The organism is Corynebacterium glyciniphilum AJ 3170, assembly GCF_000626675.1.
Classification (GTDB): Bacteria; Actinomycetota; Actinomycetes; order Mycobacteriales; family Mycobacteriaceae; genus Corynebacterium; species Corynebacterium glyciniphilum.
Map to the genome: position 1 here is coordinate 227,413 of NZ_CP006842.1, position 57,671 is coordinate 285,083.

50 protein-coding genes (2 of these 50 only partly in view) are annotated in these 57,671 nt (G+C 65.3%); 27 read left to right on the plus strand and 23 right to left on the minus strand.

The window, feature by feature from the left end:
• The 3 genes from phoA to CGLY_RS01105 all read right to left on the minus strand — a co-directional run.
• Positions 1-1,470: the 5' portion of an alkaline phosphatase gene (phoA, locus tag CGLY_RS01095; RefSeq protein ID WP_038545360.1), read on the minus strand. 75 nt of this gene lie to the left of the window's left edge; only the first 1,470 of its 1,545 coding nucleotides appear in the window; its start codon is at positions 1,468-1,470; the stop codon falls past the left edge of the window.
• A 294-nt stretch (positions 1,471-1,764) separates the two neighbouring features.
• Positions 1,765-3,657 carry a hypothetical protein gene (locus CGLY_RS01100; RefSeq protein ID WP_038545363.1) on the minus strand — a complete coding sequence of 631 codons (1,893 nt, stop codon included), beginning with the start codon at positions 3,655-3,657 and terminating at the stop codon, positions 1,765-1,767.
• Positions 3,658-3,809: 152 nt separating this feature from the next.
• Positions 3,810-4,418: a sugar O-acetyltransferase gene (locus CGLY_RS01105; protein WP_227590327.1), complete on the minus strand. Its 609-nt coding sequence runs from the start codon at positions 4,416-4,418 to the stop codon at positions 3,810-3,812.
• Positions 4,419-4,551: 133 nt separating this feature from the next.
• On the opposite strand from CGLY_RS01105, the gene CGLY_RS01110 reads away from it, so the two are divergent.
• The 3 genes from CGLY_RS01110 to CGLY_RS01120 all read left to right on the plus strand — a co-directional run bounded on the left by CGLY_RS01110 (position 4,552) and on the right by CGLY_RS01120 (position 7,025).
• Positions 4,552-5,817, plus strand: a complete 1,266-nt coding sequence (locus CGLY_RS01110; RefSeq protein ID WP_038545367.1) for a cystathionine gamma-synthase — start codon at positions 4,552-4,554, stop codon at positions 5,815-5,817.
• Complete coding sequence (locus tag CGLY_RS01115) at positions 5,814-6,563, plus strand: hypothetical protein (protein ID WP_038545370.1); 750 nt, start codon at positions 5,814-5,816, stop codon at positions 6,561-6,563. Before CGLY_RS01110 ends, CGLY_RS01115 begins: the two co-directional genes overlap by 4 nt.
• 141 nt (positions 6,564-6,704) lie before the next feature.
• Positions 6,705-7,025 carry a YdeI/OmpD-associated family protein gene (locus tag CGLY_RS01120; protein WP_052539420.1) on the plus strand — a complete coding sequence of 107 codons (321 nt, stop codon included), beginning with the start codon at positions 6,705-6,707 and terminating at the stop codon, positions 7,023-7,025.
• A 26-nt stretch (positions 7,026-7,051) separates the two neighbouring features.
• Here CGLY_RS01120 and CGLY_RS01125 read toward each other — a convergent pair whose 3' ends face one another.
• The 3 genes from CGLY_RS01125 to CGLY_RS01135 all read right to left on the minus strand — a co-directional run bounded on the left by CGLY_RS01125 (position 7,052) and on the right by CGLY_RS01135 (position 10,393).
• Positions 7,052-7,465: a cupin domain-containing protein gene (locus CGLY_RS01125; protein ID WP_052539422.1), complete on the minus strand. Its 414-nt coding sequence runs from the start codon at positions 7,463-7,465 to the stop codon at positions 7,052-7,054.
• Positions 7,466-7,697: 232 nt separating this feature from the next.
• On the minus strand, positions 7,698-8,312 hold the full coding sequence (locus tag CGLY_RS01130) for a DNA-3-methyladenine glycosylase (protein ID WP_174411407.1): 615 nt from the start codon (positions 8,310-8,312) through the stop codon (positions 7,698-7,700).
• Positions 8,313-8,347: 35 nt separating this feature from the next.
• Complete coding sequence (locus CGLY_RS01135) at positions 8,348-10,393, minus strand: FAD/NAD(P)-binding protein (protein ID WP_038550790.1); 2,046 nt, start codon at positions 10,391-10,393, stop codon at positions 8,348-8,350.
• A gap of 99 nt (positions 10,394-10,492) precedes the next feature.
• Here CGLY_RS01135 and CGLY_RS01140 point away from each other — a divergent pair, with 99 nt between their 5' ends.
• The 11 genes from CGLY_RS01140 to CGLY_RS01190 all read left to right on the plus strand — a co-directional run bounded on the left by CGLY_RS01140 (position 10,493) and on the right by CGLY_RS01190 (position 28,889).
• Positions 10,493-12,187, plus strand: a complete 1,695-nt coding sequence (locus tag CGLY_RS01140; RefSeq protein ID WP_052540522.1) for a TIGR04028 family ABC transporter substrate-binding protein — start codon at positions 10,493-10,495, stop codon at positions 12,185-12,187.
• Positions 12,188-12,203: 16 nt separating this feature from the next.
• The gene (locus CGLY_RS01145) at positions 12,204-13,145 is read left to right on the plus strand and encodes an ABC transporter permease (protein ID WP_038550792.1); all 942 of its coding nucleotides are present in this window, start codon (positions 12,204-12,206) and stop codon (positions 13,143-13,145) included.
• A complete protein-coding gene (locus CGLY_RS01150) occupies positions 13,142-13,951 on the plus strand; it encodes an ABC transporter permease (RefSeq protein WP_038545382.1) in 810 nt (269 codons plus the stop codon). Before CGLY_RS01145 ends, CGLY_RS01150 begins: the two co-directional genes overlap by 4 nt.
• Position 13,952: 1 nt before the next feature.
• Positions 13,953-15,674, plus strand: coding sequence for a dipeptide ABC transporter ATP-binding protein (locus CGLY_RS01155; RefSeq protein WP_227590328.1), 1,722 nt, complete (start codon positions 13,953-13,955; stop codon positions 15,672-15,674).
• Positions 15,671-16,996: an alkylhydroperoxidase domain protein gene (locus CGLY_RS01160; protein ID WP_038545385.1), complete on the plus strand. Its 1,326-nt coding sequence runs from the start codon at positions 15,671-15,673 to the stop codon at positions 16,994-16,996. The genes CGLY_RS01155 and CGLY_RS01160 overlap by 4 nt, the downstream gene beginning before the upstream one ends.
• A 17-nt stretch (positions 16,997-17,013) precedes the next feature.
• Positions 17,014-17,997 carry an aldo/keto reductase gene (locus tag CGLY_RS01165; RefSeq protein ID WP_038550796.1) on the plus strand — a complete coding sequence of 328 codons (984 nt, stop codon included), beginning with the start codon at positions 17,014-17,016 and terminating at the stop codon, positions 17,995-17,997.
• Positions 17,998-18,011: 14 nt separating this feature from the next.
• Positions 18,012-18,590: a GNAT family N-acetyltransferase gene (locus tag CGLY_RS01170; RefSeq protein WP_052539425.1), complete on the plus strand. Its 579-nt coding sequence runs from the start codon at positions 18,012-18,014 to the stop codon at positions 18,588-18,590.
• A 212-nt stretch (positions 18,591-18,802) separates the two neighbouring features.
• Positions 18,803-21,055 (plus strand): acyltransferase family protein, encoded by a 2,253-nt coding sequence (locus tag CGLY_RS01175; RefSeq protein WP_052539427.1) that lies wholly within the window; start codon positions 18,803-18,805, stop codon positions 21,053-21,055.
• Positions 21,056-21,095: 40 nt separating this feature from the next.
• Positions 21,096-23,639 carry an acyltransferase family protein gene (locus CGLY_RS01180; protein WP_081803717.1) on the plus strand — a complete coding sequence of 848 codons (2,544 nt, stop codon included), beginning with the start codon at positions 21,096-21,098 and terminating at the stop codon, positions 23,637-23,639.
• Between the two features lie 68 nt (positions 23,640-23,707).
• Positions 23,708-26,224 carry an acyltransferase family protein gene (locus CGLY_RS01185; protein WP_081803718.1) on the plus strand — a complete coding sequence of 839 codons (2,517 nt, stop codon included), beginning with the start codon at positions 23,708-23,710 and terminating at the stop codon, positions 26,222-26,224.
• Between the two features lie 121 nt (positions 26,225-26,345).
• Positions 26,346-28,889 (plus strand): acyltransferase family protein, encoded by a 2,544-nt coding sequence (locus CGLY_RS01190; protein WP_081804000.1) that lies wholly within the window; start codon positions 26,346-26,348, stop codon positions 28,887-28,889.
• A gap of 15 nt (positions 28,890-28,904) precedes the next feature.
• Here the strand turns inward: CGLY_RS01190 and CGLY_RS01195 are convergent, their stop codons facing one another.
• From CGLY_RS01195 to CGLY_RS01205, 3 genes are all read right to left on the minus strand, one after another.
• Complete coding sequence (locus CGLY_RS01195) at positions 28,905-29,609, minus strand: hypothetical protein (protein WP_038545387.1); 705 nt, start codon at positions 29,607-29,609, stop codon at positions 28,905-28,907.
• A complete protein-coding gene (locus CGLY_RS01200) occupies positions 29,602-30,267 on the minus strand; it encodes a class I SAM-dependent methyltransferase (protein WP_052539428.1) in 666 nt (221 codons plus the stop codon). Before CGLY_RS01200 ends, CGLY_RS01195 begins: the two co-directional genes overlap by 8 nt.
• A gap of 66 nt (positions 30,268-30,333) precedes the next feature.
• Positions 30,334-31,953: a glycerol-3-phosphate dehydrogenase/oxidase gene (locus CGLY_RS01205; RefSeq protein ID WP_038550809.1), complete on the minus strand. Its 1,620-nt coding sequence runs from the start codon at positions 31,951-31,953 to the stop codon at positions 30,334-30,336.
• A gap of 67 nt (positions 31,954-32,020) precedes the next feature.
• Here CGLY_RS01205 and CGLY_RS01210 point away from each other — a divergent pair, with 67 nt between their 5' ends.
• Positions 32,021-33,673, plus strand: a complete 1,653-nt coding sequence (locus CGLY_RS01210) for an FAD-binding oxidoreductase (protein WP_227590329.1) — start codon at positions 32,021-32,023, stop codon at positions 33,671-33,673.
• The gene (locus tag CGLY_RS01215; RefSeq protein WP_038545396.1) at positions 33,673-34,626 is read left to right on the plus strand and encodes a diacylglycerol kinase; all 954 of its coding nucleotides are present in this window, start codon (positions 33,673-33,675) and stop codon (positions 34,624-34,626) included. Before CGLY_RS01210 ends, CGLY_RS01215 begins: the two co-directional genes overlap by 1 nt.
• Positions 34,627-34,706: 80 nt before the next feature.
• Here the strand turns inward: CGLY_RS01215 and CGLY_RS01220 are convergent, their stop codons facing one another.
• Entirely contained in the window at positions 34,707-34,931 is a 225-nt protein-coding gene (locus CGLY_RS01220) for a hypothetical protein (RefSeq protein WP_038545399.1), read from the minus strand.
• A gap of 42 nt (positions 34,932-34,973) precedes the next feature.
• On the opposite strand from CGLY_RS01220, the gene CGLY_RS01225 reads away from it, so the two are divergent.
• On the plus strand, positions 34,974-35,732 hold the full coding sequence (locus CGLY_RS01225; RefSeq protein ID WP_038545402.1) for an SDR family oxidoreductase: 759 nt from the start codon (positions 34,974-34,976) through the stop codon (positions 35,730-35,732).
• Positions 35,733-35,753: 21 nt separating this feature from the next.
• On the opposite strand, the gene CGLY_RS01230 is transcribed toward CGLY_RS01225, so the two are convergent.
• Together CGLY_RS01230 and CGLY_RS01235 are read right to left on the minus strand one after the other, a co-directional pair.
• Entirely contained in the window at positions 35,754-36,827 is a 1,074-nt protein-coding gene (locus CGLY_RS01230; RefSeq protein WP_038545404.1) for an isopenicillin N synthase family dioxygenase, read from the minus strand.
• Positions 36,824-37,987, minus strand: a complete 1,164-nt coding sequence (locus tag CGLY_RS01235; protein ID WP_038545407.1) for a hypothetical protein — start codon at positions 37,985-37,987, stop codon at positions 36,824-36,826. Before CGLY_RS01235 ends, CGLY_RS01230 begins: the two co-directional genes overlap by 4 nt.
• A 253-nt stretch (positions 37,988-38,240) precedes the next feature.
• Between CGLY_RS01235 and CGLY_RS01240 the strand changes: the two genes are divergently transcribed.
• The 3 genes from CGLY_RS01240 (at position 38,241) to ctaD (ending at position 41,735) form a co-directional block, all read left to right on the plus strand.
• The gene (locus tag CGLY_RS01240; protein WP_038545410.1) at positions 38,241-38,891 is read left to right on the plus strand and encodes a GntR family transcriptional regulator; all 651 of its coding nucleotides are present in this window, start codon (positions 38,241-38,243) and stop codon (positions 38,889-38,891) included.
• Between the two features lie 93 nt (positions 38,892-38,984).
• Complete coding sequence (locus CGLY_RS01245; RefSeq protein ID WP_038545413.1) at positions 38,985-39,899, plus strand: LysR family transcriptional regulator; 915 nt, start codon at positions 38,985-38,987, stop codon at positions 39,897-39,899.
• Positions 39,900-40,031: 132 nt separating this feature from the next.
• Entirely contained in the window at positions 40,032-41,735 is a 1,704-nt protein-coding gene (gene ctaD, locus CGLY_RS01250; RefSeq protein WP_038545416.1) for an aa3-type cytochrome oxidase subunit I, read from the plus strand.
• Positions 41,736-41,815: 80 nt separating this feature from the next.
• Here the strand turns inward: ctaD and CGLY_RS01255 are convergent, their stop codons facing one another.
• From CGLY_RS01255 to CGLY_RS01275, 5 genes are all read right to left on the minus strand, one after another.
• On the minus strand, positions 41,816-42,256 hold the full coding sequence (locus tag CGLY_RS01255; RefSeq protein WP_038545419.1) for a hypothetical protein: 441 nt from the start codon (positions 42,254-42,256) through the stop codon (positions 41,816-41,818).
• Positions 42,257-42,387: 131 nt separating this feature from the next.
• On the minus strand, positions 42,388-43,596 hold the full coding sequence (locus CGLY_RS01260; protein ID WP_227590330.1) for an MFS transporter: 1,209 nt from the start codon (positions 43,594-43,596) through the stop codon (positions 42,388-42,390).
• Positions 43,593-44,270 carry a GntR family transcriptional regulator gene (locus CGLY_RS01265; protein ID WP_052539430.1) on the minus strand — a complete coding sequence of 226 codons (678 nt, stop codon included), beginning with the start codon at positions 44,268-44,270 and terminating at the stop codon, positions 43,593-43,595. The genes CGLY_RS01260 and CGLY_RS01265 overlap by 4 nt, the downstream gene beginning before the upstream one ends.
• A 228-nt stretch (positions 44,271-44,498) precedes the next feature.
• Complete coding sequence (locus tag CGLY_RS01270; RefSeq protein WP_038545424.1) at positions 44,499-44,960, minus strand: hypothetical protein; 462 nt, start codon at positions 44,958-44,960, stop codon at positions 44,499-44,501.
• Between the two features lie 91 nt (positions 44,961-45,051).
• Positions 45,052-45,705 carry a VOC family protein gene (locus CGLY_RS01275; RefSeq protein ID WP_052539432.1) on the minus strand — a complete coding sequence of 218 codons (654 nt, stop codon included), beginning with the start codon at positions 45,703-45,705 and terminating at the stop codon, positions 45,052-45,054.
• A 164-nt stretch (positions 45,706-45,869) separates the two neighbouring features.
• On the opposite strand from CGLY_RS01275, the gene CGLY_RS01280 reads away from it, so the two are divergent.
• Complete coding sequence (locus tag CGLY_RS01280; protein WP_038545426.1) at positions 45,870-46,835, plus strand: alpha/beta hydrolase; 966 nt, start codon at positions 45,870-45,872, stop codon at positions 46,833-46,835.
• Positions 46,836-47,116: 281 nt separating this feature from the next.
• Here CGLY_RS01280 and CGLY_RS18060 read toward each other — a convergent pair whose 3' ends face one another.
• The 6 genes from CGLY_RS18060 to CGLY_RS01305 form a co-directional block, all read right to left on the minus strand.
• The gene (locus CGLY_RS18060) at positions 47,117-47,437 is read right to left on the minus strand and encodes a HipA domain-containing protein (protein ID WP_052539433.1); all 321 of its coding nucleotides are present in this window, start codon (positions 47,435-47,437) and stop codon (positions 47,117-47,119) included.
• Between the two features lie 238 nt (positions 47,438-47,675).
• On the minus strand, positions 47,676-47,846 hold the full coding sequence (locus tag CGLY_RS18065; protein ID WP_081803719.1) for a HipA N-terminal domain-containing protein: 171 nt from the start codon (positions 47,844-47,846) through the stop codon (positions 47,676-47,678).
• Between the two features lie 215 nt (positions 47,847-48,061).
• Positions 48,062-48,493: a helix-turn-helix domain-containing protein gene (locus tag CGLY_RS01290; RefSeq protein WP_038545429.1), complete on the minus strand. Its 432-nt coding sequence runs from the start codon at positions 48,491-48,493 to the stop codon at positions 48,062-48,064.
• 135 nt (positions 48,494-48,628) lie between these two features.
• The gene (locus CGLY_RS01295; RefSeq protein WP_038545431.1) at positions 48,629-49,558 is read right to left on the minus strand and encodes a LysR family transcriptional regulator; all 930 of its coding nucleotides are present in this window, start codon (positions 49,556-49,558) and stop codon (positions 48,629-48,631) included.
• A gap of 9 nt (positions 49,559-49,567) precedes the next feature.
• Positions 49,568-50,974 carry an MFS transporter gene (locus tag CGLY_RS01300; protein WP_081803720.1) on the minus strand — a complete coding sequence of 469 codons (1,407 nt, stop codon included), beginning with the start codon at positions 50,972-50,974 and terminating at the stop codon, positions 49,568-49,570.
• 148 nt (positions 50,975-51,122) lie between these two features.
• Positions 51,123-52,031 (minus strand): LysR family transcriptional regulator, encoded by a 909-nt coding sequence (locus CGLY_RS01305; protein ID WP_038545434.1) that lies wholly within the window; start codon positions 52,029-52,031, stop codon positions 51,123-51,125.
• Between the two features lie 123 nt (positions 52,032-52,154).
• Here CGLY_RS01305 and CGLY_RS01310 point away from each other — a divergent pair, with 123 nt between their 5' ends.
• The 6 genes in view from CGLY_RS01310 to CGLY_RS01335 are tightly spaced (at most 60 nt apart) and all read left to right on the plus strand, a layout consistent with a single transcriptional unit that may run on beyond the window.
• The gene (locus CGLY_RS01310; protein WP_038545437.1) at positions 52,155-53,468 is read left to right on the plus strand and encodes a flavin-containing monooxygenase; all 1,314 of its coding nucleotides are present in this window, start codon (positions 52,155-52,157) and stop codon (positions 53,466-53,468) included.
• Positions 53,465-53,869: a RidA family protein gene (locus CGLY_RS01315; RefSeq protein WP_038545440.1), complete on the plus strand. Its 405-nt coding sequence runs from the start codon at positions 53,465-53,467 to the stop codon at positions 53,867-53,869. Before CGLY_RS01310 ends, CGLY_RS01315 begins: the two co-directional genes overlap by 4 nt.
• Before the next feature lie 2 nt (positions 53,870-53,871).
• Positions 53,872-54,540 carry a DUF1028 domain-containing protein gene (locus CGLY_RS01320; protein WP_038545442.1) on the plus strand — a complete coding sequence of 223 codons (669 nt, stop codon included), beginning with the start codon at positions 53,872-53,874 and terminating at the stop codon, positions 54,538-54,540.
• Positions 54,533-55,699, plus strand: a complete 1,167-nt coding sequence (locus CGLY_RS01325; protein ID WP_081803721.1) for a M20 family metallopeptidase — start codon at positions 54,533-54,535, stop codon at positions 55,697-55,699. Before CGLY_RS01320 ends, CGLY_RS01325 begins: the two co-directional genes overlap by 8 nt.
• A 60-nt stretch (positions 55,700-55,759) precedes the next feature.
• Positions 55,760-57,214, plus strand: coding sequence for a lamin tail domain-containing protein (locus tag CGLY_RS01330; protein ID WP_081803722.1), 1,455 nt, complete (start codon positions 55,760-55,762; stop codon positions 57,212-57,214).
• A gap of 32 nt (positions 57,215-57,246) precedes the next feature.
• A protein-coding gene (locus tag CGLY_RS01335) for a TetR/AcrR family transcriptional regulator (RefSeq protein WP_038545445.1) crosses the window boundary here: on the plus strand, positions 57,247-57,671 show its 5' portion. It continues 178 nt past the right edge of the window; 425 of the gene's 603 nt are visible here — the first part of the coding sequence; its start codon is at positions 57,247-57,249; its stop codon lies beyond the right edge, outside the window.

Sequence of the window (57,671 nt, forward strand, 5' to 3'; positions counted from 1 at the left end):
CGCAGCGGACGGACCGTAGGCGGCGATGCGCAGCTGGGTTCCGGTGTGCCCCTGGTCCTGGGTGTCGACGTTGTCGGAGGTCGCGTAGGCGATGGTCATCTCGGAGCCGTCGCGGGTGATCAGGTTGCGGGACAGCCCCGGGTACACCGTGGCACGGGCCTCCTCGATGCTGATGCCCTTGTCCCCCGCAATGTCCTTGATGTCGTCCTCACTGACGCCGCCGACGATCTGGCTGGTGTGGGCGTGGTCGGCGGTGACGAGGACGAGCGTCTCGCCGTCCTCCTCGGCGAACTTCACGGCCTCTTGGACGGCTTCGTCCAGGTCGACGGTCTCGCCGATCTGTCCGCAGGGGTTGGCGGCGTGGTCCTCCTTGTCGATGGACGCGCCCTCGACCTGGAGGAAGAAGCCGTTCTCCTTGCCGTCGTCGTTGTTGCTGAGCAGGTCGATCGCCTTGCTGGTCATCGATGCAAGCTTCGGGATGTCGTCGGTGCGCTCAGGGTTGTCGGTGCATTCCTGCGCGGGCTTGAGGTACCCCTCTTTCTCCGCGGTGTCGCCTTCCCAGCGCACGGGCATGTTGCCGTCCGAGAACAGGCCCAGGACGGGGGAGTCCTGGTTGGCTTCGGTGAGTGCATCGAGTTCCGAGGCGGTGGTGGGGAGCTGGTAACCGCGCTCCTCGGCCTGCTCGAGTAGCGTCTTGTCCTTCCACTCACCGGTCTTCGCCGTCTGGGCGAAGCTTTCGGCACCGCCCCCGAGGGTGACATCCGCGCGTGATTCGAGGTACTGCTCGGAGATCGAGCCCTTGCCGCCCTTGTCGAGCAGGTCGTCACCGCATTTCTCCCCGTCCTCGGGGCCGTAGCACTTACGCTGTGCGACGTGGGCAGCCTGGACGGCCGGGGTGGCGTCCTGGATCTCGGCCGTGGAGACGTTGCCGGTGGCCAGGCCGGCGGCCTTCGCCTTCTCGATCAGGTTCTGCTGCGCTTCGCCGTGGATGTCGACGCCGATGGCGCCGTTGTAGGACTTCGTCCCGGTTGCCCATGCGGTGCCGGACGCGGCGCTGTCGGTCACGTAGTTCGGTGTGCCGTCCTCGTTCAGGGAGTAGTGGGTGTACTGACCGGTGACAGGCAGAGCGTCGATTCCTTTGAAGCTGCCGGCGGCACCTTCGGCGTAGTTGCGGGCGGCGGTGATCTCGGAGTCACCCATGCCGTCTCCGATGAGCAGGATGACGTTCTTGGCGCCGGTGGCCGCGACGGCGTCGCGGACGTAGTCACCCTGATCGCCGTCGAGGCGTCGTGCGCCACCGTTGGTGGACAGGTCACCGTCGGCCTCGCGGTGCTGGAGCGTGGGGTTGCCGGATGCCGAGTTGTCGCTGGGGTTGCTGGCGTTGCTGTCGCTGCAGGCAGTGGCGGTGGCGAGCAAGGACACGGTACCGACTAGTCCGAGGACGGCGGCGGCGGTGCGGTTGTGATTCACGGTCAACTCTCTGTAAAGAAAACGTCAGGAACGGATTGTGACGCTACGGAGTCGACGTGAACCGGCGGTGAGATCGAAGGACCCCTGAGATGAACAACCTGTGAACCGTGCGGAGCGGGGGACCTGATGACGATCATCGCGATGCACCAGCCCGGTGTCGGCGGGCAGAGCGCCCGTTTGTGAGAGGTGCGGTTTCCGAGCATGGATGCGCCGAGTTCGGCAACTCAGCGCATCCATGCTCGGAAACCGCCCCTTGTGTCGTCCATGGTCGACGGATGGCAAAGCTTATTGAGCTTACGGGGTGGGCACGGCTTCCTCGCTGCCGCTGCTTCCTTCCCCGCCGCCGACGAGCTCGCTGAGCCAGATGATGTCATCGACCAGGGTGACGCTGTCGAGCCAGTTGGCGAAGATGACGTCCGATCGAGAGAGGTCGTCCAGGGTGATGGTGCCGAGACCGAAGGCATTGTCCCAGGTGACCAGGCTGACCTTGGGGAGCAGGCCCGCATCGGCGTCGGCGGCGGCGGACTCGATCTCCGGCAGCTTGAGGTAGTTGGGGCGCTCATCGCCGTTGACCTCGGCCGCGGGGAAGAAGACCACGCGCTGTCCCAGCCACTCGACGGTGATGGGATCGCGGAAGCCGTAATCGCTGGTCAGCAGGGCGGCGGTAGTGGTGCGGGTGGTTGTCTCCATCACCGGGTCGCCGTTCTCGTCGAGAACCGGGTTACCGTCATCGTCGAGCTGAGGAGTTTCGACCTCATCGGTGTAGGTGTCGGAGGTGAGGCGCACGAAGTCCTTGGCGAACTTCAGGCGGTCATCCTCGGAGGTGACGTTGTGCATCAGGTCGTCGAGGAACGGGGTGCTCTCGGCGTCCCCGGTGAACTGCTTGAGCAGTGCATCGTTACCGAGGACGAGGGACGTGACGTCGGTGATGCCGACCTGGTTCTGGCGGTGCTCACCGGGCTCCGGGTCGCGCAGGTCCTGGTAGGTGTCGATGGTGCCGAGGATGTTGGAGCACTTGCCGAGGCCTTCGGCGGTGGCGTACGAGTTCAGGCCGAAGCAGCTGACTTCCTTGAGCGCGGGAACGTCGAGGTCGTCGACGGTGTTGATCATGTCCTCCACCTCCTCGCCGGCGAAGCCCACGATGCCGTCCGCACGGAGACGGTCGAAGTCGAGTGCTCCGCCGAACCAGGTCAGGCCGATCTCGTTGGTATCCATGTTCATCGCAGAGGCGAAGCCGAGACGGGTGTAGGAGATGGAGCTACGGTCTTCGTCGGCGGCGGCCAGGGCGATGCCGGGCAAGCCGAAGAGTTCGTGGGCCTCGGCGGTGGCGTCACCGCCGCGCATCGAGGCGGCGACCTGAGTACCGTCACCGATGATGGTGGACGTGCCGCGAGGTGCAGGGCGTTCCGGAAGTTCGGTGGGCTTGGCGTAGTCGTACTTCTGGCCGGTGAGGTATTCGGCGATCTTCAGGGCCTCGGTGCGTTTGGTGAGGTTGGCGTCATATTCGACCTGGATCTTCTCGTATTCGATGCAGACGCCGAGGAACTTCCTGAGGCATTTGCCGTTTTCGGTACGGTACGCGGCCTTGTAAGGCAGCGCAGCATCCTGCTGAACTTGCGCGTACGTACTGTAGGCGCCCAGACGCCGGGGCTCGATGCTGGGGTAGCCGAGGGCCTTGGCTGCTGCTCGCACGGCAGGGCTCAGGCTGTCCTTGTCCAGGACGACGGCGCTGAGAATTTCGATGAGATTGCGCTCCCCGAGGCGGAACGTGCCGATCAGGGGGATGGTGATGTCGTCGCCGAGATCGATGGTCATGTCTTCGGCCGCGGCCCCGACCTCGATGTTCTCGGGAAGAACCACGGCGATGCCGTCGCCGGTGGACTGGCTGCAGTCTGCGACGGCGGTGACCTCCGGTGCGGCTTCTGCGTCGTCGGTGTCAGCGACGTTCAGGGGAAGATTGCTGAGGTCGCCGGACTGGCAGAGCTCGACGTAGTCGAGAATCATCTCATTCTCGAGGAGGTCACCGATCTGACCGAGGTCGATGTCGGCGGGGTTGGATGCGGGGCGTTCCTCCGGCCCGGCCAGTGGCTCCTCCTGTGCAGTGGCGGTGGGGAGCATGGTCACGCTGAGGGCGACGGCGGTGGCGGCAGCGGCGATGCTGCGGCAGGTGCGGCGGAAGATAGTCACGGGTTGAGGCTTTCGGTGCTACGGCAAACGGGACGAATGTGACAGGAGAGGAAGTTTCACATAAGTAACATACGCCACTTCAGTCACATTAGTAACACCCGTAACATTCTTACCCCCGCGGGTACCCCGGACCCACGACGTTCAGGCCGCTCTCAGAGCTCCCGCACGACCCGTGCCGGTGTTCCCACAGTCAGGACATTCGACGGCAGGTCCCGGGTCACCACTGACCCGGCTCCGACCACTACGTTGTCTCCGATAGTGACCCCGGCGCACACGGTGACCCCGCCTCCGAACCACACGTTGCGGCCCAGGGTGATTGGCGCACCGTATTCCCAGCCGCTGGCCCGCAGCTCGTGGTCTTCCAGAGGGTGTAACGGGGTGAGGAACTTCGCGCCTGGTCCGATCTGGCAGCGGTCACCCAGGGTGACGGGGCAGACGTCGAGGATCGTCGCATTGACGTTGATGAACACGTCGTTGCCCAGGTGGATGTTGGTCCCGTAGTCGACACGGAGCCCCTGCCAGACCTCTGTTCCCGCGCCGACGCTACCCAGCAGCTCTCGTATCTGCTCGTCCCACGAGTGCTCGTCGGCAGGGTCTGTCTGGGACAGACGGAAGCAGGCAGACCGGGCTGCGAGCGATGCTGCGGAAACTGTGGGATCGGAGGCGAGGTAGTACTCGCCGGTGACCATGCGCTCCCACATGGTGCGGGCGTCGGTGCTAGCTGCGGCGCGGAGATCATCTGCGGTGCGGGTGTCAGTCATGTCGTCCAGCCTGCCAGAGTGCTGGTTCAGGGGAGGGGCGCGTCCCGGTGTAGACCGCTTGGTTCGGTAGGATGGCCCCGATTAGCCCTGACCAGCCCACCGACCCGCCCCCGATCAGCCCAGGAGAGCAGACATGAGCAGCGACGATCAGTCCGGCCAGCCCAATGAGCACGAAACGCGCGCTGACGCCGGTACCGCCGCCCGCCGTGCCGCAGCACTGCAGGCACGTCAGCGACTGACTGACGCCGCGGGTCGTCCGTTCGGATTCGATACGAACGCCATCCATTCTGGTTATGAACCCGACGGACAGACCGGTGCCATCAACACCCCGATCTACGCGTCCACCACCTATGCACAGGACGGTGTCGCCCAGCTCCGCGGTGGGTTCGAGTACTCGCGGTGCGGCAATCCCACGGTCACCGCGCTGGAGGAGACCGTCGCGGCGCTGGAGGGGGCGAAGTTCGGGCGCGCATTCGCCTCCGGGATGGCGGCCACAGACACTGTCCTGCGTGCGCTGCTGCACCCGGGCGCTCACGTCATCCTCGGTAACGACGCCTACGGCGGGACGTTCCGACTGCTCGACACCACCTACCGTGACTGGGGCGTGGAGGTATCGGTCGTCGACACCGCCGACACCAGGCAGGTCGCCGATGCGTTGCGTCCTGACACGAAACTGGTGTGGCTCGAGACGCCCACCAACCCGCTGCTCGGCATCACCGACATTGCCGCCACCGCCGACGCCCTGAAGGACCACCCGGCCAAGCTCATCGTGGATAACACGTTCGCCAGTCCGTATCTGCAGCGCCCGTTGGCGCTCGGGGCGGACGTCGTGATGCACTCCACCACGAAGTACCTCGGCGGGCACTCGGACGTGGTGGGCGGTGTCATCGTCACCGACGATGAGGATCTGGACGGTGAGCTCCTCTTCCTTCAGGGTGGTGTCGGTGCGGTGCCCAGTCCTTTCGACGCCTACCTGACCTACCGCGGTATCAAGACCCTCGGACTGCGTATGGACCGTCACTGCGCCAACGCGCAGGCCGTCGCCGAGTTCCTGGACGGGCGCCCTGAGATCGCTCAGGTGCTGTACCCGGGGCTCCCCGGCCACACCGGGCACGATATCGCCGCCCGGCAGATGGACGGCTTCGGGGCCATGGTCTCCGTCCGGTTCGCCGGTGGTGAGGTACCTGCCCTGCAGTTCTGTGAGAATACCCGCCTGATCTGCCTGGCAGAGTCCCTCGGCGGTGTGGAGTCATTGCTGGAACACCCGGCGAAGATGACCCACCAGTCTGCCGCGGGGTCCGCTCTGGAAGTGCCGGACGACCTTGTGCGTATCTCCATCGGCATCGAGAACGTCGATGATCTTCTCGCCGATCTCGCGCAGGCGCTGGACGCGCTGTGATTCCTGACGCCGCTGCATGCCGTATCGGGATTACCGCCGGTCACACCGTAGTGAACCTGGAGGTGTGGCACCCGGACTGGGGTTCGGCGGCGACGGAGGCACTGCGCCGCAGCCTGTTCGGTGCGCAGGGACCGTCCGGCGACAGTGCGCCCGACGAGCAGGCGGCCATCGCCATGCTCGACGCCGCGCTCGGTGCGGAGCGGTCGGACGCCTGGCTGGGCGAGGTGACCGTCACCGACCGCAGTCCCGGTAACGCTGTGAGCATGGCCGAGTTGCAGGACCGGGTGGACCGCATGGCCAGCGAGGCAGTTGACCCGGACGGCCGTCCGGCACGCACGGACCTGCACGTTGATCACGACGGGATCCCCGCCACCGCGCAGGTGATCCTGCCGTTGTCCCCGACGGTGGCCCCGGGCTGTGACCTGCATGTCTCGGTCACGTTGGAGACTGATGCGGTGGCGTCCTCGGATCTGACGATGGCGCAGATCGAGGACCGCTCCGGTGTTGTCCGGGAGGCACTCGCCGACACTGTCGATGAGAACAACGCGGGGATCCTCGCCGTCACCGAGTTCCGGCCAGGGGCGGACACGCTGCACTTCTACCTGGATTCGACATCCCCGGCCGTCGTCGACAGGTCGGTGCTGAATACGCTGCGCACCGTCGCTTCGGCCTGGCAGTACGGGGACACGGTGGTCGACGAGGAGAAAGACCCCAGGTGGGACGCTGTTCGCACCTATCGGGTGTGAATCATTCAATCCTGGGGAACCGCCGTGCGCGAATGTGTGAATCGGTGTGAATGTTTGCGAATGCGGTGTGAATGAGAGGCTCGGCATCGGTACGTCCGGGGTCTCTGGTGGCGCCGGAATCTACGGTGTAGTTTCAGAACCATGACCACACCAACATCTTCAGGTGCTTCTTCCGCTACTGCTGCGGTGCCGGGCGGTGTCGTCCACGAACTGCCCGACGACCTGCGTGCCGCAGTGCTCGGCGGCCCGCGTGGAGACGGTGATGACGGCAGTCCGTCGGTGAGCAGAAGCGTCCTGGAGCTGTGGGAGGACATCACCCCCCTGGCTCGCAATGAATTCATTTGCTGGGTGGAGGACGCCAAACAGTCCGCGACACGCGCTCGCCGCGTGCGACGCACCTGCGAGGAGCTCGAGGAAGGCAAGCGCCGCCCCTGCTGCTGGCCCGGATGTAAACACCGCTGAATGTGGGGCGGTGGGGGCCGCCGGATTCAGCCGAGCACGATCAGCGTCGCGGTAGCGTCTTCCTCTGCGCGCACGCTGTGGACACGCCCTGCGTCGATGTGCACCGCCGAGCCGGGGGACAGTGCCACCAGATCCGTGCCGCCGTCGCTGTCGCGGTGGATGGACACTTCAATGGTGCCGACCTGACCGAGAATCAGGATCGGAGCTGCGGCACTGTGGTCCGCCATCATGTCGCCATCGCGAAACGCCAGCCGGGTCACGATGGTTCCGTCGACCCGAGTGAGCCGTTCGACGGCGGGTTTTGCCTGCGCATAGTCGGTGCGGGGGATGTCGTAGTCGTCTTTCACGGTCCCGGGGTGGGCGTCGGCGAGGCCGTCGATGTAGGTCCAGCCGTCGCGGGACTCTGTGTTGGCGGATGCGGAGTGCGGTGTAGGTGTCATGGTGCGATCCAGCCTACGTGCGGAACTCCGGCAGGACGTCGGCGAAGTCGGCATCCCAGACGGTCCTTGCTCGGTGCGTGGCCTTCAGGTCGAATGATCACCCTTCCAGGCAGGGATTCGGGCCCAGATGATGCACAGAAGGGTGATCATTCGACAAGAGCGGAACTGCGGTGCTGACAGCGACCTCAGATCGTGGAGCGAGGAGCGGAGATAGGGAGGTGCGTGTCCGCCGTTACACCCGTGGACGACCCCGCGGCGTGGTGACCGTCCGGTCGCCGGAGATCCAGAACCGCAGCGGCGCTTCCTTGTTCTTCGAGATGCCGATCCTGGGGCCCGCCACCCAGTCGACGGGCGTGCTGGCGGCGCTCAGATGAAAACCCGTGGTACCCGTGGCGTCTGCAGCCTCGGCAGTTCCGTCCTGCGTGATCGCCGATCCGTTGAGATCCAGGTCGAGCCCCAGTGTCGCGCCGAGGTTGCCCGGTCCCCGTGCCAGCCCGTCATCCGTCGGTTTCGGGCCGCGGCGCTGCCGTACCAGGTCTATGCCTTCGATCACGCGCCCGGCACGCATCAGCACCCCGGCACCTGCGCCCTCGGCCTTGCAGACCAGATTTCCGGCACGGTGGATGCCGTAGCTGGCGTAGACGTAGAGACGGCCGGGAGGCCCGAACATCGTGAGACACCGTGGTGTGGGGCCGTTGTAGGTGTGCGAGGCGGGGTCACCCTCGCCTGGATAAGCCTCGACCTCGGTCAACATCACGGTGACCACGCCTTCGGGTGTGTGCCGCCGCAGGGTGGCGCCGAGGAGTTGCGGGGCTACGGTCTCGGGGGACGCGGTGAAGTCGATCATCCGTTCCATGGTGCCATGGACACGGATTACACGGACTACACCGAGGACACCGACGACACCGAGGACAGTGCTGATACCGCTGCGGCATCTGTCTCCTGCAGCATGAGCGGATCAGTGCGCGGCATCGGGGAAATTGTCATGTCGGCGCGGACCTCCTGCAGCGGGATGCCCAGCATGTGGACCCGCGGGTCCACGCTCCCGTCGACATGCACCAACCGTGAGGTGGTGAGGTCCACCTCCGGGGCTTTCGAGGTGATCTCGGAGGAGGTTTCCGCGCTGGAGAAGACGAACGGGCGCAGTCGTGCGTCACGCACCAGCGCAGCGGTGACGGGATCGGCGCTGTCGCGTGCGGACGGCTTGTGTAGCCAGGCGTCTACCAGGGCAGTCGCCGCGACAGCGTCGTCGCCCGTGGATTCCGAGGACATGAGGAATGCCGGCGCCTCCGGGTCGACGACCACCGTGGGGTGACCGCCGAGGAAGCGGACGTAACCGGCGTCGACGAGACAGAGCAGCTCGGCGGTGCGGAACGCGGGTGGGCCGGAGCCGACCATCTGGCCGACACGTCGCAGTTCAGCGTAAGCGCCGCGCCGGGATTCCAGGGTGAAGCGTCCGGGCTGGTCGGCGACCTGGGCAGGTTTGCGGGCGGAACCGATGACCTGCAGCCCCGCCTTGACGGCAGAGTCGGTGCCGAGTGAGGCCTCGTGCAGGTCACGGGCGAGCCGGTCGCCGATGTGTGTGGTCAGCTCGTCGATGGTGGGCGTGGCGTCACCCTCCGTCGTCCGACGGTGGAGGTAGGCGGCGACCGGGTCCGCGAAACCGGGGATGTCGAAGCGCTCTGCGGCATGGGGCACCAGAGCGATCAGCGCGGGGTCGTTGTGCAGCATCCAGGGATCGTCGGAGGCATCGATCACAGCAGTGACATCGGCGATATCGGCGGCGTCTGCGAGTGCGGTGTCGCCAGCCGCATCACGCAGGAGGACGCGGTAATACGCCTCGTGGGCGTCGCGTAGCAGCGCGGGCCACAACCGTTCACCGAAGTCGATGGATCCTGCCGGGGCGTCGGTCGGTAGCGCGGCGAGTTCGGCTCGGAACCGGGGCATCCGTGCCGCGGGCGGCAGTGAATTGTAGACGGGTTTTGGCTGGTAGGGGTAGCCGTGGTGGGAGGAGACGACGAGGCGGGGTTCGCGTCCCGACGGTTCGTAGCGCAGGCCGGAGCGTGCGGACCCATCGGGCAGGAACCGTCCTCCGCGGTCGATGGTTACCATCGCCATAAGGTCGAACAATCCCATGCCGAGGCCGCGGACCACCACGTCCTCGCCGGCGGGAAGAGCATCGGCGTCCTGGTCGGCGGGGTTGCCCGGACGCACCCACACCAGGGCGGGGTAGTGCTCGACGGACTGGGCGGTGAACGTTTCCAGGGCGTCGGGTTCAGTGTCGGTCCATCCCAGCGCCAGGACGGTGGCGTCGGCGTCGATCACGGTACCGTCCTGCAGTGTGATGCGGTCCCGGCCGGACGCATCGAGCGCCGTGATGTCGGTGGCGCGGGTGGTGTGGGTTTCCAGGACCATGCCTTCGGGGAGACGGGCGACGACCGTGTCGAAGACCCACTGCAGGTAGTGGCCGTAAAGGGCGCGCGACGGGTGCGATTCGGGACGTGATTCGGCAATCTCGGCGGCGAAGCCGTCCGGGACGGTGGCGGGGTGGGCGGAGAACAGCGTGGTTTTCGCCCCGGTCGGGTCGGCCCCTTCCGGTTCCTTCTCCAAGGCCTCGCCGCGCAGCAGGCGGATCCACTCGTACATGGTCGGTCCCTCGAACACCGGTGCGGTCACCGAGGAACCGGGTTCCGTGAACAGGGTGACGGCGTCGGCGAGGGTGTTCATGTACAGGGTGCGGGTCTGGTCGGTGCGCCAGATTCGGCCGGTACCGACGGAGACGTCGTCGATGATGTGCACGGTGACGGGGGTGGCGTGACTGCGGTCGCGCACCAGGGCGCTGAGTCGTTCGAGGACGGAGATGCCGCGTGGTCCGCCGCCGATGACGACGATGGTGGGGCCGGTGTTCCTGGTGTCGCTGGCGGTCATGGGCACCATGGTATCGCCCGGTCCGGGCTGTGTTACTGTGGGCGCACCCTAGAAGAACAGACAGATCTGTTCAGTTCTGTTGAAAGCACTTTTTTGCTGATGACGTTTCCTCTCTCCCCCGCGGCCCGCCCGCCACGGCGATCACTACGGCACGTAGTCGTCGCTGTCCTTGCCGCGGTGACCTCCGTCGCCGTGGCCGTAGGCATCACCGCCTGCGCTTCCTCCGACGGTGGACACCGGGACGCCGGTGCCCGTGAACTGGTCTACCTCGAGTCGCTCCCGTACAACTCGTTGTACCCGCCGGCTGCCGGTTTCTATCCCAACGGTGGCATCCTCAACAACATCACCGACCGGTTGTTGTGGCAGGACCCGGACACTCTGGAACTGCACCCGTGGATCGCCACGGACCTGCCGCAGATCAACGACGACGCCACCGAGTTCACCTTCACGCTCCGCGACGACGTCACCTATTCCGACGGCACGCCGCTGACCGCGGAGAACGTGGTGCGCAACTTCGACCTCTACGCCCTCGGCGACCCGGACCGTGGGTTGAGCTCCTCGGAACAGATCAGCACCTATGAACGCGGTGAGGTGATCGACGAGCACACCGTCCGTTTCCACTTCTCCGATCCCGAGCCCGGTTTCCCGCAGGCGACCAGCTCCTTCAACGCCGGCCTGCTTGCCGACGCCAGCCTGGAGCAGTCCGATGAGGGCTTCGCCCCGGGCAGTGCCACGGAGGTCATCGGTTCAGGCCCGTTCGTCGTCTCCGCCGAGCAACTCAACACCGAGGTCACTCTGGACGCCCGGGAGGACTACGACTGGGCGCCACAGGGGGTCGACCAGCAGGGAGCACCGCAGATCGACCGGGTCAGCGTGGTCATCACGCAGGAGGACAGTGTCCGTGTCGGAGGGCTGAAGTCGGCGCAGGGTGATGTTGCCCGGCAGATCGAGGCACCGGAGGAACAGCACCTCATCGACGACGGCATCGGTGTCCTCTCCGCCCCGACGAACGGGGTCAACAACCAGCTCGCCTTCCGGTTCCGGCATCCGCTGCTGTCGGATATCCGGGTACGCCAGGCGATCATCGCCGGAGTCAACCGGGACCGGGTTCTGAACTCGCTGTTCAGCGACTCCTACACCAAGGCCACGTCGGCCCTGGCCAGTACGGCCGCCGGCTACCGCGAGCAGAAGGACGCCTATGTCTTCGACCCTGACCGCGCCCGTGAGCTGCTTGACGAGGCCGGTTGGGTGCCGGGGCCGGACGGCATCCGGGTCAAGGACGGCGAGCGACTCAGCCTGACCGCCAATGACTCGGAGCAGCAGCCCCGCACCCGCGAGGTCATCACCATGGTTCAGGAGCAGTTGCGGGACATCGGGGTGGAGGTCTCCCTCTACCCCGGCGACGTCGCCGCCCAGAAAGCGGCGCAGGTCAACCAGGACCTTATCCAGCTCAATGTGACGATGGTGGGCCGGGCCGATTACGACGTGATCAAGAGCCAGTACTACTCGCAGAACCGGAACCAACTGCTCAACTACGACACGGAGGACGAGTCGGTCGGAGACCCTGAACTCGAGGAACTCCTGCTCAAGGTGTCCGGCTCGGCGGATGAGGATGCCCGCGCCGCGGCCAGTGGCGACGTGCAGGACTACCTCACAGAGCAGGCCTACGTCCTGCCGTTCTTCGAGGAGCCGCAGGTCTACGGAGTGCAGGACTACGTGCACGGTTTCGCCACCGATCCGATCGGCCGACCCTGGTTCTATCCGGTGACGCTCGACCAGAACGAAGAGGGGTGACAGTCACATGGATTCGCTGACCCCCGGCGCCGTCCTGCGGCGCATCGGACAATCCCTGGTGGTGCTGTGGGCGACCTTCACACTCGCCTTCATCCTGCTCACCGCATTGCCCGGGGACGCCGTGCAGACCCGCTACGCCAACCCGGAACTGGGTCTGTCCCAGCAGGAGATCGCGCAGATGCGCGAAGCCTACGGTGCGGACGAGCCGGTGCTGACCCGCTACTGGAACTCATTGACCGGCATGCTGCGCGGGGATTTCGGGTTCTCGCTGGAGAACGGTACCCCGGTGTCCACCACCCTGGCCGAGGCGCTACCGAGCACGCTGACCCTGGCGCTCACCGGCTTCGTGCTCGCCGTGGTCGTCGCGGTGCTCATCGCCGTCCTGGCCACCTCCGGCCCCTTCGGCTGGATCCGGAGCGCGCTGCGCGCCCTGCCGCCGCTGTTCATCTCACTGCCGGCGTTCTGGCTGGGCATCATGCTCATCCAGACCTTCAGCTTCCAGCTGACCTGGGTCCCGGTGATCCACGCCAGCCCTGTCCAGGAGCTGATCCTGCCGTCGATCGCGCTGGCGCTACCCCTCTCAGCGCCGATCGCCCAGGTCCTGATCCGGGGGATCGACGATGCGACGCGACAGCCCTACGTCACCGTGGTGCGGGCCCGTGGCGCCGGGGAACAGTGGATCCTGTGGCGCAATGTGATGCGCAATGCCCTGCTCCCGGCTCTCACCATCGCCGGGGTCACGTTCGGCGAACTTATTGGCGGCGCGGTGATCACTGAAGCCGTGTTCGACCGCTCCGGTCTCGGCGCGGCCACGGTGGACGCGGTGTCCTACCGGGACACACCGGTCCTCATGGCCGTTGTTGTGCTCGCTGCCGCGGCGTTCATCCTCGTCAACCTCATCGTGGACCTGCTGTACCCGGTCCTCGACGCCCGACTGCGTAGGACGGTGACGGCATGATGACTGCGACCTTACGATCTCTGCGTCCTGGCGTGTGGCTCTCCGGTGCCGTCGTGCTCATCGCCGTCGCCTGGGCACTGGTGCCCGGTCTGTTCGCGTCCGGCGACCCGCTCTCGTCCGGGGAGACCGCGCCGCTGCTTGCCCCCTCCGCCGAGCACTGGTTCGGCACGGACGCTGTGGGCCGTGACCTCTACACCCGCGTGGTGTGGGGTGCACGTCAGTCGCTGGCCGGTGCGCTGCTGGCCGTCCTCGTGGGCATGGTCGCGGGGTCGTTGTTGGGACTGCTCGCGGGTGCGCGCCGCGGCTGGCTCGACGCACTGGTCATGCGCATCGTGGACGTCCTGCTGTCCATCCCGTCGCTGCTGCTCAGCCTCTCCGTGATCATCCTGCTCGGCTACGGTACCTTCAACGCCGCCATCGCCGTGGGCGTCACCAACGTCGCCGTGTTCGCGCGGTTGGCCCGCTCACAGGTGCTCAGCGTCGCCGGCAGTGACTTCGTCGAGGCAGCCTACGGGTCGGGCGGCACCGGTATGCAGGTCCTGTGGCGGCACATTCTGCCGAACTCGCTGACCCCGGTGATCGCGCTGGCGGCCCTGCAGTTCGGCAGCGCGATCCTCCAACTGTCCACCCTCGGCTTCCTGGGTTACGGGGCGCCGCCACCGACACCGGAGTGGGGGCTGATCATTTCCGAAGGACGTGACTTCATCGCCACGTCCTGGTGGCTGACGGTCCTGCCCGGCCTGGCGATCGTCCTGGTCGTCCTGGCCACCAACCATCTCAGCCAGGCGCTGCGGAAGGAGTCCTGACATGAGCGAGCAGAAAGACAGGCAGGACAGGATGGACTGGGACGACGGGTCGTGGCACCCCGACTCCGCCCCCGAATCCGGCTCCGGTGGACGCCGGGACGATTCCGAGGCCCCGTTGCTGGAGATCCGGGATCTGGCCGTGTCCTACCGCACGCGCCGTGGCGATGTCCACGCCGTGAAGGACGTCAACCTCACCGTCCGCCGCGGTCGGGTGACCGCCATCGTCGGCGAATCCGGTTCCGGCAAGTCGACTTCGGCGATGGCAACACTCGGCCTTCTGCCCGCCACCGCCACCGTCAGCGGCGAGATCCTGCTGGAGGGACGCAGTCTGCGCGACCTCGGTCGGCGGGAGTGGCGCATGATCCGCGGCCGTCGCATCGGGCTGATCCCGCAGGACCCCAACAACTCGCTCAACCCGGTGAAGACGATCGGGGAGTCCGTGGGCGAGGGGCTGCGCATCCACCGGCGCGGCAACCGTACCGCGCGCCGGGCGAAGGTCGTGGAGCTGCTCGAGACGGTCGGCATCGACAATCCGGAGCTGCGCTACACCCAGTACCCGCATGAGCTTTCCGGCGGGATGAAACAGCGGGCGTTGATCGCCGCCGCTCTCGCCCTGGAGCCGGACCTGATCATCGCCGATGAGCCGACCAGTGCCCTGGACGTCACGGTGCAGCGCACGATCCTGGACCTGCTGGACCGCATGCGGGCCGACCTCGGCATCGGCGTCCTGTTCATCACCCATGACCTGGCGGTGGCCGGCGACCGGGCCGATGAACTGGTCGTGATGCGTTCCGGCGAGGTCCGGGAGGATGGTCCGACCGACCGCGTTCTCACCGAGCCACGGGACGATTACACACGTCGTCTCCTGGCGGACGCTCCGTCTCTGGTCAGTGCTGTGGAGGCCGCGAGCTACCGCGATGGCGTCCCCGCGGAGAGCAGGAGCCCGCTGCTGCAGGTCACCGGGCTGCGTCAGGAGTTCGGCTCCACGCTGGCCGTGGACGACGTGTCCTTCTCTGTCTTGCCGGGTACCACGCACGCCATTGTCGGGGAGTCGGGGTCAGGGAAGTCCACGGTCGGTCGCGCGGTGACTGCCTTCCGCCGTCCGACCTCCGGTGAGATCCTGCTCGGCGACACCCGGGTGGACGAGCTGGATGTGAGGGGACGCCGTGAACTGCGGCGGCGTGTGCAGATGGTCTACCAGAACCCCTACAGTTCGCTGGATCCCCGACAGAGTATCGGCAGTATCGTCGGCGAGCCGCTGCGGAACCTCTCCGACCTGTCGCGGACAGAGATCCGTAGCAGGGTCGACGAGATTCTCGACCGGGTTGCGCTGGGTTCCGACATGACCGACCGGCGCCCGGCGGAGCTTTCCGGTGGGCAACGCCAGCGCGTCGCCGTGGCCCGCGCGCTGATCCTCGACCCGGATCTCGTGGTCCTCGACGAGGCGGTGTCCGCCCTGGATGTCACGGTGCAGGCGCAGATTCTGCACCTGCTTGATGAACTGCAACGGGATCTCGGGTTGACCTATGTCTTCATTTCCCACGACCTGGCCGTGGTCCGCGAGATCTCCGACACCCTGTCGGTGATGTCCGGGGGACGCCAGGTGGAAACTGGTCGTACCGAGGACATCTTCGAGCATCCGACCAGTGAGTTCACCACCCGACTCCTCGACGCGATCCCGGGGCGGCGCTACCGCTCCGGAGGGCTTAACCTGGGACTATGAGCGACAGCAGCGGAACAGACAGCACAGACATCATCGATTTCCTCGCCGGGATTCACGCCGGCGAGCACGTTGCCGACCTGCGGCGGAACCGCACGCAGGCGCAGACCAATGCACAGCACAGCTTCCGGGTACTGCTGGAAGCGGGGGACGCCGACGGGGACAGTGATGGTGGCTTCACCGACACGGAGCGCTACGTTGTCGCCGCTTTCGTCGCCGGGCTGCACCAAGGGCGCGGTGTGGCCTTCTACACCGACCTGCTCGGTGACGTCGCCGACACTGCGGTCGTCGACGCGGTGACGGAGTCCGTCGACGCCGGACTGACCGTCGGACCGTACGGCACCTACCGCGAACCTGACCTGGTGGGCGAGTCTGTCGGTGGGCCGGAGTTCACAGTGGACCCTCGCGTGCGGGGCGTGCTCGGTGAGAAGCTTGCCGCAGCCCTGGAATTCGCCCACCTGCTGGTCTTTCACCCGCGGGACAGCCGTCCGGAACGGCTGGCACCACTGGCCTGGTGTTGGTGGACGCCGCGGCAGGTCGTGAGCCTGGCGCAGCTGATCTCCTTCCTGTGTTTCCAGCTGCGGGCGGCGGAGGGGCTCGCCGCGGTGAAGGCAGCGGACTCGACGCATGCACCTTTAGGCGACAGCAGCGTTGTCCGCCGCCCTGGCACCGCACAGGAGCCCGGAGGGTTCCCGCCACTCACCGGCGGTGCGTTCGATGTCCTGAGCTACCCGGACCTGCACCGTCCTACCCGGTTCGTCAGCCACAGCCTGGGCTGGCAGCCGTGGGTGCCGCCGGTGGAGGAGAAAGAACTCACCGACCGGCAGCGCACCGCCCTGGTCGACCCTATGCGTGCGAAGTCCGCCTACTTCCGCTTGCTCGCCCACGATCCTGATGCGCTCGAAGCCAGGACGCTGACGGACAAGGACATCTTCTACAACGTCACCGACGGCGCCGGACGCGCCGAGCGTGAGATCTCCGCGGCGGTGACCAGCCGCTACAACGGCTGCGTCTACTGTGCGTCGGTGCACACCGGACGCGCGCTGCAGGAATCCACCGGCCGCGAAGAGGACGTCCAACGGCTCTGTGACGAGGGCGCCGGCGCCGACCTAGGCTCTGAGATGTGGAACGCCATCGCCGAGGCGTCCGTGGCGCTGACCTCGACTCCCGTCAGTTTCGGCGTCGACCATGTCCGTCGTCTCCGCGCCGCTGGGCTGGACGATGGCTCGGTCATCGACGTGATCAACGGGGCCGCCTTCTTCAACTGGGCGAACCGGCTGATGCTGTCCCTCGGGGAACCGGAGCTTCCGGCACGCTTCCGGTAGGGCGTACCGTGGTCGCCATGACAGAATTTCCCACGACTTCCCGCATCGCCATTCCCGGCACCGATCTGGAGATCACCCCGCTGAACCTCGGCGGGAACACCTTCGGCTGGACATCGGACGTCCAGGAGTCCTTCGACGTGCTGGATGCGTTCCTCGCCGCGGGCGGAAACTTCATCGACACCGCCGACATGTACTCCCAGTGGGGCGAGGGGCACTCCGGCGGCGAGTCCGAGACCGTACTCGGCCAGTGGTTCGCCGACCGTGGTAACCGCGACCAGGTGGTGCTGGCGACGAAGGTTGGTGCCATCCAGAGTGCGGCCGGGCTGGCCCATGACACCGTGGTCGCCAACCTCGACAGGTCACTGGAACGGCTGCAGACCGACCGGGTCGACCTTTACTACTACCACTACGATGACGAGTCCGTGGATATCGCCGATCAGGTCCGTACTGCCGCTGAACTGGTCGATTCCGGCAAGGTACGCTATATCGGCCTGTCGAACTACTCCACCGACCGCATGCGTGAGTTCTTCGAGACGGCACGTGAACTGGAGCTCGACCACGCCATCCCGTTGGCCATCCAGCCGCAGTACAGCCTGCTCGCCCGGTCGGACTACGAGGACGGCTACATGCAGGTCGCCGAGGAATACGGCGTCGGCGTGTTCAGCTACTTCTCCCTGGCGTCGGGCCTGCTGACCGGTAAGTACCGGAGCCGTGAGGATCTGGAGGGCGTTGCCCGCGAGGGGCAGACCGGCGGCTACTTCGAGAAGGACGGTAACGATAGGGACCCCTTCACCGTGGTCGATGCCGTGGTGACGGTCGCCGAAGCCCATGACACGGAACCGGCGTCGGTGGCCTTGGCCTGGCTGCTGGCCAAGGGGGTGACCGCCCCGATCGCCTCAGCCCGCACCCCGGAGCAGGTCGCACCGCTGATCGCCGCGACGACACTGCAGCTCAGTGACGAGGAGATCGCCGATCTCGACGCCGCGTCCGACGGTTTCTGAGTAGAATCCGGGGCATGAACACGCATGCTCCGGACAAGAACGCAGGTGGTCCTCAGGGTCTGCCGGTGATCCGCCCTGAGGCCGCCGACGGAGGGGACGCCGGAGAGATCCGGTCGCTCACCGCCGCCGCATTCGATGGCATCGAACAATCTGACGGGCATGAGCCTGCGATCATCGACGCACTCCGTGAGGCGGACGCGCTGACCCTGTCACTGGTCGCGGTGCGTTCGGGGTGGGTGATCGGGCACATTGCCGCGTCGCCGGTGACCCTGACCCGTGCCGACGGCGAGGTTCCCGGCCAGTGGTTCGGGCTTGGTCCGTTGTCCGTGTCTCCCGCCCACCAGGGGGAAGGAATCGGCGCAGCTCTGATGCGGTCAGCGCTTGAGCTCCTCGACACGGAGGAGGGGGCCACCGGGGCTGTCCTCCTCGGCGATCCGACCTACTACGACCGTTTTGGATTCGAGGCGCGTGAGGGGCTCGTCATGGACGGGCTGCCGGAGGAGAGCTCCGCCTACTTCCAGGCATTACGGTTGGACGGGGACCCGTCCTATCCACAGGCGGTGGTGAGCTACCACCCCGCGTTCGGGGCCTAGGTGTGGTGACGCTCGACTGTTTCTCAGGTCTGGTCACCCATTCGTACCCCTTAAGGGGATTAACTGATGAAAGTCCCAGGTCAGTTTCTCTGACGTCGATGATGGGGTGCGATATCCGGTAACACGGCGGACCACCCTGCCATTTGCCTGGATACCGTAGCGGCGGGGCTTCCCCGGTGTGAGCGGCCCGTGACGATAATATGTGGACCGCTATGGATTCGACACAGACGCAACGCCGAAGTCAGTACCGAGGCCACCGCAGGGACATTGATGGCCTGCGTGGTCTGGCGATTGCGTTGGTGGTGGTGTTCCATGTGTTCGTCGGCCGGGTGTCGGCGGGTGTGGACGTGTTCCTGTTGCTGGGTGGGATCTTCTTTTTCAGCCCGCAGATCCGTAATGCGTTGAATCCTGCGGGGTTGACGGTGGTGCAGTCGTTCCTGCGCATCTTCCGCCGCCTGTACCCGGCACTGATCACCGTCGTTACCGTCGCCGTCGTCAGCGCGCTGCTGATCTTCAACAGGGTGCGATGGCCCGAGGTCGGCGAAGACGCCGCCTCATCGCTGCTGTACGTGCAGAACCTCCACCTGGCGAACCTCGGCCAGGAGTACTCCGCGGTCAACCGTGAGGTCAGCGTCTTCCAGCACATCTGGTCGATGTCGGTGCAGATGCAGATCTACCTGGGCTCACTGCTGGTCATTGCGCTGGTGGCGGCGATGTTCCAACGCCATGTCCGCTCTAGTTCACAGGTGTTGCACTGGTTACTGGTGATCGCCACGCTGGCGAGCTTCGGATACGCCACCTGGCTGGGCGGCCATGACCAGGGGGCGAACTACTATTCCCCGTTCTCCCGGTTCTGGGAGATCGGCCTGGGCGGGTTGTTCGGAATCTGGTTGCTGGGACGGGTTCTACCGGCGGCATGGGCACAGCTCCGCCTGGTGGCCGGCGTCGCTGGCCTGGTCCTGATCATCGGGACCGGACTGTTCCTGGATGGCGCAGCCCAGTTCCCCGGGCCCTGGACGTTGGTGCCGCTGGCCGGCGCGATGCTGGTGGTGCTGGCGGGCAATCCCGTGGAAGGGGACGATGCAGAGTCGTCCACGTCGTCCTGGGTGACGGCGTTGTTGTGCGCTGCGCCGTTCCAGTTCCTCGGCCGCATCGCCTACAGCCTGTACCTCTGGCACTGGCCGGCGCTTGTCCTGGTGACGTACCTGATGTCCGACGGCGCCGATGTCGTCGAACCCGGCGGGGGAGCGGGCAGCTTCTTCAACGGCATCACCGCCACTCTCGGAAACGGAGAGGGAATCCTGGTCGGCACCGTGGTGGTCGTGACCTCTGTCCTGCTGGCCTGGGCGACGTACCGCCTCATCGAGACCCCGTTGCGCCAGCGCGCCAAGCCGGCGCGCTCCATGGCGCTGAGCCCGGCCTATGTGCGACAGTCGGTCCGCGGGCGGCGCGGTGTCGTCGGTGGCGTGTCCGCACTGGTCATGGTCATCGCGACGGTCGGCGTCGTCTCTTTCGGGCCCGTCATCGAACACCGCAACGAGCAGGCGGCCGCCACTGAAGCCGATGACGTCGATCCTGCCGACTACCCTGGCCCCGCCGCTTTCCTCGAGGACGTGCCGGTTCCTGATGACATGCCTGTGCAACCTGACCCCGCCGTCGGCGAGGAGGAAATGCTCCCTGACACACAGCCCGACGGCTGCTTCTCCGGGTTCGCCGAATCCAATGTGATCCTCACCCAGCAGTTCAACTCCACCGACACCCCGTGCGCGTACGGCGACGTGGACTCCGACCGCACCATGTACCTCGCCGGCGGATCCCATTCCGAGCACTACCTCAACGCTCTCGAGACGATCGGCGAGGAGCAGGGGATCAAGATCGTCCCCATCCTCAAGATGGGGTGCGTGCTGGGGATGAACCTGCCTCATCTCAGCGGGGACCCGTACCCTGAGTGCGCGGAATGGAACGATAAGGCCCAGCAGTACATTTTCGACAACCCGCCGACGGACGGGGTCTTCATGCCGGTGACACGCCCCACCATGATCGAAGGTGATGGACCGGACATGGTTCCCTTCGAGTACATCGACATGGTTCAGCGGCTCACCGACGCGGGTATCCACACCTGGGGCGTCCGTGACACGCCGTGGCACATGGCCGGGCCCGGTGTCCAGGGCAATGCCCGGCTCTGCGTCGCTGAAGGCGTTGACGGTGACTGCGGTATCGCGGAAGAGGCCAGCATGGCCCCGGTGAACCCGGCCCTGGAGGCATACCAGGGGCTGGACATGACCCCTCTCGACCTCACTCCGGCACTGTGCCGCGACGGCCGCTGCCCCGCGGTCGTGGGCAACGTCCTGGTGTACCGGGACGGGCAGCACTTCACCTCGTTGTTCTCTTCTCTGCTGGCCCCGGAGATCAGTCGGCAGATGTACGACGCGTCCCCGGCACTGCCGGAAACGCCGCTGCCGTAGTTTTCGCACTGCCCGTCGCGGGTGGCATGCTGTACCGGTTATGAACGGCAGAGAACCATTTGTCCAGGAACGGACTGCCCCGGCACCCCGTTCCGCACTCCGACGCACCGACATTGATGGCCTGCGTGGTCTGGCGATTGCGTTGGTGGTGGTGTTCCATGTGTTCGTCGGTCGGGTATCGGCGGGTGTGGACGTGTTCCTGTTGCTGGGTGGGATCTTCTTCTTCAGTCCACAGATCCGTAATGCGCTGAATCCTGCGGGGTTGACGGTGGTGCAGTCGTTCCTGCGCATCTTCCGCCGTCTGTACCCGGCGTTGGTCACGGTGGTGGGGGTGTCCCTCATTGCGGCACTGGTGGTCTACGCGCCGGTGCGCTGGTCAGACGCCGGAATGGATGCTGCGGCATCCCTGCTGTACCTGCAGAACCTGAACCTCAGCGCCCAGGGCAACGACTACGCGTCCATCAGTACCGAGGTCAGCGTCTTTCAGCACATCTGGTCGATGTCGGTGCAGATGCAGATCTACCTGGGGTCGCTCATCGTGATCGCGCTGGTGGCCGTGGTGTTCCGCCGGCGTTCACGACGTGACGACCGGGGGACGTCCCGCGCGGCGACTGGTATGTTCGCCCTCCTGCTGGGTGCAGCCACGCTGGCCAGTTTCATCTACGCCACCTGGTTGAGCGGTCATGACCAGGGAGCGAACTACTATTCGCCGTTGTCCCGGTTCTGGGAGATCGGCCTGGGCGGGCTCTTCGGCATGGTGGTGCTGGGACGCGTCCTCCCGGCGGTGTCGCGGCGACTGCGCCTGATCGCCGGTGTGGTCGGTGTGGCGTTGATCATCTGCACCGGGCTGTTCCTCGACGGTGCGGCGCAGTTCCCCGGGCCCTGGACGCTGGTGCCTCTGGTGGGTGCGATGCTCGTCATCCTCTCCGGTAACCAGGTGGCGGGGGAGCGGGACCCGCGTCCGACCGGTGTGACCGCGCTGTTGTCCACCGCGCCGTTCCAGTTCCTGGGGCGCACCGCCTACAGCCTGTACCTGTGGCACTGGCCGATCCTGACCCTGGCCACCTTCCTCGTCGCCGGTGGCTCAGGCGCCGAGTCATCCACTGAAGCCTCAGGGGGCTCGCCGGCATCCTCGGCGTCCGGTGCGGACGGCCTGCAGGGCGTGACCGCCACTCTGGGCGGAGGAACGGGTGCAGCGGTCGGCGCCGGTGTCATCGGCGTATCGCTGCTGCTTGCCTGGTTGACGCTGCGGCTCATCGAGCTGCCGTTGCAGCAGACCCGCCGTCCCCGACGCTCGTGGGTCGTGGGCGACCGCGCTTACCTGCGCGCCGCAACGCAGAGCAGAGGAAAGGCCTCCGTCGCTGCCGTCATGGTCGTCACCAGTGCCGCCGTGATGGTTTTCGGGCCGACAGTGTCGACCTACAACGAGACCCGCGCCGCCACGCTGGCGACCGAACCTCTCGACGTCGACGATTATCCCGGCCCCGCCGCATTCCTCGCAGACGCCGAGGTTCCGGACGGTGTCGATGTCGTCCCAGACACCACCGAGGTCGGACCCATGATGCCGAAGACCCAGGATGACGGCTGTTTCGCCGGTTTCTCGGAGACCGAACTCATTCTCACCGAGGACTTCAACGACTCCGACGTGCCCTGCGCCTACGGCGACACGGAGGCCGACCGCACGATGTACCTCGCCGGAGGTTCGCACTCCGAGCATTTCCTGCCGGCGCTGGACGAGATCGGGCAGGAGCAGGGCATCAGGATCGTGCCGATCCTGAAGATGGGGTGCGTGGTCGGCATGGCGCTCCCGCGGGTCAGCGGCGACGACTACCCGGAGTGCGCGGAATGGCAGCAGAAGGCACAGGACTACATCGTCGATAACCCGCCGACCGACGGCGTCTTCATGACTGTTACCCGCCCCACCACCATCCGTGGTGACGGGCCGGACCTGATCCCGCCCGAGTACGTCGACGTGATCGGCAGGTTCTCCGACGCAGGTATCCACACATGGGGCGTGCGCGACACCCCCTGGTTGATGACCGGTCCCGGAGCGCAGCTCGATGCCCGGGTCTGTATCGCGGAGGAGCGCGACGGTGACTGTGGGGTCGCGCAGGACGACGCTCTCCTCCCGGCGAACCCCGCGCTCTCCGCGCTGGACGGTCTGGACGTGACCCACGTCGACCTGACTCCGGCAGTGTGCCACGACGGCCGCTGCCCCGGCGTGGTGGGAAATGTGCTGGTCTACCGTGACACCCAGCACCTCACCGACAGGTTCTCCGAGCTGCTGGCACCCGAGATCAGTCGGCAGATGTTCGACCCGGAGGCGCAGGTCGAACAGTCGGAAGCGGCAGAGGCTGCAGAGAACCCAGCGGATGAGGCAGGGCCACGTCCGGGCCCGGACGTTTTCCGTCTGCCGAAGCCCGGTGAGGACGGCTACGTTGAACCGGAGGAGCCGGATGACCCGGAGGGATCGGTCGAGCCGGACGCCGGCTGGGTTGATCCCGGCTACGTGGATCCGGGCTGGGTGGACCCCGGTTATGTAGACCCGGGCTATATCGACCCTGGGTGGGCCCCGGCATACTGATCAGTATGACCTGACCGGAGTGTCGTAGTCGGTTATGGGCTGAGAATCGACTTAATATCTAGTTCGACATGAAGTCGACATACCTAGACTCCGGGACCCGGCCGGCACCCGTCCTCGGTGGACGCCGGTCGGACCGTCGTACCCACCGTCGCGACATCGACGGGCTGCGCGGGCTCGCCATCGCCCTGGTCGTGATCTTCCACGTCTTCGTCGGCAGGGTCTCCGCTGGTGTCGACGTCTTCCTGCTCATCGGCGGCATCTTCTTCTTCGCGCCACAGATCCGCAACGCCCTGAACCCGGACGGACTGACACCCGTGCAGTCCGTCCTGCGCATCGTCCGTCGACTCTATCCGGCGCTACTCACCGTGGTGTCGCTGGTCATGGTACTGACCCCCGTGATCTACCCGGTCTCCCGGTGGGCGCAGGCCGGCGGCGACGCGGCGTCCTCTCTGCTCTACGTCCAGAATCTTCACCTTGCCGCGGAAGGCAAGGAGTACTCCGCCGTCAACCGGGACGTCAGCCTTTTCCAGCACATCTGGTCGATGTCGGTGCAGATGCAGATCTACCTCGGATCCCTGCTGGTCGTCGTGGTGTTGGCTGCCCTGTTCCGACGCAGGGGCCGTGCGGGCTCCCGGATCCTGCACCGCACACTGTCCGCGGCGACCCTGCTGAGCTTCGTCTACGCCGTGTGGCTGGGGATCCACGACCAGGCGGCGAACTACTACTCGCCGTTGTCCCGGTTCTGGGAGATCGGCCTGGGCGGCCTGTTCGGTATCTGGATGGTCGGCCGTGGCATCCCGTGGGTGTGGCGGTGGCTGCGTTGGCCGGCCGGGGTCACCGGTCTGGTACTGATCATCGCCACGGGCCTCGTCCTTGACGGTGCCTCGCAGTTCCCCGGGCCGTGGACGGTCGTCCCGCTGGCCGGTGCGATGCTCGTCATCGTCGCAGGCACGCCGGTCACCGAGCCCGACGGTGACCGTATCCGTGCGGCCGCCGAAGGCCGCACCATCGCCTCGGTCGGGGTGACGCGCCTGCTGGAGAGCCGCCTGTTCCAGTTCCTGGGGAAGACCTCCTACGGGCTGTACCTGTGGCACTGGCCGTTGCTGGTCCTGGCGACCTACCTGTTCTCCGAGTCCACCGGTACGCAGGGGCAGAGTGAGGGGGAGGGGAGCGGCCTCGCCGGCATCACCGCCACGCTGGGAACCGGCCGGGGCGCCGTCGTCGGCACCGGTGTGATCGCCCTGTCACTGCTGTTGGCGTGGGGCACGCACCGGTACGTGGAGACCCCGCTGCGGCAGAAAGGGAAGCCGGAACGCTCCTGGATGCTGTGGGACCGTCGGTACTGGGCGTCCCTGCTGCGGTCCCGGGCGAAGATCGTCACCGTGGCGGTACTGGTCGTCGCCAGCGCGGTGGTGTTGTCCTCGGAGCGACTGGTGCAGATGGGTACCGTCCGCCCCACCCTCGTCGCCGGCGTCGACGGTCCCGAATCCGAGGACTACCCGGGCCCGCGGGCGTTCCTGGAGGACATGCCCGCCCCCGACGGTGTCGACGTGCAGCCCGCCCCGGTCTACGAGCCGGCGACCATGCTGCCGGAGATCTCACTCGACGGCTGCCTGGTCGGGGTCGAGGGGGAGGACCTGATCCTCACCCACGACAAAGGCGACTCGGAGGTCCCCTGCGCCTACGGCGACACGGGTGCCGACCGCACGATGTACCTCGCGGGCGGGTCGCACTCCGAGCACTTCCTGCCGGCACTGGACGCCATCGGGCAGGAGCGGGGCATCAGGATCGTGCCGCTGGTGAAGATGGGGTGCGTCCTCGGCATGAAGATCGAGCGGATGGGTGGCGGAGACTACGAGGAGTGCTACACCTGGCAGCAGAAAGCGCAGGACTACATCCTCGACAATCCGCCGACCGACGGGGTGTTCATGACCTCGACCAGACCCACGGCGCGCACCGGTGCGGGCCCGGACCAGGTTCCGGACGGCTACGTGGACACGGTCCGGACGTTCACCGAGGCCGGCATCCACACCTGGGGTGTGCGGGACAACCCCTGGCGACAGTCCGACGGAACGCTGGGCAACTCGCTGCTGTGCGTCGCGGACGGCGGTGACCCGGACGAGTGCGGGCCGTCTGCCGGCGAGCTCCTTGAGCGCAACCCCGCCCTCGACGCCTACCGCGGACTGGACATCACCCATATCGACCTCACTGCCGCCTACTGCCGGGACGGTATCTGTCCTGCGGTCGTCGGCAATGTGCTGGTCTACCGGGACGGGAACCACTTCACACCGACCTGGGTGACAATGATGGGGCCTGAGCTTGAACGCCAGATGTACGAGCCGGACTCCGCCGAGGAACAGCAACGCGCCGCCGCAGCCGCTGTGCGGACGACGGACGGGACCGGAAACGGTGCGACGGCTCCGGCACTGGCGCCGAAGGACGTGTACCGGCTACCGAAGCCGGAACCGGCTCCCGAACCGGCTCCCGATCCTGCTCCACCTGTCGTCGTGGAGCCTGGGTGGGTCGAGCCGGAATACCTCGTCGATCCCGCTTGGATCGAGCCCGCCTACGCTCCGCCGTACTGAGGTTAACCCGGTCAACCCCGTTCACCTGCGCTATCGTGGATAGCCCGACACCCCCGTGTAACGCTCCGAGGCCTGGATGTGTTCTGAAACCGGAGCGTGGGACGGTATGCTGTACCGCGCCATGAACTCTTCCACCACGCAGCCAGGGACGAACAGAGCGCCCGCCGGACGTCCCCGGCCGTCGCACCGCCGGGACATTGACGGGCTCCGCGGTCTGGCGATCGCGTTGGTTGTCATCTTCCACGTCTTCGTCGGGCGTGTCTCGTCGGGTGTGGACGTCTTCCTGCTCGTCGGCGGAATCTTCTTCTTCGCCCCGCAGATCCGTAACGCGCTGAATCCGTCGGGGCTCACCGTCCTGCAGTCGTTCCTGCGTATCTTCCGGCGCCTCTATCCGGCGTTGATCGCTGTCGTCGGCGTGACGCTCGTCCTGGCTGTGGTGGTCTACGCCGAGGTCCGGTGGGTGAATGCGGGCACGGATGCCACGTCGTCCCTGCTCTATGTACAGAACTTCCACCTGGCCAGTGAGGGCCAGGAGTATACGGCGATCAACCGGGACGTCAGCCTGTACCAGCACATCTGGTCGATGTCGGTGCAGATGCAGATCTATGTCGGCTCTCTACTGGTCATTGCCCTGCTGGCCGCGCTGTTCCGGAAGCGGGCGAAGGCCGGGGCCACGCTGCTGCACTGGTTGCTCGTCGTCGGCACGTTGGCCAGTTTCGGTTATGCCACCTGGCTCGGTCAGCACGACCAGGCTCTGAACTACTATTCGCCGTTGTCCCGGTTCTGGGAGATCGGCCTGGGTGGCCTGTTCGGCATCTGGCTGCTGGGGATCACCATCCCCCGGTCCCTGCGCTGGGTCCGGTGGCCGGCGGGCCTGGTGGGTCTCATCCTGATCATCGTGACCGGTCTGTACCTTGATGGCGCGGCGCAGTTCCCCGGACCCTGGACCCTGGTGCCGTTGGCTGGTGCGATGCTCGTCATCTTCGCGGGGAACCCGGAGTCGACAGACGGCGTCTCGGCTCCCGCACCCTCCACCGGTGTCAGCAGGATGCTGGACGGCCGGATCTTCCAGTTCCTGGGCCGCACCTCCTACAGCCTGTACCTGTGGCACTGGCCGTTGCTGACGCTGGCGACCTTCTGGTTCTCCACCTCCACTGCCTCACAGGCCGGCGGCCTGCGTGGAATCACGGCCACACTCGGGACGCTGGAGGGAGCTGTCGTCGGCACCGGTGTGATCGTGCTGTCATTGCTGCTGGCCTGGCTGACGCTGCGCCTGGTGGAGACACCGTTGCGGCAGAAGTCCAAGCCACACCGGTCGTGGGTGTTGTTCGACCGTGGCTACTGGCGGGCGTCGCTGCGCTCCCGGGGGAAGGTCGTGGCCACCCTGGTGGTCATCCTGGCCTCCGGGGCAGTGTTCGCCTTCGCACCGATCGCCCAGGCCCGTATCGACAACCGTGCCCAGGAACTCGGCGTGCAGGATGTCGACCCCGCCGAGTACCCCGGACCGAATGCCTACCTTCAGGACGCGGACGTCCCCGACGGTCTCCCCGTCCTGCCGGACCCGTCGGACGACGCGCCGATGCTCGCGGAAACCCTGAAGGACGGCTGCCTCGCCCACTTCGACCACACCGACCTGGTGCTGACGAAGTGGTTCAACGAGGAGGACGAACCCTGCGAGTACGGCGACGTCGACTCCGACCGTACGATGTACCTGGTCGGTGGCTCCCACTCCGAGCACTACCTGCCCGCACTGGACCTCATCGCCAAGCAGCGTAACTTCAAGATCGTCCCGATCCTGAAACTGGGCTGTGTCATCGGCATGGACATCCCCAAGTGGGATGGCTCGGACTACCCCGAGTGCCGGGAATGGCAGCAGAAGGCCGAGGACTACATCTTCGAGAACCCGCCGTCGGAGGGCATCTTCATGACGGTCACCCGGCCCACCACCATCGAGGGGGACGGGCCGGACCAGGTGCCGCCGGAGTACGTCGAGATGGTGCGTCGTCTCTCTGACGCCGGTATCCACACCTGGGGCATGCGCGACACCCCCTGGGTCCTGGACTCCCCCGGTGTCCAGGGCAACGCCCGCCTGTGCGTCGCCGAAGACCGTGGTGAGGACTGCGGTGTCGACGAGGCGGAGTCGCTGGCCCCGGTGAACCCCGCCCTGGGCGCCTACCGCGGTCTTGACCTGACGAACATCGACGTCACCGATGCGGTGTGCCGGGACGGGCGCTGTCCCGGCGTCGTCGGCAACGTCCTAGTCTACCGTGACGCCCAGCACTTCACGAACCTCTTCGCTGCGATGCTCGCCCCGGAGATCTCCCGCCAGATGTACGACCCGGAGGCTCTGGAGGAGTCCCGTCGTGCGGCGGAGGAGTCGGAGAATGTGATGCCTGCGACGCCGGAGGGTGAGGTACAGAAGGACGTCTTCCGTCTGCCGAAGCCAGGCGAGGAAGGCTACCTCGAGGATCCGGGGGCCGACACAGGGGATGAACCTGCCGCGCCACCTGCCCCGCCCGTCCCCGATCCCGCGCCTGCACCGGACCAGGGGTGGGTTGATCCGGGCTGGAGCGACCCCGGTTACGTGGATCCGGGATATGTGGACCCAGGATGGGTCGATCCCGGCTACGTCGATCCGGGCTACGGTTACGCACCGCCCTACTGACCGGCGCGGTCCGGATCAGCTTTCGGCGGTCCCGTCGCTGTCGCTGGCGTCCATGAGATCCTGGACAGTGGCGAACTCGTCCAGACCGAAACGTTCCAGCATGCCCTCGGAACCGTCGGACGGCCATACGTCGGCCCCGGCAACCGGGAGGAAGCCCAGGGAGTCACCGTCAGGCAGACAGAAGATCACGGTGTCCATGGCGGTCAGGTTCAGCAGCGCGTCGCCCAGCAGGTCCGTGGGGAAGAGGGTCACGAGGATCACGTCGGCCGGCCCCTCGGCACCGTCCATCGCGGCGTCTCCGGTGCCGTCGCTGTCCGCGTCGCCGTCCCCGGCCACGAGGGCAGGGAGGGACGTCCTGATCTCAGGGGTGGATCGGATGCCCTCCAGATAGGCCTGAGCCAGGTTCTGCCGGTGGAGTCGTTGGTTGGTGTCGTCGTCCTGCAGGGAGCGCACATACATCGAGGCAGCGGTGCGGGGCATCCCCTCCGGACTCGTCTCCTGGTCGACGGCCCATTCAGCGTAGCTGCGCATCGCAGGTTTCTCCTCACCGGAGAGGAACTGCAGGTCACGGTTCGCGGCGTACTTGGCCTCGGAGAGCTTCTGTGCGCTGCCGGTCATCGGGGCGTTGATGCCGTAGTAGGTCCACTGCGGGGCGCTTGTCGGATCATGTCGGAACACGACCTGGGCCACGGAATCGGCTGCGGGGCCGGACTCACTCATCGTCGGTGCCTCCGTTCATCCCGGTACGCTGGAGAACGGCGACCATGAAGTCACCCTCCCCGAAGGGCTGCAGCTCCCAGGACGAGAACCGCTGGACGGTGTGCAGCCCCGCTGCAGCGACATCCTGCTCGAAAGCCTCGACGGAGCGGCCCCGGGACAGGCCGAAACCGACGACAAGGCGTCCGCCCGGTGCCAGGCGAGATGCCAGGACGCCGAGTGCCTGCCGGTGGGCGGCGTCGGGGATGAAGGCCAGGACGTTGCCGGCGGAAACGATGAGGTCGAAAGGGCCGGTCGGGACATCATCGGAAGACGCGAGGTCGCCGACGTTCCAGTCAACGCCGGAGCCGACGTAGCGCTCACGGGCATAGTCGACGAGCTGAGGATCGATGTCGACGGCGGTGACGACATGACCACGGGCAGCGAGGCTCACAGCGACGCGTCCCGTCCCGGAGCCTGCGTCGAGGATGCGGGCGTGACGTGAGGCCATTGCATCGATCAGGCGTGCCTCGCCGTCGATATCCTTGCCCTCGTGTTCGAATCCTTCCCACCGGGCGATGTAGCGCTGCGAGTGGGCCGGGTCGGCCCCGGTCACGGATGCCCAGGTGGTGGAGGAGTTTCCTGTCGCCGGTCTGGGCTCAGGCACTGACGGTACTGACATGGGCTGGATCGGACTCATGCCCACCAGTATGCCAGCACACCGGTGGGGTGGGAACGGGCACGGTCGTCACCTCACGGTGTCGAGGATCTCCTGTGCCGTCGCCAGACAGGTCTCGCGGTCGGCGTCGACGAGCCCGATACGGGAGCGACGGTCGATGAGGTCCTCCACGGTCAGCGCACCTTCGTGGGTGACATGCCAGGCGAACTCCGCGCGGACGGTGTCGATGCCCGGCGCCACCGGTTCCAGCGGACGGTCCACCGGGCAGGTCCGCAGGACAGCCGGGGCCTCATGGCCGAAGCGGGCGATCATCGAGTCCGGCAGGCCGGCAAGGTCACTGGAACGCACCTCCTCGACTCCCGGAGCACCGGGCGCACCCACCAGCGGAATGGACGTCGTGAGGCACGGGCCAGGCGCGGAGCCGGTGGCGCGGAGCTTCTCGGCGACGAGGTCCACAGTCTGTTCCGCCATCAGCCGGTACTCGGTGAGCTTTCCGCCGGTGACGGTGATGAGGTTGGCGTCCTCGCCCTCTCCGGTGAGGATGACATGCTCGCGGGACAGGTCGGCGGTGGAGGAGGGGCCGCCCTCACCACGATCGTTGAACTGCACCAGGGGCCGCAGCCCTGCGAAGGCACCGAGGACGTCGTCCGTGGTGAGATCCACGGCGAGGGCCTGGTTGACCACATCGAGGATCCACTGCACGTCCGAGTCAGGGACGTCGGGGACATCCGGGATGGTCTCGGTGCCGAGATCTTCGTCGGTGATGCCGACATAGCAGCGTCCGAGCTGCTCCGGGAGGATGAAGCAGAATCGGCTGCTGTGACCGGGAACCGGCACGGTCAGTGCGCCGGTGGGGTTGCCGACGGCGGCGGCGTCGATGACCAGGTGGGTGCCGCGGGAGGGTCGTACGGTGACCTGGGGATCGAGGTGACCTGCCCAGACCCCGGTGGCATTGACCACCGCGCCCGCAGTGACGGTGACCGGGGACGAATCAGCGTCCAGGCCGTCCTGCAGGACGACCGTCCGCCCGTGCGCCTCGACGGCACGGCAGTGGGTGACCACCCGGGCACCGTATCCTGCGGCGGTGCGCACCAGGGCGGTGACCAGGCGGGCGTCGTCGATGAGCTGCCCGTCGTGGTTGACGTAGCCGAACCGCAGGTCAGAAGTATCGACCGCGGGGCAGAGCTCAGCGACACGGTGCCGGCTGATCGTCCGTGAGGGCGGAAGGGTGGTTGACGGGGTGCGCGCAGCGATACGGAGCGCGTCGCCGGCGATGAACCCGACTCGCGGGGCAGTTTTCTGTCCCCGGGTGTAACGGTCCTGGACCGGCACCACCTGGGTGACGGCGTGGGTGAGGTGCGGGGCTGTGGTGCCCATGAGGATGCCGCGTTCCAGGGCAGAGCGCCGGGCGATGCCGACGTTTCCGGTGGCGAGGTAGCGCAACCCGCCGTGCGCGAGCTTGGAGGACCACCGGGACGTGCCGAAGGCGATGTCGTGGGCGTCCACGATCAGAACGTCCAATCCGCGGGTCGCCGCGTCCAAGGCAACGCCGGCGCCGGTGACACCGGCACCGATGACTACCAGGTCGACGTGAGCCTGTCCGCCGCGCAGCGCCGCGAGGTCCTGCGTTCGCCGTGCGGCGTCGAGGCGTGCGGAGTCGGGCCGGAAAGTGGGCCGGGGTGTGCTCATGCCCAGCAGTGTATCGGTATGGCGGTTTCGTCGCGGCGAAGTCGTCGGACCGGGTATGTTTTCATCCATGAACACTGTGAGCTCCGTGCCCGTGCCACCTATGAAGTTCAACCTGTGGGGCACCGTCGATGAAGCCAAGCCGCTGGGTGACTCGACCCGGTCCATGCTCGGCACCCTCATGGGAGTACAGGAGGACGCCTCCGGGACAGCTGCGAAGGATCTGCCGGTGGAGGCGGTCACATTGAGTCCGGTCCGGCTGTCGGACGCCGACCTGCAGGCCTTCGCCGACATCGTCGGTGAAGCCCATGTGTCCGTTGACGACGATCAGCGTGCCCCGCGAGCCCGCGGGAAGTCATCGCTGGACCTGCTGGAATGGCGCGCCGGACGCTCGCATGTCATCTCTGCGCCAGATGCGGTTCTCGCGCCGGGGAGTGATGAGGAGGTGCTGGCGATCCTGGAGTTCTGCTCTGCGGAGGGCATCGCCGTAGTCCCCTTCGGGGGCGGCACCTCTGTCGTCGGCGGGTTGACCCCGACCGACACCGACGGGACGCGCACCTTCCGCGCGGTGGTCAGTCTGGACCTGGCCCGGTTCGACGAGCTGACGGACGTGGACGCCGAGTCCGGCTTGGCGACCCTCGGTGCCGGACTGACCGGACCTGCGGCCGAACTACTGCTGGCCGAGCACGGACTGCAGATCGGCCACTACCCACAGTCGTTCCCCTACGCCACGATCGGTGGTTACGCAGTGACACGTTCCTCCGGGCAGAACTCCGCCGGATACGGACGTTTCGACGATATGGTGCGTGAACTCACCATGGTGACGCCGGTCGGTGTGATGGCTGTCGGTCACGCCTCACCGGCGTCCGCCGCCGGTCCGGACCTGCGGGAGCTGGTGATGGGGTCAGAGGGGACCTTCGGTGTGGTCACCAGGGTCCGGTTGCGCGTCCACCCGGTCCCCCAGGTCAAGCGCTACGAGGCCTTCACTTTCCCCGACTTCACCACCGGGGTGGCGGCACTGCGCGCGGTGAAACAGACCGGCACCGGGCCGACGGTGATCCGCCTATCGGACGAGATCGAGTCCTCGATCAACCTGTCCTCCGGAGACAAGGCGGGTGAATCCAGTGCGCCGCCCGGGTGCATGTGCATCACCATGTACGAGGGTACCGAGGAGCATGCCGCATCCCGCCACAAGGAGACCCGAGACCTGCTGCTTTCCTTGGGGGCGACGAGTGTGGGGGAGGAGCCCGCCCGTCACTGGGAACAGGGACGGTTCAATGCCCCGGTACTGCGCGACTCCCTGCTGGACTCCGGTGCGCTGTGCGAAACCCTCGAGACCTGCACCGACTGGTCCAATGTTCCGCGGTTGAAGAAGGCCGTCGGCGAGGCCCTGGCGTCCACGTTGAACGGGTCGGGCACCATGGCGTTGATCATGTGCCATGTCTCGCACGTCTACGCCGAGGGCTGCTCGTTGTACTTCACCATCGTCGCCGCGCAGAAGGGCGATCCGGTCGCGCAGTGGCGCACGGCGAAGACCGCGGTGACCAGCGCGCTCACCGAGAACGGTGGCACGGTCACGCATCACCACGCTGTCGGCGCCGACCACCGCCCCTTCATGTCGGCGGAGATCGGGGAACTCGGTGTGGAGATCCTGCGGGCGGTGAAGAACCGTCTCGACCCGGCCGGCATCCTCAACCCCGGAACCCTGATCGGAGCATCCTGATGAGCAGTTACGAGGTCGGACACGTTGACCTGAAGCGCATCGCGCTGTTGACCAATCCTTACGCGGGGAAAGGTGGTGCGGGCACGGCGGCCGAGGTGGCGAGGGATCGCTTCGCCGACCACGGCATTGACGTGGTCAGCATCCAGGGCGCCTCGCCCGAGGGAGCCCGCGAGTTGGCTGGACGCATGGTCGCCGAGGACGAGATCGACGCGTTGGTGGTGTGCGGTGGCGACGGGCTGATCAACCTTGCCCTGCAGGAACAGGCCGGGTCGTCCACTCCGTTGGGCATCATTCCGGCGGGCACCGGCAATGACCATGCCCGGGAATACGGCATCCCCACCCATCCTCGACGCGCGGCGGATGTGGTGGCCCGGGGTTTCTGTACGACGACTGACCTGGGGAGGATGCGTAATGACACCGGTGACGAACACTGGTTCGGCACCATCGCCTGTGCCGGGTTCGACTCGCTGGTCTCTGACCGGACGAACCGCATCAGATGGCCGAAGGGCCAGATGCGTTACAACATCTCCATCGTCGCGGAGTTCCTCAACTTCCACTCGATTCCGACCCGGCTCGTCCTGGACCCGGAGACCGCAGACGAGCGGATCATCGAGGAGAACATGACCCTGGTCGCGATGGGTAACACGAAGAGCTACGGCGGTGGCATGCTCATCTGCCCTGATGCCGACCACCATGACGGCATCCTGGACATCACCGTGCTGGAGCGGATGAACCGGGTGAAGGCTGCACTGAAGTTCATCAAGATCTTCGACGGAAGCTTCGTCGAGGAGAAGGGTGTGAACACCTACCGGGCGAAGAAGGTGCGCATCGAGATGACCGACCGCGGGGGCGAGCACATCAACGGCTACGCCGACGGGGACAGGTTCGCTCCGTTGCCGATGGAGGTTGAGGTCGTGCCGGGGGCGGGACGTTACCTGGTACCGAGGCCGTAGGTGGGCGCGCTTCCTGAGACGAACGCGTGAGGGTGGTCTGATCGTCTGAAAACACCCTGGAATGCTCGACTCAGGTGCTGTTAGTGGGCGGACGGCACCCCGGCGGCGATCTTCGCGGCGTCGATACCGTTGGTCCGGGTCAGAGTCGCGCGGGTGACCGGACGGGATACGACGGGCGCAGGGGAGGAACTCCCGCCCTTCTTCCCGCTGGACCCGGTGAGCTTCCGGATGACCTTCGCCGCCACGACAGGATGGTCGATCTGGGCACGGGTGACGCGGGCGTTGAGCATGTTCGGGAGCTTCATAACCGATGATTCTATGCCACCGGAACCGCTATTCTCGGGCATATGACCAATAAGACAGACAGTTCAGCACGCCGCCTCGCCATCGTGACCGGGGCATCCGCCGGTATCGGTGAAGCTACCGCCGTCGCCTTGGCTGCCGACGGATGGGACGTCGTCCTCGCGGCACGGCGCCCCGAGAAGCTCCGGGAGGTGGCCGACCGGATTGCCCGGGATGCTCCGGAGGCGACCAGCCATGTGGTGGAGGTCGACGTCACGGACCGGCAGAGTGTTGATGCACTGGCCTCGGCCGTGCATGATCTCGGTGGTGCCGATCTCCTGGTCAATAACGCCGGTGGTGCCCGAGGGCTCGATGCAGTGCTGGACGGTGATGTCGAGGACTGGCGGTGGATGTACGAGGCCAACGTCATCGGCACACTTCAAGTCACGCAATCCCTGTTCCCGGAGCTGACCAGGACCGCAGCACCGCAGGTCATCAATGTGGTCTCCATCGCCGGCCGGTGGGGGTACCGCGGAGGTGCGGGGTACAACGCCGCGAAGTTCGGGGAGACCGCATTGACCGATGTGATGCGCATGGAATTCGCGGAGAAAGGCGTGCGTGTCTGCCAGATCGACCCGGGCCGGGTGGCGACGGATTTCAGCCTCAACCGGTTCAAGGGCGACGAGGAGCGGGCACAGCAGGTATACGAGGACGTGCTCAACCTCACGGCGAAGGACATTGCGGAGACGATCCGCTGGGTGGCGGACCGTCCGGCACATATGGATGTGGACACCATCATGATTCGGCCGACGGACCAGGCGTAGCTGGTCTCGGTCCGAGCCTGGTCAGCTGGCGGAGGTCACTCGTGCGGCCTCGCGCCCGGCGTCCGACGGAGCAATGCCGTCCTTCATGCCAGCGAGTTTGGCGTTGATATTGTCAGCGACAGTGATCGGGGGATATCCGGCTGCGCAGTCACCCGCTGCGGCACCTTCACATCCGGGGAGGGTTTCGATGACGGCGTCGTGGTTGCCGTCGAAGAAGAATGCCGCTGACCTTCGTCGGATAATCCGGCCGTTCACGACCGGCGGGTCGACGCGGTGCACGGTGGACATCCATCGGTCGTTTGTCCAGCGGGCCATGGCGTCGCCGAGATTGACGATCAGTGCCCCCTCCGCCGGTTCGATGGCGTGCCACGCCCCCTCCCGGTCGAGGACCTGCAGGCCGGGGACACGGTCGGCCCAGAGCACGGTGAGTATGCCGAAGTCGGTGTGAGCACCCATGCCGGTCAGCTCGCCGGTGAGGTCAATATCGCCCTCCGGCAGCGTGTAGTGGTTCATCTTCAGCGCGTCGATGGAATGGTCCACCATCTCATCGAAGTAGCCGGACGACAGGTTCAACGCATCGGTGAATGCGGTGAGCAGGGCGCGGGAGACCCGACTGGCCTCGCGGAACCAGGCCTCTACGGCAGGACGGAAAGACGGGGTGATCTCGGTCGGCCAGGAGTTGTCGGGGTAGCTGGTTTCGGGGAGCTCGAGCCCGGGGAACCAGGACCGTTCGGAGCCGACGGTGATCGCCTCGTAGAAGTCGTTCATCTGGTTGGCGGAGGCCACCCCGAGGCTCATGCTCAGTGACTCGCTCTTCGGTGGGCTGTAGCCGCGGTTCTCGCCGGGGCGGGTGTAGGACTTCTTGGCGTCCAGCGGCTGGCCGAAGAAGTCGTCGAGAGCGCCGGCGAGACCCGCCTCGACATCGGATGGGATGCCGTGACCGATGATCTGGAGGAAGCCTACGTCGGTGCAGGCCTCGTCGAGCTGGCGGGCGACTGCGGCGCGGGCCTCCTGAACTGCGGGGTCGGTGTGATCGAGCCCGCCGGAGACGTGGAGGTAGGGGGAGATGTCGATGACGGGAACGGTGATGCTCATGAGATGTCCTCACTGATGAACCGGGGGTCGAAGAGGTTGTCGGCGGGAATGTCCTCGGGGAGGTCGGATCCGGAGTCGTTCAGCACCGGGATCAGCATGTCGATGGCGGACTGGGCCTTGTCCATGTCGTAGCTTCCCCAGATGCCGTCGTCACCAGGGGCGATGATGTCCTCGTCGCGCAAGGTCTCTGCGGAGGCGGCAGCCTCCTCGGCGGTGTACGGGTTGAAGGCGTTGTCGCTGCCGACCCAGTCGATGATCAGGGCATTCGTCGTCTGCGGGTCCTCCACGTAGTTCTTCCCGGTCTGCTGGACCATGGGTACCAGCTTCTCCAGGCAGTCGGACATCTCCTCGATCCGTTCGGGCCGCACGGTGAGGTTCGCCCCGTACGTGTCGTAGCCGACGTCACGGACGAGCTGGTAGTCCACGGGTTTCATCCAGGACTCGACCTCGTTTTCGTAACGGTAGGGTTCGGAGTTCGCGAAGCCCTGCTGGGCGATGGTCGGGTCGGCGACGAACCGGGCGGGCGCTCCGTCGTAGCTGGTGTCGAGCTGGTCCTGATCGAGCAGGCCCTCTGCGACGAGCCAGCGGGGGAAGACCTGGTCCTGCGAGACGACCACTGGAGTGTCGGTACCGCCGATGTCCTCGATGCCCTCCCAGTCGGGGTGGGTCTCCGGATCCCACATGACGATGGAGGGGTTGGTCTTCAACAGTGGGGTCAGTCCCACCACGCGCTGACTGTCGGCGGCGACGACCATCTGGTCCTGATGGACGAGCCCGAGATCGATGGATTCGTCGGTGTACATCTGGTCGGGCACGGACTGAAATCCGATGGACGCCCCGCCGGCGCGCAGGGTGAGATCGACACCGGTGTCCCCACCGTCGAACACCAGGGAACCGGAGGCCGACTTGGACTCGTTGTCGACGGCGTAGTCTGCCCCCATCAACCCGATCACCCCGGCCTGGTCCGACTGGGGTTGCCACTGCAGCTGGATGTCGATGTTCTCCGGGCAGACGTCGTCGAGGCGGTACTCTTCGGCGGTGGGCTCGATGTCGACGTTCGCCCCGGAACCGGAGTCGTCCGAGCAGGCGACGAGTCCGGTGGTCAATGCAGCCGTGCCGAGCGCGGCGGCGAGTGTTCGTGTGGTGCGGTGTGCAGTCATGTTCTCTCCTCGTGGACGATTGCATGTAAATCTAGGTTGAGACATGATTGCCCGCTAGTCCTTGACCGCAGAGAGATTTGTGAAGATGCCGTCGTTCTTGGACGATGTTTTCCGCAAAATAGCTGGTCGAAAACGTGTACTGCGACAGGCGACAGGCGGAGCGTGCGAAGATATGGAGATCAGGATTTAACCTGGGAAACCATGCTGTAATACATGTAATAGCTAGTGTCGACCCCAACGAGAGGATGCCGTCATGTCTGACGAGGTCCGCAACGGTGCGTTGCTCGCCGAGTCCGTGCTGTACCGTCTGCGCGAGGAAATCATCTCCGGTACGTTGTCGCCCGGGACGCCGTTAAGCGTGCCGGGAATCGCGGCCCGGTTCGACGTGTCGCGTAGTCCGGTACGGGAGGCTGTCCAGCAGCTCACGGTGGAGGGGGTCGCCGAGTACCGTCCACATGCCGGTGCCCGGGTCGCGGCGCTGGACCGGGGGACGTTGGAACAGGTCTTCGAGCTCCGTGAAGTATTGGACGGGCTCGCTGCTGGACAGGCGACCGGAGAGGCGACGACAGAGGACATCGCTGAACTGCGTAGTCTTCTCGACTGCCAGGAAGTCAACCTGGAGAGCCCACCGGACCCGCTGCGCGATTCACGTCTCGACCTGGACTTTCACACCCGGATCCGGGAGATCTCGGGCAATCGTCCATTGTGTGACGCGCTGATGAAACTCGACATCCAGGGGTATCTTTACCGGTCGGACGCCTGGCACGGTGCGTTGAACAGGACGCTCTCCTTTCGTGAACACGGTGCGATCGTCGATGCGATTGAAGCGGGGGATGCGCGGGCGGCGGCCACCGCCGCATCGTCGCACGCCGGTGCGGTACTTGTCCGGATTCTGCGTGGATGAGACACTCGTCACCGGGGGTAGTTATGCTACTATGTGCAATATTTATGGACGATGTTTTATGGTGCAGGTCAACGGCAATAGGATAAAAACATCATGAATGCCAGACTCACACTCGAATCCCTGCGCTACGCCGACGCGGTGGCGGACACGGGATCGTTCAGCTCAGCCGCGCGTCGCTTCGGGGTTACTCAGCCGGCATTGTCCATCAGTATCGCCAAACTCGAGGAACATCTCGGCGGACGCATCTTCCTCCGTAACCCTCGGGGTACGTCGCCGACGGCGTTCGGTGCGGCGGTGCTGCCCCGCATCAAGCAGATCATCACCGATGTGACCCGGATGGAGGTTGAGGCGGAGTCCTTCACGTCCAGTCGGTCGGGCACTGTCCGGGTGGGGATCTCGCCGAAGATCGACAAGGCCATCGTCGGGCAACTGAAGGACGCGATCCACGGCCCGAACGCGCTTGCTACCGGGCACGACGTGATGCTGTTGGAGGCGGAACTGGAGCCACTCGAGGAGTTCCTGCAGGCGGGGAGCCTCGACATGATCATCGTCCCGGCCCTGGGGTCTCTGCCGGGCTACAGTCACCGCTTGATCGATTCGGACTACCTTGTTCTGGTTGACCCGACCGACGAGGGCGGTGGAGAGACAATTACGGTTGATCAGCTCGCTGAGCGGGAACTGATCCTGTGCCGGCACGGGTGTGGAATCACCCGGATGGTGTCGGACGTGTTCGCCGAGGCCGGACATCAGATGAAACGCGCCGAGATGGAGGTCACGCACTGCAGTGCCCTGCCCGGCTGGGCTGACAAGGGGATGGGATCCGTGGTCCTGCCCGAGAGGCACGTCAAGGAGGGTATGGCCTCACGCCGCATCGTCCGGGATGACGGGACACAGGTGGAGATGTTCTACGAACTGGTGTGGGATCCGGGTTCGGCGAGTGCGGTCTACCTGGACTCTCTCGCGAAGCACCTCACCACGGTGTCGCCCTGGTCACATAAGAACAGATGATAACCCCATAACTTCAACGGCCTCACCAGCTAAAACGCGCCGAACCTATAGTCGGTTTACCGACACCGTGTGACGGCTCCGGCTGACGACCGGGCAAGAGTCCGCCACCGACGCTTCAGGAGGTTTGGACCGTTGACTGCCGTAGCTCCACCCGAGAAGAACACCCCTCACGTCCGGCCCGAGAGCCGACCCCATGGTGGCGAATCCCGCAAGGGTGGTCATGCATGGGCCCTGCTGACCACGACTGACCATAAGCAGCTCGGCATCATGTACATCGTGATGGCCTTCATCTTCTTCGGCATCGGTGGTCTCATGGCGCTGCTGATCCGCGTGGAGCTCTTCCACCCGGGTCTGCAGTTCCTGTCCAATGAGCAGTTCAACCAGCTGTTCACCATGCACGGCACCATCATGCTGCTGCTGTTCGGCAGTCCACTGGTGTTCGGATTCGCGAACTACGTGATGCCGCTCCAGATCGGCGCGCCAGACGTCGCCTTCCCCCGGCTCAACGCCTTCGGCTTCTGGCTGACCACCTGGGGCGGCATCATCATGTTGTCCGGTTTCCTGACCCCCGGTGGTGCGGCGGACTTCGGCTGGACGATGTATATGCCCCTGGCCGACGCCATCCACTCCCCGGGCGTGGGCTCGCACCTGTGGATCATCGGCGTCGGTGTCGGCGGCGTGGGGACTATCGCCTCTGCAGTCAACATGATCACCACGATCCTGTGCCTGCGTGCACCGGGGATGACGATGTTCCGCATGCCGATCTTCACCTGGAACATCCTGGTCATGTCCCTGCTGGTGCTGCTGATTTTCCCGCTGCTGACCGCTGCGGCGCTCGGTGTGCTCTACGACCGCCTGCTGGGTGGCCACATCTATGATCCGGCCAACGGTGGCGCGATCCTGTGGCAGCACCTGTTCTGGTTCTTCGGCCACCCCGAGGTCTACGTGCTGGCCCTGCCGTTTTTCGGCATCGTCTCGGAGATCTTCCCGGTGTTCTCCCGTAAACCGATGTTCGGCTATGTCGGCCTGGTGTTCGCCACCCTGTCGATTGCGGCGTTGTCGTTGGCGGTGTGGGCGCACCACATGTTCGTCACCGGTGCGGTGCTGCTGCCGTTCTTCAGTTTCATGACCTTCCTGATTGCCGTGCCGACCGGCATGAAGTTCTTCAACTGGCTGGGCACGATGTGGAAGGGCCGGATCACCTTTGAGACGCCGATGATCTTCGCGGTCGGTTTCTTCGCCACGTTCCTGTTCGGTGGTCTCACCGGTGTGATGCTGGCGTCGCCGGCGCTGGACTTCCAGCTGTCCGACTCCTACTTCGTGGTCGCGCACTTCCACTACACCTTGTTCGGCACCCTGGTGTTCGCGTCGTATGCCGGGGTGTATTTCTGGTTCCCGAAGATGACCGGCCGCATGCTGGATGAGAAGTTGGGCAAGATCCACTTCTGGTTGACCTTCATCGGCTTCCACACCACCTTCCTGGTGCAGCACTGGCTGGGCAACATGGGGATGCCCCGTCGTTACGCTGACTACCTGGATTCCGACGGGTTCACCCTGTTGAACCAGGTTTCCACGGTCGGTGCGTTGATTCTGGGTATCTCCGTGCTTCCTTTCGTCTGGAATGTGTTCAAGTCCTGGCGTTACGGTGAGGTTGTCACCGTGGATGATCCGTGGGGCTACGGTAATTCGCTGGAGTGGGCGACGTCGTGTCCGCCGCCGCGGCACAATTTCACGTCGATGCCGAAGATCCGTTCGGAGCGTCCTGCCTTCGAGCTGCATCACCCGCACATGGTGAAGACCGCCCGCGAGGAAGCACACGTCGGACGCCACTTCTAGCGGTATCCGGGGAGTCGGCGGATTGTCACGGCAACGGTGCCGGTGGTCAGGTGACCACCGGCACCGTCGTCTTTTCGGGGTCAGCGGATGAGTGCCAGGACCTGGGTGATCCAGCCCTGTTCAATGAGGAAGAGGACAGTCTTCAGGGCAGCCGGATTATCGGCGAGGAAAGAGAATACGGCGATGATATCGCTGATGCTCACACCGGCACCCTGCAGTGCCATGAAGATCGTGATGATGTCGCCGACGCTGACCCCGGCGTTGAGCAGTGCGGTGACGACAGTGACAGCCGCGCCGATCTCGCCACTGCCGATACCGCCCAGGCTTCCGAGTGCATCGAAAGGCCCGGCCTTGGTGCCGTTCAGGCTGCTGACCAGGTCGGCGGGCAGGGAGGAGCCGGACAGGCTCCCCACGTCCTGGGAAGAGTCTGCGACCGCAGTGGGGGCGAAGATGAGGGCGGGGGTGACGACGACGGCGGCGATACCGGCCTTGAGGCGGCGGGAGACGGGTGAGAGGGTCATAGCCCATACTTTCTTCCGGTGAAGTGGTTGGCTTAGAACCATAGCAGTAGAGCATGTGGGTCGTCCATGGAACGAGGAACGGGCGCCGGACGTCCCCAGTTCTTCGTGTTATCGATAAAGTGTCGGGCCCACTATTTCTTCCGGGATGAGAGCCCCGTGGCGACAAGGACTGCACATACGAGGCAACACGCGGCCACGACGACCAGGGCCTGCGCGTAGTCCGAGCCGCCGGTGAGTGCCGCCAATACGGTCGGCAGGAGGAAACCCAGGTAGGCGACCGAATAGTAGATGCCCGTCATTGCGGCAAGCTCCCGAGGGGTGGCCAGGGCCTGCGACAACAGGAGGCCGGCGACCAGGCAGATACCGAAGGATCCGCCGAGGACGAGTGCGGCGACAAACGCCAGGACCGGGCTTCCCACGGCCGCGGTCACAGCGGCGAGGACCAGTCCGACGAAAAGGCACACAAGCCCGACCGGGAGTGCCCGGCCCCGCGTCACCCGGTTGAGCCAGCTGACTCCAGGTTGTGTGGCGGATCCTGTCCCTAACGTGAGGACAGTGAGGAAGGTGGCGAAGATAGTGGTGTGATCGCCGAGACTCTCCTCGAAAACCGTCGGAAGCACCGCGTAAGCGACGCCCGCCGCAGCGAAGACCCATGGTGCTGCGGGCGCGACAATGCGGAGGAACGGGCGCCGTGACGACCGTGAGATGGTCAGATCGTGCCACCAGGGGTGGGTGTCGGGGGACATCTGTGGGGTCACCGTTTCGGGGCATCGCACGGTCGGGAGCAGTGCCAGGAGGCACAGCAGGACGTGCAGAAGGTAAGGCGTCTGAGCGGGCCATGGCCCCCACTGGGCCAGTGCTCCGGTCACACCCGCCCCGATCGCGAAACCGAGAGTGAGGGTCAGGGACGAACGTTGGGCTCCGGAGGTGATCTTCGCGGCTGGGTCATAGCCCCGTCCGGACAGCTCCTTGATCCAACTTGACCCGACGGACATGCCCACCCCCACCCCGACGCCAGCGAAGAGTCGGCCGATGCACAGGACGGTGAAGGAGCTCATGCCACAGGCCAGGATGATGCTGCCCACGGCGGCGGCAACCAGGCCGGAGAGGGTCACTGTCCTACGTCCGTACCGGTCAGACAGGGCTGCGGCGACAAGGAGTCCGGGGATGAGCCCGAATACGTACATGCCCAGCAGGAGATTGGACTGCCATGGGGCGTACCCGCCCACGGTTTCGTAGAGGTGAAGCAGGGGAGTGAAGTGGTTGCCGCCCCACGCGAGGAGGAATACTGCCGGTACCGGGAGCATCCACAGGTGATTCGGGCTCACGTTCGTGCTCACTGGGCGACTTCGTAGCGGCCGTGCCACCCGGCGAGGTGTGCCTGGATGAGTTGCTCGAAGCGGTGGACGTCCCCCTGCCGGACGGCATCGGACAGTGCCGAGTGTTCGTCAATGACGGGTCGGAGGTTGCCTGTCATGGCGCGGATGGCCAGGAAGGTCAGCCGGGCGAGCCGTGGTGCGAGGATGTCTGAGATCTCGGTGACGATGCGGTTGTCGTCGAAGTGGATGATGTGGGAGTGGAAAGTGAAGTCCAGTGCGGCAAAACTGTCGGGGGACGCGGCGCTCGCCCGTTGCTGGTCAACGGTGTCGTCTAGTCGTGCGGCAAGTACGGTGCGTTCATCGGGTCTCTCGGCGATGCGTCGGACGATGTCGGTCTCGAGCATCGAACGCACGGTGAGAAGCTCGCGGCGCTCACGTTCGGTCGGAACGGTGACGGTGGCGCCCTTTTTCGGGGCGATCCTGACCAGTCCCCAGGCCTCGAGTCGGAGCATCGCTTCGCGGACGGGGGTGCGGCTCACCCCGCGCTGAGTAGCCACCTCCACCTCGGTGAGGGTGTCGCCGGCTTCGATTGTTCCCTCGATGATCTCGCCGGCGAGTTGCTCGGCGATGCGTCCGGCAATCGATCGTTCCGAGGCGCCCGGTGCCCACACCGGTGGGTCTTCCTGTTGATGCATGCATCAAAGAATACATCAGGTGCTAAAAGGTATGTGGTAGGGGCAGGGTAGGGGCAGCCGCGTCAACAGAGGCGCCGGTCTGCCGGCAGATCCGTGGGTCGGTTTCGGCGTGTAAACCGACGGTTACCTCTGCCGCGCTGCCGAATGCTCTGCCATGTCCGCCGGTCGAGCTGGAAAAGGAGGTCACCGCGTTGTGCGGTGACCTCCCAGCAGGTGGCGAGGGGGTTGTTACTCTGCGGCGTCGCCAGCGTCGCCAGCATCAGAATCGCTGTCGCCGCTGTTGCCACTGGTGTCACCGAGCGAGCCGGTGACGGAGCCGATCACATCGCCGACCGTGGCGTCACCGTCGTTGACCAGGGAAATGATGTCCAGGATGGTCTGCAGTGACACGTCGCCGCCGAGCACGTCGCCCAGGATCGAGGCGACGGCCTTCCAGTCGGCATCCGCCAGCGATGAGGCGGCATCCGATGAACTCACACCCTCCGGCAAGGAGCCTTCGATTGTCCCCTCACCGGAACCCTCTTCGTCGCCACTGTCGTCCGAGAGGGACGGGGCGGAGGAGTCAGCGGTGGGGGTCTCGGTCTCGTCGGCAACGGCGGTCGGTGCTGCGAGCACCAGTGCCGGGGCCAGTGCCACGGCAGCGACACCGGCGCGGGAGAGGCGGGAGAAACGGAGAGTGGAGAAACTCATGGTGGATCCTTTCGAGTGAGGGGTGGCTTACGTCTGCGAAGTGTAGGGGACGTTCTAGAGACTGTCTAGAGTTAGTTGCGGCCAGTTTCGGTCAGCTGCGTCCGTCATCCTCCGCTACGAACGCCGCCTCGGCGGTGGCGGGCAGGACGTCCTGCGTGGGGTACCACGGCCGGTCTTTCCCTGCGAGAATCACCGCGCCGTCGATATCGCCGTAGGCGGCGATGACACGGCGTGCAGGATCGCCGAAGCCGTGGGGGAGGCCCTCGCCGTAGCGTGTGGCGAGGTTGTCGCCGGCAGCTGCCACGTCGGACACACCATGTCCGATCTCTGCGACGCCGAGCAGCTCCGGTGGGCCGTCCGACGGCGAGGTTGCGGCTGATGCTGGCCGGTCGGTGTGCTCGATGAGTTCAAGGACGGAGTTCTCCGGGCCGGCGAAATAGACTGATCGGCTCGCCCAGTTGCCGCCACGGTCGATGACGGTGGCGCCGTCGTCGCTGAGCAGCGGTTGATCCGTCTCTTCCTCGATGCGTCGGGCAGCATCGTTGATACTGCCCGTCGGAATAGCGAACGCAAGGTGGTGGCCGCGGCCGGGGGGATCATCGGACGAGTCGGTGGTGAAGTGCAGTATGGTCCATCCGATGCGCACCCCGTGTCCACCCGTCGGCGGCGTCCCGAGGTGGCCCGACAGCCAGGAGACCCACCGAGACGGATCATGGACCGGGAGAGTGATCTCGAGGAACTTCATGGACCCGAGTCTAGGGGCGACGACGACTACTTGCTGCGACAGTTGATAAGCGGTGTGAACTGCAGTGACGCGTGATGTTGGCGTTCGCTGGCAATTCCCCTGGGGGCATCGCTTTTTCGGGGGTGTGGCTTGTACGGTCGCCGTCGGACAGGAGGATTCCCCGAATGACACACTCCCGAAAGAAACAGACGCCGAAGATGCTGGCTGCGCTGGCGGCAGCCGTCGGCGTGACCGCATCCGTGGCTGTTGCGCCGACCGCGGCAGCCGACCCCGAAGGATGCACACAGTACCGCGACACGTCCGCACTGGAGTGCTCGGTGCACTCGCCGTCGATGGACCGTGACTTCAACGTGGTGGTGCGGCCCGCTCACACCGAAGGCAATCCGAAGGTCGCCCAGTTCATTGACGGAGCAGACTCCACCGACACCAACGCCTGGGTCACCGCCGGTGGCGCACTGGACGCGTTGGAGGGAGAGGACGCCACCCTCGTCTTCCCCGCCATGGACCCGTGGAGCTGGGTGCAGGACTGGGACGGCGTGGAAGGGGCGCAGTTCGAGACCTTCATGAGCCAGGAACTCCCGGACTACCTGGAGTCCGCGTTCGGTGTGCCTGACGGAGGCCGAGGGAATACCGGTGTGACCGGCCTGAGCTCCGGAGCGTACGGCGCGATGAACCTCGCGTCCAAACACCCGGACATCTACAGCTCGGTGTACGCGCTGAGCGGGCTCTATGATCCCAGTATGCCGGTGCAGCGTGCCGTAATAGACGGGACATCGACGCTGAACAGTGGAAATGATGAAGCGCCGTGGGCTGATGAGCGATCACGCGCAGAGAACAACCCCAGCCTGAACATCGACAACCTCACCATGCCGGTGATCATCAGTGCCTCGACCGGCATCACGAACTTTGCTGGTGACCTGGGCCCTGATCCGGTGGCGACGGTGGTGCGAGGCGGACCATTCGAGGCCGGGTCGATGGTGATGACCTCGGAGTTCCAGGCGCGTGCGGCGCTGGCGGGACGTGACAACATCGAGTTCAAGTACGACATCATCGGTTCCCACGCCTGGGACACCTGGCGTCGTGCTGCGTTCGACCAGGGCAATATGTACACGTTCATGGATCGGATCTGACCGGCAATGTGTTGAACATCCACGCGGCGCGCATTTGAGTCACCGCCCAGATCATCTTCCACCCCCGGAAATGATCTGGGCGGTGACTCAGATCGTTAGAGAATGCGTGCGCACTGGTCGGTGATTGCGTTCGCACGGGAGGACATGAGCTTCTCGGATGACGGGGGCGTCTGCCGAGGGCCAGGTGCCAATGTCTGAGTTCTATTTCCCCGGGGACATTGCGTCCTCCGATCTTCATCGCAACTGTGGAATCAGGTTTGTACGGCAGGATCGCCGCGATGTCATAGGCGGGTGCCAACCTGACTGGCCGGTCTATCGGATAGATGAGGGGGGTAGTTCTTGGCGTGGGCATCCGGGTTTCCCAACAGGACGTTCAGGATCAGCAATTTGGTGAAGTCTTCATGGAGGCGTTGGTCAGGAGCGGATTTCTTCAAGAATTGTGCGATCTCGTGTGCCTGGGATCCACCATCGGATGTGTACTTATTGTCGGGATGAATGTGCATCGCCTGGCATAGGTCTTCCTGGTGGATCCGGAGGACGTCGCCGTCGATGAACTCCCGGTCCCACCTCGTGCTGACCACTGCCGGGATACCATCGAACACCTGGAGTTCTGTCCAGGCGGGCCGCCGAGGTAATGGAGAGTCTGAAGGCAGAGGACCTCGTTGAGGGCATGTAAAGGCAGTGGTCCGGCAGGTTTGATGATATGCGTCGTGGCTACTGACCCGTCTGCTTCACACCACTGTGACGTTGCAGGCTCTCGGCCGAGTGCGATCTTCGACTGCATCCTGGCCAGCGACCAGCGTTCGTTGACTGGCATCCAGCTGTCCTCTGCAGCTCCGGCTATCTGGCGCAATCGTTGGGCGACGTCGTCGTCAGAGAGCGGCACGGTCCGGGGGTAATCGTTCGGGTTCTCGGTCGGGGAAGAAACTGAACGGCACCGGCGCATTCGCGACCAATTGCGCTCAAAAGTGAGAAGGGGTTGCGGGCGCTGACATCATGGTCGCGTGCCATCTTTTCCTTGGCCCGCTCGTTGCCCCGGCACCAAGCCTGCGATGAAGGATTCTACGCGTTCAGGGCCCCACCTGCGGGTGGTCGTTGGAAGCGACAGTGACACAGTTCCTGGCCGGTGTAGTCCTCGTCGTAGGTCAGCCAATGACGTCCACCCTTTTCTTGGCTTAGCGTGCCGACTCCCTCTCCGAGAAGGTACACCGTCAAGTGTTTCGCCGTCATCGGTTTCCCTCGGGCATCTTGGCGTTATGCTCTGCAAAGAGGTTGTTGGGGAACTCTCGGGTCTCTGCGGGGAGCGCTCTTTCTTCGATCTTCTTCCCGAGTTCAGCGATCCTCTCCTGAGCCGGGTGGAACGCGTTGAGCGAGGAAGCAAAACTGTCCCAGGTAGGCATATCTGGGTTCGGCTGTGCAGCGTCAGTTGCGGCTGTCGTCCCGCTATCAGGTGCCGCCGCTGAGATCGTCAGTGTGAGACCTAGCGTGCTGAGTATTGCTAGGATACGGTCCTGCCCGCGCTCAAACTGGCTGATCCACGGTCGGGAGACTCTGAGGCGCTCGGCGAGCTCTTCCTGCGTAATCCCACGTTCGGCACGTGCCGGTTTCACGGAGGCCACCAGCTGATCGATTCGGGTGACCGGGACGGATATGGTCATCGGGACACACCCTCGATAGTGAACAGGAATGCGACGTTAGATAGAGACTACGCTCTCGCACGTCGTCTGTGTCTAACATTTTGGGATGTTAGATGCAGACGACATTGGCACGAACGGCGACGCTGCGACGCAACTTCAATCGGCATTGGCATACCGAATCGGGTCTCCGAGGATCTTTCGGGCCGCATCCACGAACGCCTTTGTCCGCTCGGTGACCCGCGAGGCGGTCGGTACGAGCGAGACGACGTCCAGCGGGCCGTGATCACATGCGAGCTCGGCGGCAACATAAGCGATGCCTTCATAGCTGACCGGGTGACGTGTTCTCTGGGTGAGGAGTGAGTACCCGAGGCCGCGCGAAACAAGTCCCCGGATGACTTCGAAGTCACCGGTACGGTACCGGACCTGTGGTTCCGCGCCTTCAGTACGGAACAGGGAGAGGAAGTACTGGTCCGCAGGCTCAAGATCGAAGAGGATGAGCGGGTCCGACGCGAGGTCGGCCAGTGCCACAGGACCAGTTCCTGCCAGCTCATGGGTCTCGGGAAGGAGGACGTAGGGAGGGAAGGCGCCGAGAGGGAGCAGCGTCCCCCGGTCCGGAAGGTCGTCCTTGAACGGATAGTCGTAGACGACAAGCAGGTCGAACCGTCCCTGGGCGAATCCTTCGAGCAACTCGCTGCGTGACCCTTCGGTGAACTGGATGGTCAGTTCCGGGTACTGGTCCGCGAACTCCGCGATGATTCTCGGTAAGAGGAGCGGGGCGATGGTCGAGTAGCAACCGACTGTCAGTGTGCCCGACACATCGGTGCCGAGCGATGTTGCATTCACCTCGAGGTCTTCCGCTTCCCGCAACAGTGCCCGCGCCCTGCCGAGGACAGTACGTCCTTCTCCGGTAGGGGAGAGGCCGCGGGCATGGCGGGTGAAAAGCCGGACGCCGAGCGTGTTTTCCAACTCGGTAACCGTGGTCGACACCGCTGACGCAGAAAGATAGAGACGTTGGGCAGCGGCGGTGATGCTGCCCGCGTCAGCGACGGTGACGAAGTAGTCCAGCTGGCGGAGAGTGATGTTCACTGTTCCACGCTACCGCGCCGGAGCGCTCTGGCCTTCTGCGTCCCGGTCACCGTCGTCAGCTGAACTGGTGCCCGTGCCAGTACGAGTAACAGGGGCCTCGTTCTTGTCAGCGATGAACCCGATCCCCTTCGTCTCAGGGATCGTGGAGACGGTCACGAGTCCGACCAGGGCGACGACCATCAGCGTGAAGGCCGGAATCATGATGTTGTCCGTCCAGTCGATCAACCAGGTGTTGAGGTACGGCAGTGTACCTGCGAAAAACGCGCCGGCGACGCTATACGCCATCGATAGTCCGGACTGTCGGGTCCGGGTCGGGAACAACTCGGCAACGGTAGAAGCGTGTGTACCGAGGATGAGGGCGAGGATGGCGGAGAGGACGAACGTCGCACCGAACCCGGAGACGGACGTGCCCTGATTCATCCACAGGAACACCGGCCAGGAAAGCACCAGCAGCAGTACACCGGCGGCAAGTAGGACGGGTTTGCGGCCCCAGCGGTCGGAGGCCTTGCCTGAGAGCGGAATGATCAATGCCGCGGTCAGCGATGCGATCACCGATAGGCGCGCGGCGGTCCCCGCGTCGAATCCCACCGTGTCCTCCTGGTAGGTGAGCAGGTAGGTGAGCACGACGTAGAAGGTGCAGTTCATGAAGATCTCAATGCCGACCGTCTGGAGGAACTGCTTCTTGTTGTACTTGAAGACTTCCTTGATGGGAGCAGTCGGCACTTCCTCGGCTTCTTCGAGTGCGCGATAGTCCGGGGTGTCTTCGATCTTCGTGCGGATGTAGTAGCCGACGATGGCCATCGGCACGGTGATGAGGAAGGGGATACGCCATGCCCAGTCGGTGACTGTCTGGTCATCGAATACGGCGAAGAGCACCGCAACGACACCGGAGGCGAGGAGGAAGCCCATGACCGAGCCGAACTCGATCCACGAGCAGTTGAAGCCTCGCTTGGACGGCTTGGAGTACTCGGCAAGGAACGAAGCGGCTGAGCCGAACTCGCCGCCGGCTGCGATCCCCTGGATGATGCGTCCGATGATCAGCAGTACCGGAGCCCATACTCCGATTGACTCGTAAGACGGCGTGAGCCCGAGCATCAGAGTGCCCACAGCCATCAGGATGATAACGAGCGAGAGCGTCTTCTTACGCCCCAGTGTGTCCCCGAGGTGGCCGAAAATGACGGAGCCGACCGGACGGAAGAAGAAGGCGATGGCGAAGACGCCGAAGACGGCGAGCAGGCCGGTGGCCCCGCCTGACTCCGGGAAGAACACGTCGGAGATGGTGGTGGCCAGGTAGGCATACACGGCCCAGTCGAACCAGTGAACAAGCACGCCGACCGACCCCGCGACGACGCTTCGGCGCAGGGTTCTTTCGTCTATGTCGTGGGGGTCTGGGGCAGTCGTCGTGGTACCGGGCATGAGGTCCTCCTCGAAAGTGGTCCGGACAATTCCTGTTCGTCCGACTTCTTGGAGGACAATGCTAAAACTCCGGGAGTGTGTTGGCCATCACAATAAACAGAAACAGGGTTCGGATAATATGAATACACATTCCGGAAACAGTGAAGATCTATTCTTGCAACAGGGCATTCCGGCAGGCTTCGAGGAATGCCTGGCTCTTCAGGGACAGAGGTTCTCCGGACCGGTAGACGACGCCGGTCTGTAGGCGAGAGCGCACGCCAGCGATGGGCAGGCGGACCAGCTGGAATCCGTCATTGGTGAAGTCGTGTGCGGGGCGCTGGTTCAGGATCGTGTAGCCGTGACCGCGGGCCACCATGGAACGCACCACTTCCATGGACTCGAACTTCTGGTGGACTACCGGTCTCAAGTGCGCGTCGCGGAACAGAGACAAGAAGTAGTTCGTGGATTTGTCCATGTCCAGCAAGATCAGGGGAAGCTGAGCAAGCTCGCGAAGGCTAACGGACGAACGTTGTGCCAGCGGGTCGTCCTCTGCGACTGCGGCGTAGATGGGCGCCTCGGTGATCCGTTCGAAGTCGATGTCCCGCCCATAGTCGAAATCGTAGGTCAGTGCTACCTCGATCTCTCGTCGCTGCAGCAGTGAAATTACTTGGTCAGCGGTGACCTCGTGAACTGTGCAGGTCAGTCCGGGTGAAGAGGCCTGCAATCGTTCGAGTACTTCGGGGAGCCAGTACGGTGCCAGGGTAGTGAAACAACCGGCGGCGAGGGTGCCGGTGAGCTGTCCAGGAGAGAGCGCGCTGACCGCGTCATCGACTGATTCCAGGACATGGATCACGGCCGCGTGGAAGGCCCGCCCCTGTTCTGTGAGAACCACGCCCTTGGATCTCCGGCGGATGAACAGTGTGGTGCCGAGGGACTTCTCGAGCTGATGTATCGCCGTACTTACGCCTGATTGGGCGACGAAGAGCTCGTCGGCGGCGGCGGTCATGGATCCGAGTTCGGCAACCCGGGTGAAGTAGCGCAGCTGAGTGAGAGTGAGTGAGTCACGAGACTTTGACACGGGCGGCCCTTCGTATGGATGCGGATAGCCGATATATAACAACATTGTAAATCAGCTAAGGTGATGCAGAATATCATTAAATCATGGTTGCTATATCTGTGGTGACTGCAGAAACTGAATTTCATGACAGCCACCGAAACCACCGAAGTTGTCGTCATCGGCGCCGGCCAGTCAGGCATTGCGACGAGTGAGCACCTGACAGCTGCCGGTATTCCGCACATTGTCCTGGAACGCGACCGGATCGCTGAGAAATGGCGCACCGGACGCTGGGACTCGCTCTGCGCTAACGGCCCCGCCTGGCACGACCGGTTCCCGAACCTCACCTTTGCCGATCCCACCCCGTCCGGGGCTGAGCCGATCGACGGGGAAGCCTTCGCCCACCACGATCGCGTCGCACAGTACTTCGAGGACTACGCCGCCGGCTTCGCCGCCCCGGTACGCACCGGGGTGGAGGTCGTCTCGGTATCGAAACGTGCCCGGCAGAACGGTTACCTCATCGTCTGCGCTGATGGTGCGACCATCGTTGCTGATCACGTTGTCTCTGCCACCGGCCCCTTTCAAGTACCAGTGATTCCGCCGGTCATCTCCCAGGATGTCGCGGACAGCTGCGGAATCACCCAGATCCACTCCGCGGACTACGACAACCCGCAGAGCCTGCCGGACGGTGGTGTGCTCGTGGTCGGAGCCGGGTCGTCCGGCCTGCAGATCGCCGCGGAACTGAACAAGGCAGGAAAGGACGTCACTCTCGCCGTTGGTGCGCACGACCGTCCGCCACGCCGATACCGTGGCCGCGACAACGTCTGGTGGCTCGGTGTCCTCGGCAAATGGGACATGGCTGCCCCGCCGGTGGGCGCCGAACACGTTACGATCGCCGTCACTGGTGCGGAAGGCGGGTACACCGTCGACTTCCGCGACCTGGCTGCCGACGGTATCCACCTTGTCGGACGTGCGGAGAACTGTGACGCTGACGGCATCTTGTACTTTCGTGACGACCTCGCTGACAACATCCACGCTGGCGACAGAAATCTCCTCGGCCTCTACGCCGAAGCCGACGCGTACATCGAGGTCAACGGCCTGGACCTTCCGGAGGAACCCGAGGCGTGGGTGCTCGGCCCCGACCCGGTGGACGTCACCGACCCGGTGCTCAGTCTCGACCTGGCCCGGTCCGGAATCCGTACCGTTGTGTGGGCGACCGGCTACGGCGTCGACTACTCCTGGTTGAACGTCGACGGCGTCACCGACGACCGGGGACGTCCGGTCCATCAGCGCGGGGTGAGCCCTGCCAACGGCGTGTACTTCGTCGGCCTGCCCTGGCTGTCGCGACGGGGCTCCAGCTTCATCTGGGGCTGTTGGCACGACGCGAAGTACGTCGTCGACGAGATCATGATCCAACGCGGTTACGCCGCCTACACCCCTGAGAAGGAGACCGCCCGATGAAACACACCCGCATCCGCCCCTTCAATACAAAGGACACCTACCCGGAGCAGAACCTCGACAACGACCTATGCCAGGCCGTCGTCGCCGGGGGAGTGGTCTACCTGCGCGGACAGATCGGCCAAGACCTCGACACTCGCGAGAGCGTCGGTGTCGGTGACGTCGAAGCCCAGGCAGAGAAGGCGATGGCCAACATCGCGCTGCTCATGGAGGAAGCTGGCGGCAGTCTTGAGGACCTCGTCAAAGTTACCGTCTACCTCACTGACATCCGTTTTCGGGAGACGGTATACCGGGTAATGGGACGCTGGCTGAAGGGCGTCCACCCGGTCTCCACGGGCCTGGTGGTCGATGCCCTGGCGCGCCCTGAGTGGCTTGTCGAGATCGACGCGACGGCGGTGCTGTAGACATGACTTTCTCCATCATCGCCCGGGATGCCGATGGCGCCCTCGGCATGGCCGTCTCCTCGTCCTCCCCGGCCGTTGCGGCACGGTGCCTGCACTTGCGCGGTGGTGTCGGTGTGGTCGCGTCGCAGAACATCACTGATCCGCGGTTCGGGCCTTATCTACTCGACCTCCTCGCAGACGGACTGAGCCCGGCGGAGGCAGTCACCCGACTGCAAGCCGACGACGACACACTCGACTACCGCCAGATCAGCGTCCTTGCTCCTTCTGGCGCCGGCACCGCCCACTCCGGGCGACACACACTGGGCACGTACGCTTCCTCCGTCGGCGCTGACGCCGTTGTCGCCGGCAACATGCTCGCCGCCACCTCTGTCCCCGATGCCATGCTCGCCGAATTCGGCGACACCGGCGGCGAGCTGGAAACCCGCCTGCTCGCCGCCATGCAGGCGGGCTTGGGGGCCGGGGGAGAGGCCGGGCCGGTGCATTCCGCTGGCCTCGCCGTCATTCGCGGCGCCGGATGGGCAGAGACCGATCTGCGCGTGGACTGGTCGGAGGATCCGCTCGGCGATCTGGAAATGCTACTGGAGACCTGGCTGCCACAGCGTGACGACTACGTCACCCGTGGCAAAGACCCAGCATCATCTCCCTCCTACGGGGTGCCCGGCGATGAGTGACGTGGAGGCACACAAGGAGATTCTGAAGGATGCGGTCAGTGCGGCACAGCTCGATCTCGTAGCACTGTCCGAGTGGTTGCACGCCCATCCGGAAACCGCCTGGCAGGAGCACGAGTCCGCGGCACGGTGCGCCGCTTTTCTGCGGGACCGTGGCTTCAGCGTCAGGGAGAACTTCGTCGACCTGCCGACTGCCTTCCATGCCACCTACGGCAGCGGCCCGTTCCGCCTCGCGCTGATGGCCGAATACGATGCCCTGCCGAACATCGGTCACGCCTGCGGCCACAACCTCATCGCTTCCATGTCCCTCGGAGCCGCCGTCGCACTATCGTCTGTGGCGGATGACCTCGGCCTCACCGTGGAAGTCTTCGGCACTCCCGCCGAGGAAGGTGGTGGAGGCAAGATCGAGATGCTCGACCGAGGGGCCTTCGACGGCCTTGATTTCGCGATGATGGTGCACCCCGCGCCAGTGGACGTCGTCCGCGCCCGCCCCTTTGCCGTCGAACACTGGGAAGTCACTTACACCGGGCAGGCGGCGCACGCGGCGTCCTACCCGACGGAAGGAGTCAATGCTGCCGACGCCTTTACCGTCGCTGAAGTCGGCATCGCCCTGCTGCGACAACAGCTGCCGTCCAGCGTGCGGGTGCACGGGATAGTGACCCACGGCGGAGATGCCCCCAACGCGATCCCTGGCCGGACCCGGGGACGGTGGTACGTGCGTGCCAACGATATGCAGCAGCTCAAAGAGACTGGCGACAAGGTCAAGCGCTGCTTCGAGGCTGGTGCCCTGGCTACCGGATGCGAGGTGGAGATCCGAGACGAATCCAAGCCCTACTCCGACTTCCGCACTGCCGATCGTGCCCTGCGGTTCTACGAGGACAACGCCCGGGCTCTCGGCCGGGATTTGCACCGCGAGGGCGACGGCCCCGAGGCGGACATGTGCCGGGCATCGACCGACATGGCGAACGTGTCCTGGGCAGTGCCTGCCATCCACCCGTACATCGGTGTGGGCTCCTATCCGGTGCTGAATCACCAGGCACCCTTCGCCGAGGCATGCGTGGGGCAGGTGGCAGAACAGACCCTGTTCGATGGGGCCGTGGCCCTGGCCTGGACGGCGGTGGACATCGTGTGTGCTCCGACTGAAGGTGTCGGGTCGGCCTGACACCCGCTGTTCACTCCTTAGATCACTGAGATCCACCCAGGTCACCTAGCCTGCGAGGATGTGAACGAACTCCATAGAATCGCGCCCCTCCCGCTGGCCCTGACTCTCCTTTTTCTTATAGTGTCCGGTATCGCCGTCGCCGCTCCAGAAGCAAGCTCGGCCACGGCGTCCGACTCCTCCGTCGTCATCAACGAGGTCGAGTCCAACGGCGACCCGGCGGGGGACTGGGTGGAGCTCGCCAACACCGACCCGAGTGACTCCGTCGACGTCTCTGGATGGAGCATCATCGATGACGACGATTCCCATGCCCCCGTCATCCTTCCGGCCGACACCGATATCGAATCCGGCGGCTACCTCGCCGTCTACACGGAACCGTCCTTCGGCCTCGGCAGCAACGACTCCGTGACCCTCTCCGACGCTGACGGCACCGTCGTCGACGAGACCATCTGGTCCGGACATGCCGCTACTACCTGGGGACGCGTCCCCGACATGACCGGTGACTTCGCTGTCACCGGCGAACCCACCCGCGGCCTGCGCAACGTCGCTGAAGGAGCGAACCCAGGCAGCCCCGGCGATCCCGCCGATGCCTGGCCCTACGACCCGCAGGACATCAGCCCCGTCGCTCTCACCGACGACCACGGCGGTGACCTCGTCAGCGACTTCATCGCCGAAGACATGTCCGGTGTTGACTTCGGCTCCGACGGCACCGCCTACGTCGTTAACAACGACGAGGGGACGCTCTACGCCCTCACTCCGCAGGACGCTAACAGTTACCACATCGACAGCCGTCACCAGCTGCGCTACGAGGACGGCAGCGGCCTGCCCGACGCCGAAGGCGTGACCGTCGGCCCCGACGGCGCGCTGTACGTCGCCACTGAGCGGGACAACAGCAGCAAGGACGCCTCCCGCCCTTCGGTCCTGCGCTTCGAACTCAGCGGCGGTGGGGAGGCAGGCCCGGCCGCCGGTGAACTGCACGCCACCGACGAATGGAACCTCGCCGAGTTCACCGGTGAGATCGGCGCCAACGGCGGCCTCGAGACAATCGCCTGGATCTCCGACGCAGATGACTCTGCACTCTTCGCCGTCGGCGTCGAAGAGACCGGCGATGTCCTGTTCGTCGCCCTCGCCGAGGATGAGGCGACTCTCGTGCAGCGCTACGAGGCCCCCTTCGAGGGCGTTATGGCCAGCGACTACGACGCAGCTACCGGCGAACTGGCTATTCTGTGCGACGAGGCCTGCGACGGTGCGTCCCAGGTTCTCGTCACTGGCGAGGGCGGGTTCGGCCCCGCCGACGAGACGATCTATGCACGTCCTGAGGGGATGGACAACCTCGCCAACGAGGGCTACGCCCGCCGTGTCGATGCTGGCGGGACTGAACGGTTCCTCTGGACCGACGATGGGGCCACCGACGGTGTCGGCCTGCGCGGCGCGGTGCGCTCTGCCGGTGAGGTGCCCGGTGATCTGCCGTCCGATCCGACCGGCAGCCTCGGGTCGACCAGTTCGTCCGCCGCCTGATCCCGCCGGAGCCTTTACTACACTCGGCGGGCATGCCCCGCCGCGTAGACCACGACCAGCGACGCCACGAGATCATCGGATCGGTGTGGCTACTCATTGCCGACGAAGGCCTCGATGCAGTCACTACCCGCCGCATCGCCGACGCTACCGGCTTCTCCAACGGTCTGCTGCGCTACTACTTCCCGGGCAAGGACGCCGTAGTGACCGCTGCCTTCGAGTACGTTTACGCCGCGACGAACGAGCGGGCGGGCACCGACGGACGTGAACGCGGCCGCGCCGGGCTGGAGCGTCTCGCCGAGGAGATCCTGCCTCTCGACGCCGTCCGACGTGCCGAGGCCCGCGTCGTCACCGCGTTCTGGCAGCGCGCGGTCACCCGGCAGGACGAGGCGGAGATCTTCGCCGAGCGTATGTCCCAGTGGCACGATTACTTCCTCGATCGTCTCGACGAAGCGGCGCA

Excerpts from the sequence above, each read along its gene's own strand:
- CGLY_RS01265 (WP_052539430.1), bottom strand. The coding sequence starts at position 44,270 with ATGCATCAACAGGAAGACCCACCGGTGTGGGCACCGGGCGCCTCGGAA.
- CGLY_RS01175 (WP_052539427.1), top strand. The coding sequence starts at position 18,803 with ATGGATTCGACACAGACGCAACGCCGAAGTCAGTACCGAGGCCACCGC.
- CGLY_RS01190 (WP_081804000.1), top strand. The coding sequence starts at position 26,346 with ATGAACTCTTCCACCACGCAGCCAGGGACGAACAGAGCGCCCGCCGGA.
- CGLY_RS01245 (WP_038545413.1), top strand. The coding sequence starts at position 38,985 with ATGAATGCCAGACTCACACTCGAATCCCTGCGCTACGCCGACGCGGTG.
- CGLY_RS01275 (WP_052539432.1), bottom strand. The coding sequence starts at position 45,705 with ATGAAGTTCCTCGAGATCACTCTCCCGGTCCATGATCCGTCTCGGTGG.
- CGLY_RS01310 (WP_038545437.1), top strand. The coding sequence starts at position 52,155 with ATGACAGCCACCGAAACCACCGAAGTTGTCGTCATCGGCGCCGGCCAG.
- CGLY_RS01110 (WP_038545367.1), top strand. The coding sequence starts at position 4,552 with ATGAGCAGCGACGATCAGTCCGGCCAGCCCAATGAGCACGAAACGCGC.
- CGLY_RS01160 (WP_038545385.1), top strand. The coding sequence starts at position 15,671 with ATGAGCGACAGCAGCGGAACAGACAGCACAGACATCATCGATTTCCTC.
- CGLY_RS01255 (WP_038545419.1), bottom strand. The coding sequence starts at position 42,256 with ATGACCCTCTCACCCGTCTCCCGCCGCCTCAAGGCCGGTATCGCCGCC.
- CGLY_RS01240 (WP_038545410.1), top strand. The coding sequence starts at position 38,241 with ATGTCTGACGAGGTCCGCAACGGTGCGTTGCTCGCCGAGTCCGTGCTG.
- CGLY_RS01105 (WP_227590327.1), bottom strand. The coding sequence starts at position 4,418 with ATGACTGACACCCGCACCGCAGATGATCTCCGCGCCGCAGCTAGCACC.
- CGLY_RS01215 (WP_038545396.1), top strand. The coding sequence starts at position 33,673 with ATGAGCAGTTACGAGGTCGGACACGTTGACCTGAAGCGCATCGCGCTG.
- CGLY_RS01125 (WP_052539422.1), bottom strand. The coding sequence starts at position 7,465 with ATGACACCTACACCGCACTCCGCATCCGCCAACACAGAGTCCCGCGAC.
- CGLY_RS01300 (WP_081803720.1), bottom strand. The coding sequence starts at position 50,974 with ATGCCCGGTACCACGACGACTGCCCCAGACCCCCACGACATAGACGAA.
- CGLY_RS18065 (WP_081803719.1), bottom strand. The coding sequence starts at position 47,846 with ATGGCACGCGACCATGATGTCAGCGCCCGCAACCCCTTCTCACTTTTG.
- CGLY_RS01195 (WP_038545387.1), bottom strand. The coding sequence starts at position 29,609 with ATGAGTGAGTCCGGCCCCGCAGCCGATTCCGTGGCCCAGGTCGTGTTC.
- CGLY_RS01325 (WP_081803721.1), top strand. The coding sequence starts at position 54,533 with ATGAGTGACGTGGAGGCACACAAGGAGATTCTGAAGGATGCGGTCAGT.
- CGLY_RS01290 (WP_038545429.1), bottom strand. The coding sequence starts at position 48,493 with ATGACCATATCCGTCCCGGTCACCCGAATCGATCAGCTGGTGGCCTCC.
- CGLY_RS01140 (WP_052540522.1), top strand. The coding sequence starts at position 10,493 with ATGACGTTTCCTCTCTCCCCCGCGGCCCGCCCGCCACGGCGATCACTA.
- CGLY_RS01270 (WP_038545424.1), bottom strand. The coding sequence starts at position 44,960 with ATGAGTTTCTCCACTCTCCGTTTCTCCCGCCTCTCCCGCGCCGGTGTC.
- CGLY_RS01320 (WP_038545442.1), top strand. The coding sequence starts at position 53,872 with ATGACTTTCTCCATCATCGCCCGGGATGCCGATGGCGCCCTCGGCATG.
- CGLY_RS01225 (WP_038545402.1), top strand. The coding sequence starts at position 34,974 with ATGACCAATAAGACAGACAGTTCAGCACGCCGCCTCGCCATCGTGACC.
- CGLY_RS01170 (WP_052539425.1), top strand. The coding sequence starts at position 18,012 with ATGAACACGCATGCTCCGGACAAGAACGCAGGTGGTCCTCAGGGTCTG.
- CGLY_RS01205 (WP_038550809.1), bottom strand. The coding sequence starts at position 31,953 with ATGAGCACACCCCGGCCCACTTTCCGGCCCGACTCCGCACGCCTCGAC.
- CGLY_RS01130 (WP_174411407.1), bottom strand. The coding sequence starts at position 8,312 with ATGATCGACTTCACCGCGTCCCCCGAGACCGTAGCCCCGCAACTCCTC.
- CGLY_RS01210 (WP_227590329.1), top strand. The coding sequence starts at position 32,021 with ATGAACACTGTGAGCTCCGTGCCCGTGCCACCTATGAAGTTCAACCTG.
- CGLY_RS01200 (WP_052539428.1), bottom strand. The coding sequence starts at position 30,267 with ATGTCAGTACCGTCAGTGCCTGAGCCCAGACCGGCGACAGGAAACTCC.
- CGLY_RS01185 (WP_081803718.1), top strand. The coding sequence starts at position 23,708 with ATGAAGTCGACATACCTAGACTCCGGGACCCGGCCGGCACCCGTCCTC.
- CGLY_RS01165 (WP_038550796.1), top strand. The coding sequence starts at position 17,014 with ATGACAGAATTTCCCACGACTTCCCGCATCGCCATTCCCGGCACCGAT.
- CGLY_RS01280 (WP_038545426.1), top strand. The coding sequence starts at position 45,870 with ATGACACACTCCCGAAAGAAACAGACGCCGAAGATGCTGGCTGCGCTG.
- CGLY_RS01230 (WP_038545404.1), bottom strand. The coding sequence starts at position 36,827 with ATGAGCATCACCGTTCCCGTCATCGACATCTCCCCCTACCTCCACGTC.
- CGLY_RS01315 (WP_038545440.1), top strand. The coding sequence starts at position 53,465 with ATGAAACACACCCGCATCCGCCCCTTCAATACAAAGGACACCTACCCG.
- CGLY_RS01135 (WP_038550790.1), bottom strand. The coding sequence starts at position 10,393 with ATGACCGCCAGCGACACCAGGAACACCGGCCCCACCATCGTCGTCATC.
- CGLY_RS01235 (WP_038545407.1), bottom strand. The coding sequence starts at position 37,987 with ATGACTGCACACCGCACCACACGAACACTCGCCGCCGCGCTCGGCACG.
- CGLY_RS01155 (WP_227590328.1), top strand. The coding sequence starts at position 13,953 with ATGAGCGAGCAGAAAGACAGGCAGGACAGGATGGACTGGGACGACGGG.
- CGLY_RS01180 (WP_081803717.1), top strand. The coding sequence starts at position 21,096 with ATGAACGGCAGAGAACCATTTGTCCAGGAACGGACTGCCCCGGCACCC.
- CGLY_RS01150 (WP_038545382.1), top strand. The coding sequence starts at position 13,142 with ATGATGACTGCGACCTTACGATCTCTGCGTCCTGGCGTGTGGCTCTCC.
- CGLY_RS01220 (WP_038545399.1), bottom strand. The coding sequence starts at position 34,931 with ATGAAGCTCCCGAACATGCTCAACGCCCGCGTCACCCGTGCCCAGATC.
- CGLY_RS01120 (WP_052539420.1), top strand. The coding sequence starts at position 6,705 with ATGACCACACCAACATCTTCAGGTGCTTCTTCCGCTACTGCTGCGGTG.